The organism is Paenibacillus pabuli NBRC 13638 (genome assembly GCF_001514495.1).
Lineage (GTDB): Bacteria > Bacillota > Bacilli > Paenibacillales > Paenibacillaceae > Paenibacillus > Paenibacillus pabuli.
On the sequence record NZ_BCNM01000007.1, the window covers coordinates 57,672 to 115,342 of the forward strand.

The window sequence follows — 57,671 nt, forward strand, 5'->3', positions numbered from 1 at the left end:
CGCCATATCAGTACACCTCCTGCACGATGGACACAAAGCGTTCTGCAATTGCCCGATGCTCATTGAAGCCCGTCAGCTGATTGAATACTTCCTCCAGTGAGCCTTCCATGGATTGCTGTTGGAGCTGCTTGAACGTACCATCCGCCATCACGCGTCCTTCGGCAATCAGGACGATACGGCTGCTGATCTTCTCCACCACATCCATGATGTGTGACGAATAGAATATCGTTGTGCCTTTGGCTGACAACTGTGTCAAAATCTCCTTGACCACCATGACACTGTTGGCATCCAGTCCGCTGAGCGGTTCATCCAGGAACAACAGGTCCGGGTCATGCAGCAGCGCCGAGATCAGCAGCACTTTCTGACGCATGCCTTTGGAGAAGGAGGCAATGCGGGAATGATAGGATTTTTCCAGTCCAAAACAGTCCATTAGCAATTTCGCCTTATAATCGGCATCTTCATAGGACAACCCGTACAATTCTCCTGTAAACGTCAAATATTCTGCCGGGGTTAATTGTTCGTATAGCTCCGCAACTTCCGGTACATAACCGATTCTGCGTTTATATTCCACGTCACCGTCCGCGATATCCTTGCCAAAGATGCGAACCGTACCCACATATCCCTCCACCAGTCCGAGCAAAATCTTGACCGTTGTGCTTTTGCCCGCACCATTCGGACCGATATATCCGATCATCTCGCCACGATTCACTTCCAGATCAATACCATTGAGCACATATCGCCCGTTATACTGCATACGCAAGCCTTCAATTGACAGTACTTGTTTTTCACTCACTTCGTTATCCAGCCCCTGTCTCTACGATTTCTATAATTCTACTAGTTTACCACAGATTAGGATGGTAATGATCAGAAATGCATCGCAACACGAGAAATCCTCTGAACATCATCTCAGGACGAGTATTCACGTAACAATCGTTAAAACATCACAAAACCCTTGTCTCACCTATAGGTGCAGGACAAGGGTTTCACAAGATCATCTCGATGAATAATCTTTCACTTTAAAATAATTCTTTATTGAACCTTAACCATCTGGAATTGCTGATTCGTACCGCCATTATCTGTCCACTGGATGGCTGCTGCCCCGTCTGCCAGGGATTGTCCGGAAATATCAAGCACCTTGCCTGTGCTGCGGTTTTTCAATTTGTAATAACCACCACCGACACGAACCAACTGCCATTGCTGACTGGCCCAGCCGCCATCGTTCCACTGTTCAATAACCGCTCCATCTGCTGTAGAGCCATTCTCTACACCGATCAGCTTGCCGCTGGATCGGTTGATGATTTTGACATACCCGCCACCCGCATCCGTGATCTGCCACTGCTGACTGGCCCAGCCGCCATCTGCCCGCTGCTCCAGATCGGCACCGTTATCCGCAGAACCCCCGATGACATTAAGCAATTTATTGCTTTTGCGACTAATGAATTGATACGAATCATTCGTGTCCCATACATCAGGCGTATCCACCCCGGTTACGGAACCCGTGGCTGCATCAATGGTAATACTGCTTGCCCAGTTCATCGCCAGACTGGTTGCACTTGGGAAAGACAACGGCAGCCACACATACTTGGAGTCCTGCACCGGCCCGCTCCAGGCGCCAGCCCAGCGATCACCCATATAGAGATAGGAGGTTGTCTGTGAGCCTTCCACCGGAAGCACGTAGGTTGATTGAGAACCATAGGTTGTATTGTCTCCAAAGTTGCTCAAGCCGCTCCACGTGCCAGTTATGCTGGAGGCAGTCGCATATTTGGCCTGATTCGGATTCCACCCCGTAGCCCCGGATGTGATCAGGAAGTAGACGCCACCCTTTTTGAACATGGCAGGCGCCTCACGATATTGACCCGGCCACAGCGTCTTTACGAGCGATTCCACACCAAGAAAATCTGGAGTCAGCTTGTAGATATTCAGGTCGGCATTCACTTTGGTCGCTGAGATGAGGTAAGCCGTGCCGTTGTCGTTGTATACCGTCATGTCTCTCGAATCATAGCCAAGCGGCCGATAGCTGCCCACATACGTATAATTGCCATCCACTGTACTTGAGGTCGCTACAGCCACTCTGGCTTCACCATAGTCGACTCCGTTTTCCTTATGCATCCAAAGAACATACTTGCCTGTTGCACTGTTATAGATGACTTTCGGGCGTTCGATGTTGGAAATGTTCAGCTCGGCAGCCGAGCTGCTGGTGAGCACATCATTGCGATACTCCCAGTTTTTCAGATCTGCAGAACGATATACGGAAACCGCCTTGAACGTTCCATTGGGGTTGCGGTTCTCTCCAAACCAGTAATAGTACCCGTTAGCCTTAATCATCCCGCCCCCATGGGCATGGATCACATTACCGTCCGTATCCTTGAACTGTACCCCGTTGGTCACACTGAGTGGAGCAGCGGAAGCCTGTTGTCCTGGAGCGATCAGCATGCCTAGCGATTGTAGCGCCAGGATTAGAGCAAGCAGATAACATAGACGACGAGCGAAACGATGTGAATTTGTTTTCTTTTTCAACCAACCCTCATTCATAGAACATTGCACCTCCACGATTTATTAATAAAGCGCTTACAATAAAATCGATACGTCTCTTCTTCCTCCGATCGATGATGCATTTCATAGATTACTTGTTTCTCAGACTGGCTTGGCACTCACCTCCTGATTACGATTGTATCCGCCATCCCCCTGCTCGAATAGTGAACAATACGGCGGAACATGTACGAATACACACTGAACTTATGGAGCGAACAGCAAAAAGACGCTTCATCCGAAGCGTCCCCTGTTATACACAATTCAAATCCCTATAATATACGTTATCTCTAGCTGCTCTTAGGGTAGCTGCAACTACATGTTGTTCACATTCATTAGCTTGTGTGCTAACGTTATTTCTTAATCTTCGTCGTCAAAATCCTGATCAAACGACAGCACTTTACCCGTGTTCGCATCGACGTCTACATCGGCTTCACCGTTGGCTATTCTCAGTTCCACTTCATAAACATAACGGCCGTTATCATGATCCAGTTCGATTTCGGTTACTTTTCCGCCTGTCACCTGTTTCAGGGCAATGTTCGAAGCTTGTGCCTCTGTCAGTTTAACCTGTTTTGAAGCAGCTTGATTGGAAGACGTACCTGCCACAGTGCCATTATAATCATCGTCGTCATCGTAATCTTCATCATCGACTACAGCAAGGATTTTACCTGTGTAGGCATCCAAACGAACGACAACGTCGTTGCTTCCTTTTTTGTCGATTTCAACTTCATAGAACGTTTGTCCGTTTCTGCGCTCCAGATCCACATCATCCACTTTGCCATCAGTTGCTTTCAAGGCTGCTTCTTTTGCCTGTGCGACCGTCAGCAACTTACCTGTGTTGTTCTGGGTCTGTGTTACTGACTGTGTAGTAGATGTTTGCGTAGGCTGTACCGATTGTCCGTTTACACTCCCACTAGCCGCAACGGCTGATCCTCCGAGCAGCACCGCTGCCGACAAGCTGCCAATCCATAGTTTATGTTTGTTCATCATCATCGTTCATCTCCTCGTTGTTGTTCTCGTTCTCGTCTACAGTTATAGATTAACCTGTACGAATGAGAGTTCAGCGAGAGTCAGATTAGAATTTGATGAGAACATGAGTGAGAACCTCACAGAATGGCTTCTATACCTATACCTTTAATCCTCGTCATCATCCCAAGTGACCGAACGAATCGCACCTGAAATGGCATTCACCTGCACAATGGCCTCACGACCGTCATCCAGGTCAATTTCAACCAGATAATACGGATTGCCACTGTTTGTTCCACGGAGTTCGATATCATCCACTTCACCTGGAACCTTAGCCAGTGCCTTCTGCTTTGCTTCTTTTTCGCTCAGAAATGAAGTCTTGGTGCCTTCCCCTGTCGTCGGGTCGGGTGAAGATGCTTCCAGTGTCTTTGAAGACTGTTTCTCTCCGTTATACGGATCAATGGTCCATTGCTCACGACCATTGTCCTTCATCTTGAATACCGCCAGATACACCGGGCTTCCCTGCTGCTCGACCAGTTCAAGTGATACCAGCTCGGCATTCGTTTGTTTCAGCAATTCCGTCTTGATCTGTTCCCGGCTCCATAACGTTTTCTCCTCGGCTTGAGGGTTGGACTCCAGCCGTTTAATGGAATTCACGGTCGCCGTAACCGCATCCACTTGTACGTCATACAGTCCGGTTTCCGAGCGGAGCTGCATGATATAGGCCCCGTCCTTTAACGTGGAATTCACGATTTCTCCCGGATATTGATCCAAGACCGATTGGGCCGCTGCATCTGCTGTTAACGACACGCGTTCAGATTGCCAGGGCTTCCACCACATGATCGCTACAACCACAAGGAGAGCCAGGAGCCCCGAACTCCACCAAAATGAACTTCTTGGCTTCGCCCATCCTTTGCGTCGTTGTTCTTCCCGTTTCATTTCCGGACGCCCCTCATGCTCTTCCATTTTGTTCCCCCCTTACTCACTCTCTTATAATCCGAAATCGTACTGTGTTTACCAGTATATAAGAGAAGAATGAGAATTTCATGAGAGCGGCCCGTTCTGTAGGGATGTCGGCAAAATAATGGAAGCCTCGGTTCCTCTGCCCTCGGTACTGTTCAGTTCAATACGTGCGCCCACGGCCTCGGCAATATCTTTGGCAAGGGACAGTCCCAAGCCCGAACCGCTTGTTCCGCCGCTGCGTGTTCTGGCCTGATCAACGCGATAGAATCGGTCAAACACTTTGGACAATTCCTCTTCCCGCATGCCGATTCCCGTATCCACAATACGTATTCGACATTCCTGCCCCTTTGTCTCCAGCCTGACTTCAATGGCATCCTCACTATACTTACGGGCATTGTCCAGCAAAATAAATAGCAGCTGCTTCAGCTTGCTCCCATCGCTAATCGCCCATATTCTGCCCGGATCGTCGCAGTGCACTTCCCGATGGTAGGCTTCGTGAAATGCACGTGTGGTATCCAGCGCAAGCCGGGTGATATCCACCCGCTCCAGCTGCACATTCCACTGCTCTGGCTGCTTCGCCAGCAATAGCAGCTGTTCGGTCATCTCCCGCATGCGCACGGATTCGGACAGAATGGCTTCCACCGCCTCGTCGAATACTTCGGGTCGATCCTTACCCCTTCGTTGCAGCAGACTGGCATAACTTTCAATGATGGTGAGTGGTGTTTTCAGTTCATGAGAAGCATCAGAAACAAAGCGCTCCTGCCGCTCGAAGTTGGATTCAAGCAGATCCATCATACGGTTGAACGTCTGCCCCATCGTTTTCAGCTCATCCTTCGATTTTTCGTCGAGCGGAAGCCGCTTGAACTGGCCGCTTGACTGAATATCACTCATCGTGCGTGTCATCTGCTGGATCGGCCGTGTCATCCGGTTCGCCAAAATACGACTGGAGATGATGGCTGGAATCAGCGCGATGATGGTTACAGCAACCAGAACTGTACGAAGCACAGACAGGCGATTCTCGGTATCTTCAATGCTCTCGGTGACTTGTAGATTCACCACTTCCCCGTCCGGCCAGATCACTGGAACAGAGACCCAGACATAACCGATTTGCTCAACTTGGGTATACTCGGATTTCTTTTCACTTTCGTATTTGTAGGATAGCTTGCTCAGCTGCTCCTCTGCCGAGGTCGTCACCGGCGGGGAGCTGGTGCCGTCTTCATTGACGATTCGGAGCATGCCATCCAGCGGCGCGTAGGCCCGGAGCAAGTCGTCCGGCGGAATGGAGCCGGCAGACTGGCGCACTCCTTTTACAATAGACTCGGCCTCAGCTTCAACCCGCTTGATCTCGTTATCGATCGACATCCGTTCAAACACGATATACACCGACAGGTTGACGGCAATCAGCAGCACGGCGAACAATACGGACGAGTATCCGTAAATTTTGCTGCGCAGACTCATACTTGCTCCTTCAGGACGTAACCCACACCTCGAACCGTATGTATTAAGGGTGGTGTGAATCCGTTATCGACTTTTTTGCGCACATAACGGATATACACATCCACCACATTGGTATCTCCATAATAATCGTATCCCCAGACAGCCTGAACAATCTGGTCCCGGCTGAGCACCTGGCGCTGGTTTTGCAGCAAATATACCAACAGATCGAACTCACGCGGGGTAAGCTCAATTGGTTTACCATCCCGGGATACCTCGCGGGTTCCTTCATTTAGTTTTAAATTGCCTGCGGTGAGCCAGCCTGTCTTGTGTTCCGCCGTATGCTCCGACGACTCTGCCGTAACCCGTGTGACCGAAGAGGAGGATCGGGCAGCAGCCGATGCAGCACTCAGTCGCAGTGCCGCGCGCACTCTCGCGAGCAGTTCTTCAATGCGGAATGGCTTCGTGATGTAGTCGTTAGCACCGAGATCGAGTCCGGATACTTTGTCTTCCACAGAATCTTTGGCTGTAAGCATCAGAATGGGCACCATCGCATCTTTGGCTCGAATCCGCCGCAACACCTCAATCCCACTCAGACCCGGCAGCATAACATCCAGCAAGATCAGATCCCATTGTCCATCCACATACCTCTCCAGCCCTTCCGTTCCGCTGCCAGCCTTGCCTACCTGATATCCCTCGTACTGTAATTCCAGTTCAAGCAAACGTGCAATTTTGGGCTCATCCTCAATCACCAGCACGGCTTCGTTCATGCAGAGCTTCCCCCTCTTTCCGTCATTTCATTCTCTCGTTATCATACAATACGACTTACAAATTACCCAAGGCATCCTCTACCGTATCATCCCCGGCGATCAGATCAAAGGCCATCCGGTATGTCTTCTCTTCCTGAAGGGAAGCAGCGATGACACGAGCTACGTCCTCACGCGGGATATTTCCCGGTTCCAGGTCTGTTCCTACAGAAATTTTCCCGGTGCCCGGTTCATTTTTCAAACCGCCAGGACGGATAATGGTGTAATTCAGATCACTTGCAAACAACGCCCGATCGGCATAATGCTTCGCCACATAATAAGGCTTAATGGCATCTGACCATTTCTCCCGTTGATCTGCCCCAAACGCACTGACCAAAATGTACCTGGTAATTCCCTGCTGCTGTGCCGCCTCCATTGTTTTCACTGCACCATCCAGATCAATGAGCAATGTTTGATCTGCGCCCGTAGATCCACCGGAACCCGCTGTAAATACAATCGCATTGTGATCCTTCATTGCCTCGGCCAGATCATCCACGCTGCCTTCCAAATCACCAATTACGACATCGGCACCGATCTGTTTCAGTGCATCTGTCTGCTCCGGTTTGCGAATCATCGCGGTGACCTGATGTTTCCCTTCCTGCGCCAGCTGCTGGACCAGCAATTTGCCGATTTGCCCGTTCGCTCCAATAACCAATACGTTCATATGTCATTCTCCTCTCGGTTTTCCCTTTTATAAACTAGACTTGTCTTTAATATAAACGAAAGCCGACGCTTCTAAGCGTCGGCTGCTATGAAGGACTACCATTCACGCATCTACTGTGCTGCGGATAAAAAAAGGCACCCCGGGAGGGGCGCCTTTATGCTGCATGGTGTACAAGTATTAGTAAGCCAGTGCAAACAAACCGTGAATATGAGCAAGGTAACGGATGTTACTTGCTTCTTTCATCATGGTTGCTGGCAGACCTTTCAGACGAGTCTGGTTGCCACCGATCATGCCGACAGCATCCTTGCGACCCAGACTTCCCAGTGTACCGGAGAATACTGGTGTGAAAGATTCCATTGCGCCACCTTTGAACATTACGCCCAGGTTGTGACCAATGGTTTCACCCATTTGCCAAGCCAGTTGTGCTGTTGGAGGGTATGGACGAGCACCTTCGCTAGGGAAGACCACTGCGCTGTCACCAGCAACAAACACGTCTTTATGGGATGTGGATTGCAGTACTTCCGTAACTTTTGCACGGCCACGATCCACTTCAATTCCGCTATTGGCAACAACTGCGTTACCTTGAACGCCGCCTGTCCATACGAGTGTGTTCGTAGGGATCGAGCTTCCGTCTTTCAGCAGAACTTCATTTTCTTTCATTTCGGTAATCGCTACGCCAACGATGAAGTTAACGCCACGTTTTTCCAGACTCGATTTTGCACGCTCAACCAGTTCTGGCGGGAATCCTGCCAGGATGGAAGGACCTGCTTCAACCGTGTACAGGGAAACTTCTTTGAAGTCGATCCCTTTTTCTTGGCATACAGCCGGAAGAAGGTCAGCGAATTCACCAACAAGCTCGATACCTGTCAAACCACCGCCACCGATAACAAACGTAGCGTCTGCTTTGTTGCCGGATTGTTTGTAAGCATCCAAACGAGCTTCCACGTGTGCACGAATGCGGTTAGCATCGCTAACGGATTTCAGCGTGAAGCTGTACTCCTGCAATCCCGGAATTCCGAAGAATGCCGTTTCACTGCCCAAGGCAACAACGAGTGCATCGTAAGAGTAAGTAGAACCGCTGGTCATGAGAACTTTTTTCTCGTCCGGCTTGATTGTATCCACCGTATCGATTTTCAGGTTCACATTTTTGCCACGCAGCAATTTTTCGAGTGGAAGAGCAACTGCTTTTTCAGCAATGCTTCCCGCTGCAAGACGGTGCAGTTCCGTAATAATTTGGTGCGTAGGGTAACGGTTCACGACTGTAATAGTCGCTTCCTCTGGTGTCAGGTATTGACGCGCAGTCAGCGCAGTCAACAGACCACCGTAACCTCCGCCCAAGATCAAGATTTGCTTCGACATATCCATCCTCCGTTCTTCTAATCTTAACGTTGCTGTTGTTGACGCTCGTTCAGGATGCTCAGGAATGATTGAGCAAAACGCAGCGTTTGTTGTACGTTTGGATCTTTAAGCATTTTGAGCATAGCGAACAAACCAACCGAAGTTTGCTCGGCTTGCGCACGATCACTCGCTTCGATGGCAGCAGAAGCTACCCCTTTAGCTTTGTCTACAACAGGCTTAGCAAACTCACCCATTGCGCTCATTGTGTCGCTGATCAGAACTTTGTCTGTAGCTACGCTTTGTGCAAAGTCATAAGCTTTGGTCATTGCAGTGACCATTTCAGCCAGTTTAGGCAGGTTCTCCACCAGAACGGTCAGAGACTCCTGTACCTCAGGCTTCATCAGTTGATCCAGTACGTCCAAGGACTGGCGTTGGGAAACGTCGGCACCTTCTGTAACCGGCACCTCTTGTTGAGTAGGCGATTGTGACATAAGAGAAAGTCCTCCTTTACTTTGGGATAGAAGTCCGCGACTTTCATGATGCCTGTCAAGCAGAGCCGAACCACAAATACAACCAATACAACTAAATGTACCAAATTTCACACAATAGAATAAGCATAGCCCAAAGGCCGCTTCCACATCGTGCATTGTATCTTGGGTCTATTGCGGACAACAGGTGTTGACGCAAAACGACAAGCAGGCCGAAACCGAACTCTATACCCCTATATTACACCTCTTACACATGAACATGAAAAAGAAATTTTTTACACTTGTGAAGATATTGTGAACATTGTAACAAAATCGATTTTTTTGTCAAGCATTGAGCCCAGGGTTAAACCACATATCCTCCTGCACAGGATCTGAACTTCTACCACATGTGGTATGAAGACAAGATCACATAGGGCCATATATGCGATATGTACACAAGGGAGGATTTTTTAAACCAAATGCTCAGGAATTCTTTTCCAAAACCATGAATTTCATGCAACGATTTTGGTCACTGTCGTTATTATGCAGCTAGGGGTGCAGGCTTATTCCTGAATGACATCATTTCTTGTCCAAGTATGAACCTCTCCTGGCTTGAATGCAAAAAAAACAGAAAGAAGGCCAGACCGATCGTCCTGCCTCCTTGATATGTGTTTCACTGTTCGCCCGATCTGATCGTAACATTTAGGTCACACCATAACTATTTCTGGAGAATGCTGAGACATTCCTTCAAGCAGCGATTCTATCGCAACGACCGCTGCTCGCTCCAATTCCTCCACCTCCAGAAGTATCGAGATAGCCTGCTTTCCCTGAAGCTTCTCGTTTGGCTTTCCTCCTTCGGGAAAAGGAAAACACTGCTTGAGCATGTTTAACCTTTGGGACATGATTCGATATAACTCTTCTGCCTCGCGACAGTATGGAATCAAGCTGGTGTAACGTGGATTCGAAGCCCACTTTAGAGAAAGCTCTTTGAAAAACTCGCCGGCGTATCGTCTTGCATCCCACAACACGGCAATGTTATAGGCATGACCATTCGGTTCTACCCGTCCATGTTCTAAGGCTTCTCTCCAAACCGCATAGGCAGCCAAACCACTGACTGTGTTCGGCAAGGTATACGGGTCCTTCCCACCATAATGAGCCAAAACAGCTGTCAGTGCCGCACGCAAGTCCATTTCTCGTGTCATGCCATCTGATTCTGCTGCCAGCACAAATACTTCCTGATTCACTCCTCGGCCTACATGATCATAGGGAAATGCTCCTGATTTAATGAAATCAGCACCGTATAGGGTCCGAACTGCATCATCATAGCCATAAACTAAACCGAATTCGGGAATATTCAGGTCCCACACCACTGCCGGTATTCCCCGATGAATGGAGTAACGAATCAGGGAGAGGGCCCGAACCAGCCTTGAATTCAGTAATCTTTTCCCCTTCGCTTTCTCCTCCAGCATCAAAGGATCGACCAGATTCGCATTGAGCCCCGCTTCGCTCGCCAAAGCCTCAACCGCATGGAAATGATAACCCATATACTGCAGCCCTCTGGTAAGCACCTCTTTGAAGTTATAAGCGGTGGGGCCAGCGATATGTATGTCCTGAGGTAGGATGGTCAAGCGAAAAGAAAGTCCGCTCATCCCCATAACCATGGGGAGAGACGGAGATGGACCGATATAACCTAACATCTCGTGAATGGATGCTGCTGCCGAGTTCCAGGTTTGGGGGTCCCGAAAAGAAAGGGGTTCCTCCAGAATCACTCGATCTTGCCCGATTGAATTCCACTCTGCCAGCATTTCTTCTACAGATAAATGAATATGAAGCTGCGACACTTTTTTACGTGAACGGGATAGAATTTGATACACATTGGCACTTGTCAGATTGAATCTGCAAGCCATTTCTTGCGGTGACAGCTGCTCCATCCAATACGAGGTGAAGACCTGCTGCTCTCTCTTATTCAGACAACCCAGCAGCTTATGGAGATTATTTCTCATTTCCTGCTGAGCAACAGCTTGATACGGATCATAGTCTGCTTCCTGCGATCTCCGATCGGGGTCGTTCAGAAGATGATTCAGCGTCATGTCGAGCGAGTCTTGATCGCTCCATGAGGCATCATCGGCTCCAAATGCAAAGAACGAAGAAAAGTGTTGTTCCAGCTGCTGTTCTCGGCGTTGCATATGTGAGTACGCCTGATTACGCACAATGCGCTGCATCCAGGCCATAAAACGCTCGGCATTCTGAAGCTGTCCCACATGAATGAACGCGCGAATAAGCCCATCCTGTAAGATGTCTTCTGCGAGATAAGAATCATGTGTAAGTGCTCGCACATAACGGAACAACTGCCCCCGGTAACGGTGAATCAACTCACCAAAGGCCTCTGTATCCCCAGTTTGGGCTCGTCGGACAAGCGCAATGTCCGACTCCTTTTGGCGATTTCCGAATGTCTCATCTTCCACTGGCCTGATATGGTGATTGTCAGCTAGTTCATCCATGTGTATCTCCCTTTCTCATAGCCTTGCTTCACGTACATTACTCCATCTTCAAAATAGCAGCTTGGATCAGGGCTTCCGTCTCCGCGAGTGCCATCATGATAGTCGCAGCAGCCCCCCAGTTCCGGGAGACAAGACGGGATTGGCATTCCCCGAATTGACGGGATTGTGCGTACTTCAAAGCAGAAAGATCGGAATCAATGCTTTTAAAATACAAACCATAATCATGGGCACGACGAGCGCCTACTGGCAGAGCAAAATACACATAATGAGCCCACTCATTACCATCGATTGCTCCAGCACGAACCTGTTCAGCCTTATGCACAATTGCTGAAGCTCCGGTTCGCCCCTCATGTGACGCAGTATCATGAAGTTGTTCTGTAACCGTTGATTTAAACCAGGCACACGCCCGACGATCGATCTCTTTAAGATCAGGCTGTTCAATGCGTTCTGGATTCCACCATCGTCGATACACACCGCTGCTCCACGGGAATTCAGACTTCCAAGCGTCCTCAAGTTTATCCAGTGTCAGGAAGACATTCGGGAATCCAGCCGGGTCATGCAGGCATATTTCATCGCCCTCCATGCTCAACGCCACTACATAATGATCGCAACCACCCAGGTTGGGAGAGTTGGGATTGTAGACGAGTTTGCCCATATCCAGCGGACCCATCATCACAGGACCCTGCTTCAAAGCCTCTCTTAGCTCATCTACAGGCATCTCTGTACCCCGTGATTGCACACTTTCGCGCACATTAAATCCCAGAATGCTCATCGCCTTGCTGATGGCCAGATCAGGACTAGAGGTACAGTTATCGAAGAAAAGAATATTTTCCTGCGTTCGAAAGGCCCCTAGTGAAAAGCCACCGATGGTTTCAAGCAGACCAGGGTCTACCTTCTCTCCAATGGAAGACAGCAGCATGGCTGCTGAATTGGCGTAGCAATACGCACCATTTCCAACATAATTACTCATATCATAACATCCTCTCATTCCCTTAATGAAGCACGCTGTGGTGCAGTGCCTATACCTATACTGACTCTCCGCACAGATCATTTCTGACACAATATCCAAAAGACATTTTCAGCCCGCATGAAATAGCGAACGTTTAGAATACAGGCATCCCGGTTAATAAGGACTACACCAGAAACGAAGGAGATGTTCGATATGAGTAATTCAACTAGCGATAAAATCAAAGCAGGCGTAAACAAGGCCAAAGGCGAAGTGAAGGATCAGATCGGTAATGCAACTAACAACAGATCCCTTCAGGCTGAGGGTAAAAAAGACAAGGCCAAAGGTGCTGTGCAGGACAAAATTGCTGATGTCAAAGATCGTCACTAGTTTCATCCATTTAGCGTAAACCGCACGACAATTCGTGCAGCAAATATAGGTGAAATGCCTGCCCGTTCATGAGGGAATGAAGTCCAACATGTACGGGGGCGCAAAAAAGCCAAGGAAGGTGTTATTCAATACACCCTTCCCTGGCTTTTTTTGTCCTGATCTATACGGTTGAAACGGCATACCTGGCCATATCGATAATAAAACCACGTGTTTCTCTTGTCGTATGATATTCACGGCTGAATTGTCTTACCCAATCCGGATGCTCCTGATACCAACGAAAGGTTCGCTCCAGTCCCTGTTCCAACGTGGTTTGCGGGAACCAGCCTAACTCTGCCCTTAACTTACCGGAGTGAACCACCAGGCTTGATCCTCTGGACTGAGTGGGTTCCTGCTCCCGAATCTCCGCTGTTCCAGTCGTACTGTTCAGGGGTTGCAATAGCTCTCCAATCTCTTGCATGGTCGTTCCCTGGCCTGTCGAAATGTTATAGATCTGCTGATCTTGTCCATTCAGCATAATCAGCTCAATCGCACGCAGCGCGTCGTCCACATACAGGAAGTCACGTACAGCTGACCCCTGAATATCGAGCGGCAGGCCGTCCATCATTCGGCCAAAGTTGCGTGGAATAATCCGATCTGGCAACTGCCAAGGGCCATAAAGATTGGTCAGTCGAAATATTTTGACTGGAAGCTGATAACATTTCGCGTAGGATAGCGCTAGCGTCTCACAAGCTACTTTGGATGCCGAATAAGGGGATACTGGAGCATATTCATCTGATTCGTGATACACTCTGCCCATCGCTCCTCCATACACCTCTACGGATGAGGCCAGCACCACGGGGATATGATGATCCGAAGCATATTGCAAAATGGCCTGTGTACTTAGGGTGTTGTTGCGAAACACTTCTCCGGGGTGATGATACGAGTAGTCTACATGCGGCATCGCTGCCAGGTGAATAATATAATCCGTTTCGATTGGCAGGTGGAACCTGTCCTCGGCAAGGTCACAGCAGATAAAGGACATCTCATGAAGCGGGGACCTGTGAATAAGTCTCTGACAATAATCATCCTGATCCACCAGGATGATCCGATGTCCTTTTTGCGCCAAATACTGAGAAAGGTTAAATCCTACAAATCCAGAAGCCCCGGTAATGACAATATTCAAGCACATTCCCCCTTGTGGTTTATACAACAAGTTCACTAAAGAGAGTCTATGTTCTGAGTATAACCTTAAGTTGATACAATTTGTATCATTTTACAACTGTTTTTTGTTCTTCTCCAGAATTAACGGGTAATGCCATAGGGAGGTGATATTTACGATGAAAGATGAAATGAACAATGTACAGACGATGTTATTTCAGGACGATGGAGTGATCCCCAATCATCCGAGTCTGCCCGTACTTCTGTATAAGGGGATTTGGGCTAATGATTCCACTCGTGCGGAGACGTTGCTGAACCAAAACGGATGGGGAAACAGCTGGATTAACGGAGTGTTTGATTATCATCATTATCACAGCAACGCTCATGAAGTACTAGCAGTGGTAAGCGGCTGGGTTGAGCTCATCCTTGGTGGGGAACATGGAAAGATTGTTCACCTTCAGGCAGGCGATGTCGTCGTACTACCTGCGGGAACCGGACATAAGCGACTAAGTGCGAGCCTTGATTTCCGCATAGCTGGCGCCTATCCGGGTGGCATGAGTTACAATACCCGAACTGGTGAACCGGGAGAACGCCCCAAAGTTCTGCGTGAGATTCAGGAGGTGCCCATCCCGGATTCAGATCCGGTCCATGGACAAGAGGGGCCACTATTGGAGTTATGGAATCAAAAACCTGCCGCACCCTAAACTGGGAGCGAATAGCGTTTACTAGGTTCATTAGAACAAAATGTGACTAACAAGAGGCTCCCCATCATGCCCATGAATTATGGGAAAGCCCCATTTCGGTTATTGCGGGAGCCTCACACTGTAGAATCGCATGGCATGTGGCTTCCCTTCCATCTCAAGCCGTCCTTGTATGATCAACTGTCGAATACGATATTCAATGAATGCGTCTCCGACAGCTTGTTCAAGATGACCCAGCACCTCACCTACGATTCTGGCTGCTTTTATAAATTCACCAGGCTGTCTGATCAATGTAATCTCCCTGACCTTTTGCATAATAAACTCGTCAATTCCGTCTTCCGGCACGCTCTGAATCTCGCCATCCTTCATTAACCGCAGAAGCCCGGGCTGTACAGCCAAATCCACCCACTCTTGCTCCATCTGTTTACGTTTCTCTAAAGACAACGGTTCAGCATTCACACAGTGCTGCCACATCGCTAACAACTTCCCGGAAATAATCTCTCCTGTTCTAAGAACATCATGCTGAACTTCAGAAGATTTGAATAATTCCTCATATAATGCACTTGTCTCGATCAAATAGATCGGGCTCAGCCTGTTACGCAGCAAATGCATGGCATATAGAAGTCCCGTTTTCTCATGAGCATTATTCGCATACCAGATCGTTATTTGTGTATCTTCATCAATCGAACTCACCACGCTGTTTAAACGAATCAGTTCATTCATGCCTTGGACGGCATAACTTCCATGTTCACTCAAATAGAGTTTGTCGAGTAACCAGAGGTGCCTGCGGTGTAAGTCCGCCTTATTCGTCAAATCGCCCAATGGACCGATGGCATAATAGTCATTCATTGAAAAAAAACGCCGATCTGATCGACCGGGAACCTTGCCCATCGCAACCTTAATGCTGCCTAGTGGCGATTCACCAATCGCTATATGAATTTCACGTGGTTTCTGTGCCTCCAATGCCTGTTGCTCCGCTTTCTTCCGATTCCGATCCTCGTCCAATGTCTTAAATATCGACTGTACTGTCGACGCAAAATGAACAGAATGTTGTTCCGCTGACTGAATACTGACTTCCCTTTCTGCGCTGAGATAAAGCAAACGCAATAACGAACGCAGCTCATCCTCATTCATAAGGTGCAGCTCCTTATCAAAATCAAAGACATTTTCAATCATGCTGATCCCCCTCTAAACAGATGGTCATCTCCGACTAAACCATTCGAGCCGAGCGTGCGTGTTCGTACCTTTTAAGGTTAAGAAGAAACAGACTCGCCAGAGGAATGACTCCGATCATTCATTTCCTCACGATCTGATGACGAACGGGTGAAGTGACGTTCCAGCTTCCGACTTGCCCACAGGGATACCGCGATAAACAACAACACGCCGCCCCACCGTACCGGATGTTCCATAAACTGAGCTACATTGGAACCGATATACGTCACACAGAAGATCATAATGGCTTTGCCAAAACTCACAGCAAGCAGGAAGGACAGCAATCTCATTCGTGCAATACCTGCCGCTACATTGATAATAACGAACGGGCCTACCGGGAAAATACTTAGCAAGAATACATAACTGAATGCATTCCGCCGAATCCATACCATGCTGCGCTGTACACGGGGTTTGCTGGCCCAACGTTCCACAAAAGCCGATTTGCCAATCTCCCGTACAATCAGGAATGTAACGGTACAGCCCAGTACCATCCCGATCCAGGAATATAAAAACCCTGCCCATAGCCCGTACACTGCTCCGTTAACGCCAACAATGAGCAGCGTAGGCAGCGGGGGCACGAACGATTTCATAAAGGTAAGCAAAATTCCCGGTAAAGGGCCCAGGGAGCGAAACTTCTCCAGCCATAAACGAATATTCTCTTCCGTAATATAGGACATGATGTCCAAAGATGCCGGGGTCATCTGCTTCCCTCCAATCTATACATTCCAATTCCCAATGTATGTTGTATAAGTATAACAACCATCTTGAGACCAAAAGGAACTTAAAGTACCTCTCTTCACTTCTCCCCAGTATAACGTACATCCGACCTCTGTACCGTTGTCAATTTGAAGAAATATTCAACCGTGGAATGAACAGACAAAAAGCACACCCGGACTTGTTGAGTCCAGATGTGCTTTATATATTAGATGCCCCGTACAGAACGGATTATGAGCAAACTAGGGCAGTTTTTAAGGTTATCGCTTATCTTTTATTCCAACTGTGCTTCCTGTATGGCGAGTTCATTCAGTTCTTCCTGATGCGCAGCATTCCACTCGGGAATACCGGAACGCATGAACTCTTCGGCATCCATTGCTGCTTTGGACTGATTGCACAGATTGCACGCACAGACACAGTTTAGCGGGGTGGTATGTCCACCTTTGGCTCTCGGCAGAAGATGGTCAATCGTGTCTCCATACGATCCACAGAAGTAACAGGTATAGTCATCACGGGTCAAAATATACCGCTTAAAGTCCTTGTTGCTGAACAATCGGCGGATCGTGTACCGATTAACCACAACAGCGGCTTTTTCCTTGACCAAGGTGACTGCCAGCTCCATATCCACTTCCTGATGCCAGCGCCGCCCTTTGTCGGTCTTGCCACGCATGCGCACCATACCCTGCCGATTCGTCCGAAGCGATGCCGGATCTTCCGGGTCAATCGCTACAGGCACCGCCGGAGTATGACGGCGGGGACGACTTTCCATTCCAGCCCCGTGACTACGGCTGGAATGTGCAGGTGCCCGCTGCCCGGATGATCCGGCACGGGCTATGTCTTCGCCGCCTGCCTTGGGCGCACGCTCCTTGCGCGCCAGGCGCGGCTTCGACCCGGGCGAGCCTGGCTGGCGCCCGGGTGCCAGAGGCGCAGCCTCCATGGCAGCACCCGTTGCTTCGCCGGGTGCGGGCTTTGCAGCGGCAGGCTGTGCAGCCGCTGCGTTCCCGGCGACCGCATTGGCATCGCCACGGTCGCTCAGGCTCGGCGCACTGGCCTCAGCGATGCTGCGGGCCTGGCCTGCGCCGGATGGCAGCGCGGCGGCACGTTTGCGGCGCCGCTTGCGTTTGCGCTTGGCTGCGGTCGGCTTACCCGCAGCCGCTGATTCAGCTGCCGGGCCTTGCGGCTTGACCGGCAGCACCGCTTGAGCCGCCGCCGTTTCCTGCTCGGCGGCCTGATCTGCACCAGCAGCAGCGATCCGCGCCGCGCTGGTACGCTTCGCAGATGGATCAGCAATCGCTGTATGCACCTGCGGTGACCTCTCCTGCTGCGGAACAGAACTCGTCTGCAGCTGATCTATATTCACGTTCTCCGCATCCGTTCGCGAGGTTGGCTCCATACCCTGCTGCAGCTCTGGCCGTTTCGCCTTTCTCTTTCTTCTCCGCTTCTTTCGGTTTCCCGAAGGCGAAGAAGAAGCCGCTGGAGGAGCAACCAAGTCAGCCGTTTCACCTTCTATCGAAGAAGATAAACCTATAGATGGCTGTGACTCCATACGTCTTACAGACGAGGTGATTGGCGCCCCATTCCCTTCATCGGTGAGCCGGGCCGCGGTTTGGTTGGCAGAAGCTGAAGCCTTCGCCATATTATGCCGAGCTGCTGTGGTCCCTGCTGCATTTTTTAACGCCTTATCTGTCTGCGGGATGGATTGGTTATTATTATCCGCTTGTCCACCGAGCTGACGACAGTGGCGGCAGGCTCCACGTCTGGCTCCGGGACCAGCCCGTTTGCCGGTTCTACGTCGAAATTCAGACAAAGGTCGCTTTTGCCCGCAATACATACATGTCTTGGTCAGTTGTGCTTCATGTTCCGTCATTTCCTGCCGGAAAGGGGCCGGGCCCGTCTCCATGTAGTCACCTCGGTTCCGTATGAATCCGGTTTCTTTCTATTGTATCACATCTGCTCGCGAACACACTCATAGCCAGATGCCTCATAGTCTGTAGCCTTGTATTCCTGAGCCCCTCCACATTCGTGAAGAATGTGCTCCACGTATTCCAATATATCTTGCATCGGTCTCCCGCATTGTTCACATGTTGTCATTTATCTCACCTGATCCTGTTCTTAGTAGTCATTGACGTATAAGATCATTTAGTATCGTTCCGATTTCTCATTACCCTTCGATTAGGATAAAGAAACACTCGTTCGCTATAGAGCGACTTGCTATTGAAATCCAAAAACCGCTTCCCGCTCAACCCTAAGGTCGACCAAGAAACGGTTTATTATTCCTGTATTGGCATATCCATTTAACGTACGTCGAGTTGTCCCGAGTTTTGTTGTGGCACCAGACGAGGTTTTGGCTTCGGCAGATTGCCGAAGATCACCCAGGCCAATGGGACAAATCGGGCCGTGAGTCCAACCACGAGCCAAGAAGCCAGCAGAGCCACTCCGAATCCTCCGGCATACCAGAGATGAATCAGCCAGGAAACTCCGGTTTGTGGCGGGAAGTTCCGATAAACCAGCAGGAAGAACGGATGAATCAGATAAATACCGAAGGACAGTGCACCCAGCCGATTAAGCGGCTTAACGATTAGCGATGGTCCTTTGCGATATAGCCAATATGCCATTTGAATCAATACGAGCGCACAGGCGAACGTATGCAGATTCCAGAAAAACTCGTACCATAGCGTGTTATACGTGGCAATTTTCATCCGTAACAAATAATAAATATATACATGACCGAGTCCTGCAAAAATCCATACCGCCCACAGCAAAATCCATGAAATTACACGGGCCTTGGTTGCATTTTCCCGGCTAATAACAAACCACTGCTTAATTTTCGGAAAATATACCCCGATAAAAGCACCCAGCATAAAGTAGGAGAAGTACGAAAATGCCCAGCTTCCTTTATTCGGCACCTGAAATCCATATTTATTACTGACAATAAAGGCCCACTGAATGAGTAACCCAATCGGAACAGACCATTTGACCACCGATGGATACTTTTTGAGCAGCCATAACACCAATGGGAATAACAAATAGAATTGCATATTGATAAATACAAAATACAGATGTGTATATGCCTTACCCGTGAACAGTTTCGTTATGAAACTTACTGTGGATTCCCCAAACGGGCGTCCCTGATAATGCGTAAAGTGCAGCAATACAAAGTACATCAATGAAAATATGAAATACGGCAGTAAAATATAAACGAATCTTTTTTTGTAGAAATTACTTACCAGCTTTTTGTCCAGCGGGCGAGAATAATAGTTATAGAACAGCACAAAACTGCTCATGAAAATAAATGTCGGGGTACCATATTTCATAAAGATATTAATAAAGTTGTAAAGCCAATAATACCCCGAACCCGTCATGTCCACCGTTGCATACGAAGTGGAGTGCACACATAGCACGCCGATGATGGCCATGGCACGTACCAGATTCAGCTCTGGAATTCGCTCTCTTTTGATGGTTTCACTCATGTTCTACGCTTCTCCTTCATGTATTCGTCAATATGTCAGATATGACTTAGTACGATAAGCTCTCTATCTATTAAAAGGCATAATGCTTAAGATGGGTAGTCCAATTTCTTAAAAGATTCTAAATTTCCAACAAGTTTCATCGCATTTTCATGTCTATATATGTAAAAAAGACCGCTTTGGCGCGGTCTAAGGGTACATTTTTCAACTTTATAACATTTTTGTAATTTTTGCTGGTTCAAAGGGATGAAAATGGAAAATCTCGACCTTTGGGTCCCATTCCCGATATGTGACCCATAATTTCTAAGCTCTAATGGACTCCTAACGACCCTTCTGACGGCTCGCCAGAATTTGTTTATAGACCTCAATAGCTGCCTGTCTGGATGCTTTCAGATCCACAATGGCATTTTTGCGGGGCTGATGAATATCCTTGCTGTGCAAATCCTTTAGATCCGGCAGCCATTTACGGATATAATCTCCTTGCGGATCATACTTCTCTGACTGTGTTACCGGATTGTTCACCCGGAAATACGGAGCTGCATTCTCACCCAGGGAAGCACACCATAACCAGTTTCCACGGTTCTGAATGTTGTCGTAATCCCGCAGCTTGCGCCTGAAATACGCTTCACCCCGCGTGAATGGGCATTGCAGATTTTTGGTAAGGAACATGGCAGTCAGAATACGGAGCCGATTCGGCATATGTCCGGTCTCGTTCAGTTCCGTCATCGCTGCGTCAATGATGGGAATGCCCGTTTCGGCTTTGCACCACCGTTCGAAATGAACCTCGCTCAGCTTGGACAGATCGTATACTTTCTCATATGTAAAATAGTGACTCTCATACACCGCACGATACAGATAGAAGTCGCGGAAGCACAGCTGTCTGATCCATTCTCCCGCTTGCTCCTTGCGAATCGCTTCATCGTACAGCTTGCGGATAGATACAGCCCCTACTGCGAGATACGAACTGAGGTGACTTGGTTCATAAGCTTCATATTCATCCCGATGGTCACCGTAATCAGCAATCCTGTCGGACAGGAAGCCCTCCAATAACCGATGGGGATCATTCGAGTCCAATCCATTGAACGTCAGTAATTCTTCAGGTACACGAAAGGACTCCGGCCAATCGATCGGCTGCTTGCTGACCTTCACATCGGCAACCGTTGTTGCCGAAGGGGGATTGGGATGCTCATTCATGAATTCTACCCACCGTCGGTGAAAGGCAGCAAATACTTTGTATGGCTCGACCTTCTCCGTAAAATCAGCAAATCCCGCCAGATCCATCAGCAGATGATCCGTCAGCTGCGTAAATTCCACGCCTCGCTCCTCCGTCACCTTCCGTATCCCGCGATCGCGCTCGAAAGCATACGGGGTCATGTCCTGATGTACAACAACCTCGTCTACCCGCCCTTGCAGCTGATTGAGGATTTCATCAACCACTTCGGCTGGTTTGCCATAGGCCACATGCAGCTTGCATCCCGCCTCCCGATACTGCTCATCAAGCTTCGCTGCATGCTGGAGAAAGTTGACACCACTGTGTTCCTTCGCTCGCCCCTGCCGCAATAGAAACGGATCATAGATGAGTAGATGCAGACTTTCCGCTTCCTGGTTCCGCAAATAATCCAATGCAACCAGATCATCCGTACGCAAATCTTTGCGATGTATGAATAACTTCATGCCTTATCCTCCTGCCGAACTTCCGTTTACCGTGCCATCAGATTCTCATAAAGTCTGCTTGTTTCTGGCTCCGGTTGATGTCCCAGATCCTCAAGCAGAGTCTGTGTAAAAGAATCGTACAATTGGAGTATGGCTTGCTGATCCTCCAGGGATGCATACACATTCATCATTAATCGGCAGATATCTTCGGCATAAGGCTCACGTTCCAATAGTTCACTCAATTGTTCAATCGCTTCCTTGCCCCGACCGTGATTCATATTCCATTCCGCGAGGTCCATGACCAGCCTTATATATTTCCGTCTCAGTTCTCTGGCTTTGGCTTGAGCCCAGCGATAATCATGTTCTTCCAAATAGTCACCGCGGTAGAGTGCAGCGATGTCTTTCAGTTGATCCACATGATCTGTCGTAATGGCAGCATACGAAGTCCCTTGTTCAAATTGCTCCACATCACTCACCAGATTACCCGGTAACAGACGATAGCGATTCATATTGTATTCCAGTTTACCTGTCATGTCCCATTCCCTCAGCAACTTGCGAATCTGATAAACAGACGTATGCAGATGGGTTAACCCTTTCTCCTGGGAGACGTCTGCCCATAACTGATCAAGCAGAATCTCTTTGCTTACCCATTCCCCTCTGTGATGAAACAAGAATGCAAACAGCTCCTGTGATTTGGTTGTGCGCCACTTGTGCTTCTGGGCTTCCTCATTCAGACTTCTATAGATATCCAGATGTTTAAACGTAAGCAATCCGGGAACATGGATATCCACCCCCGCGCCCCCTGATTGTGAAACTTGCACCTCGGTCGTTGCTGCAACCGGTGAAGACACGGGGATCGTAACGGCAGCAATTCGATCAATTGTTTTGGCAAGTCTCGCGGAACTCACAGGCTTTAATACATAATCCAACGCATGCAGTTCAAAGGCTTCAACCGCATGATCGGCATAAGCCGTTACAAATATAATACGAATACTGTTGTCCAATTGCTGTATATATTCAGCCGCTTCCAGTCCATTCATTTCCGGCATGCCAATGTCCAGAAAAACAACGTCCACACGCTCTGTTGCCAGAAAATCCAAACCCTCACGAGCTGTTGAAAAACAATGCACGGGTGTAATCCGTCCGTCCGACCGTAACAGCCGCTCCAGATGGAGCTGCGCCGGTTTCTCGTCATCGATTACTATGGCTCTCACCGTTCTTCCAGCCTCCTGCCATGAAAATATTCATAAAAATGATCGATTTTATCGGTATACGCTTATTAGACTGTTAACCAATCACACCTACATCGGCAACATGATTTGGTGATTTATCTCTTTTGTACAGGTATGCGAAACCGGATCTGTGTCCCTTTGCCCGAATGACTCTGAATCTCCAACCCTTGACCGTACAAGGACACCAGACGTCGATTTATATTCTGTAACCCTACACCCCCGGGGCCATCTGTACGTCCGTTCTTCACCTGAGCCAAACGTGCAGGCGGTATGCCCACGCCGTCATCCTGCACCTGAACAACGATATGCTCACCTTCCCTGGAAATACGGAGGTTAACCTTGCCGCCTGCGGCCCGCTCCATCACACCATGACGAATGGCATTCTCTACAAGCGGCTGGATACTGAGCGGCGGCAAGTAGAGATGCACATCAGGGTCTACCTCATAATCGACCACCAGACGCTCCTCAAAACGGGCCTGTTCCAGACGTACATAAGACTCCACCAATTCCAGTTCCTTAGCCAGTGGAACCAGCTGGTCCCTGTTCTGAAAATCGAAACTCCCCCTCAAGTATTGACTCAGCTCAATAAGCAGATCTGTCGCCTTGTCCGGGTTCACCGCACACGTCGCAATAATGACATTAAGTGCGTTATATAGAAAGTGAGGCTTGATCTGGGCTTGCAAAAAGGCCATTTCTGTACGAACGACCTCCTGCACCGAAGTTCTCATCTCGATTAACGTCCGTACCCGGGCACGCAATTCCCCTGCATCGACGGGTTTGCTCAGAAAGTCATTGGCACCTGCCTGAAAGCCCAACTTGATATCCTCAGGCATCCCGCGAGCGGTCAGCATCAGAATGGGCAGCTCAGACAGGGAGCTGTGCTCACGCAGTTTGCGGCACAGCTCCAGCCCGGACATCTGCGGCATCATCCAGTCTGTAATGACGAGATCAATGGACGGGTGTTCTTCACGCAGCTTCAATGCTGCGGTCCCGCTATTCGCTGCAATGACACGATAACGTTCCGTCGATAACAGATTGAACAGCACCTGTCGATTCACAGGGTCATCATCCACGATCAGAATCGTATGCTCTGCCTCCCTATTGTCCGTCTCATCTGATTCGACTGTAACGGTATCCAGCACCCTTTTTTCTTGAGCAGGTACATAACGGGCCGCGACAGGCTTCGAACTCGTTTGCAGCAGAGCCGTCTTCACAATAGGCAGCGTAAAATGAAAGGTTGAGCCTTGCCCTGGCTCCGATTCTACCCATATGGTCCCTCCCCCAAGCTCTACAAGCTTGCGTGTGATACTCAGTCCAAGACCCGTTCCCCCGCTTGCCCGCTCACTTGTTCCATTCCCCTGTTCATATGCCTGAAATATGTCCTCCTGCTTCTCCCGGGCGATCCCGACCCCCGTATCCGCGACAGATACCGTCACCAGGTCTCCATCCACACGGGCATACAGGCGAATCTCTCCTTGTTGGGTGTACTTATACGCATTACCCAGCAGGTTATACAGAACCTGCCTTAATCGATCCTCATCCGCTTCCACCAGCGGCAACGCTGGAGGCCACTGCTGAATCAGCACAATAGGCTTGTCCTCGAAGGTGAAACCGGAGACTTCAACTACCGTTCGGGCCACCGATTCCAAATCAACGGCTACCCGTTTTAATTCAATTTCACTATTTTTGAGCTTGGCAAAATCCAGAATATCGTTTACCAGCAGCGAAAGCCGCTTTCCGGTTGACGTAATCATGGACAGATTTTTGGCCTGCTTGGGCGTGACCGCTCCAGCCGCCCCTTCCAGCATCGACTGAGCAATATTGATAATCCCATGTAAGGGAGTTCTCAGTTCATGAGATGTATTCGCCATGAATTCATCCTTGAGCATGTCGATAGCAACCAGGCGTTCCGATAATGCTTCAACTTCACGGAAGGATTGTGCAAATCGGATCGCCGTAACGATCATCTGGGCAAAAACGAATAACAGAAGCTCGTACAGCGCGAGAAATGTCGTATCCATGGGGGTAAACGCACCCACGGTATGCAGCATAACGACCATACATATGCTCATCATGCTAATGAGAACGAAGTGGCTGTCATTGGGCCGTTTTTTCAACCAATGGAGCATGGCCCGCAGCGTGTAACCGATCACCACAAGTGAAATGAGCAGCATGGCCGGCTCCAGCCTCGAGAACAAAACAGGAGGCATAATCAGACCAACAGCGCACTGTGTAATGACCAGAATCACACCAAGACGGACAAACCATGGATGGACCGCTCCAGGTACAAGAGCGTCCATATAACGAAGCAGGTAATAATAAGCGAGAGCCGCGCTGATGAATTGAAGCCGCAGAATTTCATTGCTCGTTAGGAATGGCAGCAGCGTTCCCAGCAGCTTCTCTCCATGCGTCAGTGCGTACAACGCACCCGAAAGACTGAATAACCCCAGATAACGAAGTTCTTTCTCACTGCGTCGCAGCCTGAAAAGAAGCAGGAAGAAGGCCGCCGGGAGAATAAATCCAAATAACGTCATCAGATCCTTAAGCCAGTCCTGCTGTTGGCTTTTGAGAATGCTGTGCTCGTCCCCGAACAGAATGGATGCAACAATGCCGCCAGACGAGTAGCTGTAATTGGATACTTGAATGATCACATCTGCAACGTCGCCGTCTATGGATGTGAATCCCGTAAAAGGCAGATTGAGCTGAATGTCCGTATCTTGTGTGGGACCAGGCAGCCCTTTGCCGCCAATCTCTTTGCCATCGATGAATAAACGATGGGCCATGCGAATATTTCGAGTACGTATTCCGTAATCGTTCTTCTCTGTTCTCGGGGTTATTCTGACACGCAAATGATAGGTTCCGTAGCCATGGGCTTCTCCAAGTGTCTTGTTCCATTGGGACGGGACATGAATGCTTACAGGTGGAGAAAGCGGCTTACGCCCCGATACATCCACCTCAAAATCGACAGGCGTCAGCATCTGACCCGGATAGAAATCCCACGTTCCATTCAGAGCGGCAGCCCCCTGCCTGTCAAAAGTCCATGAAGTCAGATCTATGACTCCGTCCCTTGCTTGAGGATTGCCTCGTTCGGAAAATAAAGTCTGCATAATCGACCCCAGCGGAAAGACCACAATACAAATAAAGCTAATGGTGAGTATAATCCAGTGTTTTTTCATCTATGTATCCTTCCGCCTCCATGGCGAGAGACGTCTAATTTTGTCGTTTTGCACCTATAATCCCATGTTACACGTTTCTGTTGCTGACGGAAATAGTTGGCTTGTGATATTTTCAAACCAAAAAAGCCGCAGGCTCAGCTGCCGGAATGCACATCCGACAAAGAACCCGCGACTTCGTTTATTGGTCACCATCGTTCAATGGTTATTTAATAAAGATCTGTCAACTTGCCTCTTGTTCTACGCTTGTCCAACGATCTGAGCCAGCTTCTGCACAATCCCTGTCCAGCCCTGTTCCATCCGTTCGCGGACCATGGCATGAGCCTGTCCAAATTCAGTCAATTTGTCCGCATCCCAACCACTGTGAATCAAGGTGAAATCTGTACCCTGCGCCTGCTCCACCAGTTCGAAGCTCAGTGTCCAATCCTTGCCCCACCGAAATGACAGCTTATGCAGAGGCTGTACTTCCGTCACTTTACATGGTGAATTACCGAAAGGTCCAGCTTCCAGTATAAATTCATGTCCTTCCACTGGCTCCAGATTGCTCGGCATAAACCAGGATGCCATGCCTTTTGCCGTGGATACGATCTCCCACACTTTCTCCACAGGAGCGTGAAGCAATAATTGCTGCCGGATATCTGGCAGTGCACTTGATGATTCCACTACGAATCGCCTCCTATATATTAGCATTTTGCCTTACTCCTTTTGTCGCTCATGGATTCATACAAAATGCCCTTTTAACTTATTGTTCGAAATAAAGTGGTGAGTGTCAAATATATTCGGCTAACAACAGATATTCTGTTGACTGCCTTTGAAGCCAAACTTATAATTGGAACATATTACATAAAAGGTGCGTGATTCCTATGTTAGTCTGCTCCGAAAAATCCAATTTCAACCGTTGCCGGAGGGGATAACATCTCGCCGTCATTCCCTTCCACATTCTCATTTTAAATTAGGTTGTGGAGGAACGTACATGTCTTTTAGTTATTATGGTCCATTATGTACCGAGGTTTACAATGCTACCAAGCCCGTTGGACACTCCCTTGGAGGCGATATTGAATTTTATCGTGATGTTCTGATGAACTGCAATGGACGCATCCTTGAAGCGATGTCCGGTTCGGGTAGAGTGCTAATCCCATTACTTGAAGCCGGTTTGAAAGTAGACGGTCTTGATTATTCAACGGATATGCTTGATTCTTGCCGCGTTCTTTGCACCCAGCGGGGATTGTCCATGCCTGAATTGTTCGCTGCTGATCTGGAGACACTTGATCTTCCCTATCGCTACGAAGTCATAATTATTCCCGGAGGCTCCTTGTTGCTTATTCAAGACAGACAGGCCTCTATTAAGGCACTGCGCAATCTGTATCAACATTTGGAACCAGGCGGCCGACTTGTGCTGGACCTCTTTCTGCCGGATGTGACAACTACCACTTCACACTACTCAGGCACCTCGACTGTTCAATTACCGGATGGTGACACGATTACAATGGAGAGCAAAGACATCGAATTCAATATGCTTCAGCAATACAAAGTAAGTCTGATTCGCTATGAAAAGTGGCACCATGGCACCCTCATAGCCACAGAACTGCAACAGCTTGCATTACGTTGGTACGGTGTAGAAGAGTTCCGCATGATCCTGGAGCAGATTGGTTTCTCCGACATTGTCGTATACGCCGATTTTGATCCCCACCAGGCACCCTCGCGTTCTGATCAGAAATATGTGTTTGAAGCGACACGAGGGATATCCTCGAAAGTGATTTCGCTTTCCGGTCAAAGCGCTAACGAATCGACCACACCATAATAAGGGGAAATGGTGTGGAATACAAAGGGTAACGAACTTCAGTCACGTTATTGCGCCACAAAAATTTGGGGCAGTACCATGAAAGGTCCAAGATCGAGGATGTAACATGCCTACGATTCGTTAAACCGCAAACCTGTGGAAATTGCAGCTAATAACAAACGCTCGATTCGTTAGATCGTAATCACGCTAAAAGGGATGTCCCCGTCATGTTCATGACTTATGGGGCATCCCTTTTCCACCTTTTTAATTGCTTTATATAAATGTTCTAAATAGAGTCAGTATCCGCGGGAATATTGCTCCGCAATAGCAGCCTTATCCTTGCTGACACCCAACTCCAGAGCTGCATGGGTCGCCCAGTACGGATCACGCAGCATACCTCTGCCAACCGCGACCAGATCTGCATCACCGTTGCCGATAACCGCTTGAGCCAGAGCTGAGTCCTCCAGCATGCCTACCGCAATCACAGGAACGTTCAATTCTTCGCGGAAACGACGGGCGAATGGCACCTGGTAACCAGGGTAGTTACCCGGTTTACGTTGTCCTGAAGGTCCTTCACCACCGGAACTGATGTGGAACATATCCACACCTGCTGCCTGATAGGCACGAGACATTTCGATGGTATGATCTATGTCATACCCGCCATCGGCGTATTCTATGGCCGAAATCCGCATAATCAGCGGCATGTCTTCCGGCATTTCTTTTTTCACTGCACGAATGATTTCGACGCCAAAACGCGACAGATCCTGTCCATACTCATCCTCGCGATGATTCATTAGCGGAGAGTGGAACTGGTGGATGAGATAACCATGAGCTCCGTGCAATTCTATAGCATCAACCCCGGCAGCTACTGCACGGCGTACACCGTCCGCAAACTTCTGAACCATAGCTTGCGTTTCTTCCGTAGTTAACGCGTGTGGCGTATTGTAGCTCTCTCCAGGGAAAGTAACCACTGATGGTGCTACGGGCTGAGCCGCATCCTCCGCTTTACGTCCTGCATGTGCAATCTGAATTGCCACTTTGGAGCCATAAGCGTGAATGCCATCCACCAGCTTGGCAAAGGCAGGGATGTGTTCATCCGACCAGATGCCCAGGTCATTGTCAGTGATGCGTCCATCGGGATCCACATCCGTCATCTCAATGACGATCAACCCCGTACCCCCAACTGCACGGCTTACATAGTGAACCTGATGCCAATCGTTTGGAATACCGTCTTTGGCAGTCACAGAATATTGGCACATCGGTGCCATGACGACACGGTTATTTAATTGAAGCCCCTTGAATTGATACGGGGAAAATAATTTCTCTGTCATATCACTTGCATCTCCTATTCAATATAATGATATATGTCGAGGCAATTACATGTTTCCCAACTTGGAAAACCGCTGCCCATTCTTGACGTTCACAAGCGACTTGAGTCATGCTCAATCATGATGAACCCAATCTTTCACCACTCATTATTATGAACCAGACTACTCATATTGCAAGTACGTACATTTTTGTTACATAGTACCCTTTTTTATACCTAGTCTGTTCCAACCACCGATTGATCATTACTCGAAACCGTCCCAAATCATGATATGATAGCCATACAGACACATAGGAAATAATATACCCAGATAAAATAAACCAAAGCCAAAGGAGCGATTACTGGTGAAAGATATTTTAATCCAACGACTGATTACCTATGCTCAAATGGATACACAATCTGATGAAAATAGTGAGACATGCCCTTCCACTCCCGGCCAGCTGGTTTTGGGAAAACATTTGGTTGAAGAATGCAAATCGATTGGTTTGCAGGATGTGACCATGGATGATAATGGCTACGTGATGGCGACATTGCCATCCAATACGGACAAGGACATTCCGGTGATTGGTTTCCTGGCCCATTTGGATACAGCTACTGATTTTACAGGCAAAGATGTCAAACCACAGGTCATCGACAACTATGATGGACAGGATATTGTACTGAATCAGGAACTGGATGTGGTGTTATCCACCACCGATTTCCCGGAACTGCGTGAATATAAAGGCCACACTTTGATCACAACAGACGGCACAACACTGCTTGGTGCGGACAATAAAGCGGGCATTACCGAAATCATGACGGCAATGGCTTATCTGATTGAACACCCGGAATTGAAACACGGAAAGATCCGCGTTGCGTTTACCCCGGATGAAGAAATTGGCCGCGGGCCGCATAAGTTCGATGTGCCTGCTTTTGGAGCCAAATATGCTTACACGGTGGACGGCGGTCCACTCGGCGAGCTGGAGTACGAAAGCTTCAATGCTGCAGCTGCCAAAATTACGGTTCGAGGTACCAACGTGCACCCAGGCACAGCCAAGAATAAGATGGTGAATTCGGCCAAAATCGCGATGGAACTGAATCGCCGGCTACCTGCAGAAGAAGCTCCCGAGTTCACGGACGGTTATGAAGGGTTCTATCACTTGTTATCCATTGAGGGAGATGTCGAGCTGACCCAGATGAGCTACATCATCCGCGACTTCGACCGGGAGAAGTTCGAGCAACGCAAGACAACCTTATTGAATGTCGTTAGCGAGCTGCAAACCAAATATGGCAAGAAAAGCATCTCCATCGAATTAAATGATCAGTACTATAACATGCGGGAAAAAATTGAACCTGTGCGCCAGATCGTCGATATTGCACATGAAGCCATGACTCGTCTGGATATTGAGCCGATCATTCGCCCGATTCGCGGAGGTACGGACGGTTCCCAGCTCTCTTACATGGGCATGCCTACACCCAATATCTTCACTGGTGGAGAGAACTATCACGGCAAGTTCGAATATGTATCCGTCGATAATATGGTGAAGGCGACGCAGGTCATCGTAGAGATTGCCCAATTATTTGAACAGCGTGGAGACGTTTAATCTGCAATCGATTTCTGTAACAGCATTGGAAAAGAAAACCTTTCACCTAGCAGGTGGACGCCAAAAAGACGCCCTCTGACATGCAGAGGGTGTCTTTACATCTATGCAACGGGGCTTGAAGCCCTGCCATCTTTCCTATTTATTCGTACATATTGCCTCCCGCAATTTCACGCAGCTGCTCCAGATTGTTGATCACGATCTTACGCTGCTCTTTGCGAATGATTTCACGGTCACAGAGGGCATGGACAACCCGGTTCAAGTGCCTGTAGCTTGTGCCCAGCATGTCTGCCAATTCTGTCAGTTTGGAGGTCTGGATTTCTTCCGTGACCTGCTCCCCTTGTTCCATCGTGGATAACAAATAGCTCGCAAAACGGCTTTCGACCGGGTACAGCAGATTGAGACTCGACAGATTGGAGAAGGTATACAACTTGTGGGTCACATGACTGAGCATAAAATGGAGAAATTTCGCGTTTTCTGCATATGTATTCTGGAGATAGCGATAGCTTACGCCAAGCAGAAGGCTCTTGTTGACGGATTCCACCGTATTATTGGCTTCCTTGCCATGGATCAGCTCCAGATCACCGACCAGCGCAGGCGGTGTACTGAAACGAAGCAGCAGAGATTTGCCATTCGACAGCGTTGTATAAATCTTGAGCTTGCCCTGAACTAGAAAATATAATCGTTCGGGACGTTCCCCTTTGGCACATATCATTTCGCCCTTGGAGGCTTCAAGCAGCCTTAATTCGGCAAGTACAGACTCGTCCAGCACCTGATCCAGGCCATGCTCTCGAGCAAGGTGGCGCAGCAATCCAAAATCCATGATTTCTCTCATCCCGGGTACACTCCTAATGTGTGATTCTATATATCCTACTGGACACATGTCCCATAAATCATATAGAGCCGTGCAGATATCTTGATATAAAAATAGTTACAACTAGAACTTATATCCAGTAAATCCGTTTAAATAGGAATTATTTTAAGATTCCGACTTAGAAAAGACAATATTTTAATGAAAAAGGAGTACATGATAGCGCACTCTTACCCGATGAAAGATAAGTATGATATCGTTTCTAATTCAACTTAATTTTAGATATTGAAAGGATGGTTCGACTTACCATGAACGTTGTAGATGCTCTTCTGAAAGTTATGCCCTATATCAGTCTGATTCTTAGAGAACCAGCGAGTCTGACGGTGTATGATCATGAGAAGGTGTTGTATTCTGTCTCCACCGACAAATTCAATCTCGGATTCAACGAAGGTGATCCGCTTTTGGACGGGTATAAGAACTTCACCGCACTTACGAACGGAAACGAAGCCTCTTTGACCCACCTCCCGGCAGAATACTACGGTATCGAGCTGGATGTCCTTAATATACCGATCTTGGACGACAACCATCAGGTTGTCGCCATCTTCTGCGTGTCTTACGACCAATCGAATCAAAATCAGCTTGAAGCTATTATACAAGAGAACCGAACGATTAATGGAACTCTGGTCGAAATGGTCCAGCACGTCGCTGCTCATGCCGAGGAATTGCAGGCCACCAGCGAACAAATTCTGGAGAACACACGTCTAGCGGTACAGAACTCTTCCCAGATTAACAAAGTGGCTGGATTCATTCGTGAAATTTCTGAACAAACCAATCTCCTTGGACTGAATGCCGCCATTGAAGCTGCTCGTGTAGGTGAAGCCGGTGCAGGTTTTGGTGTTGTAGCAACAGAAGTACGCAAGCTTTCGGTCGATGCCAAACAGGCTACCAGTGATATTGATATTAGCTTGAGAGATGTACAAGAAGTTATTAAACAGATGGAAGTTGAAGTCTCCCAGATCGCAGCCTCTTCACAGGAGCAAGCTACCCTCGTATCATCCTTCACGGATGTGATTGAGAAGCTGAATGCAACGGGCGAACGCATGAAAGCTCTGTCCGAGCAACTCATTAGTTACTCTGTGAACCATTAGGAGAGGTATCTCTCAGGGAATGGAACTCGTTCGGGCAGATCATACTTCATCTTATTTCCTCATATGTAACAAACAGGACTCTGGAACTTCCGTTAAGGAATTTCAGAGTCCTGTTTTAGTTTTCCTTTATCGTGGTGTATTTCACGAATTCATTCTACTTTGTCCCTGTAACCTCAGCCTCGGATTCCCAACACTCCACTTCACCCGGAATGTGAATACGATCCCGCGTAAAGATCGGGTCTCTTCCCTCGGCCTTTTGTTTCTTATAGTCCTTAAGTGCTTCGAACGTCACCTTGGACAACATCAGGATGGCAATCAGGTTCACCACTACCATCAATCCCATAAATAGATCAGCCAGATCCCATACCAACTGTACCTTGGCAATAGCACCGAACAGCACCATCGCGATGACACAGATACGGTATACCCACAGCCAAATCTTATTGGACTTGATAAACTCAATATTGGTCTCTCCATAATAATAATTCCCGATGAGTGTGCTAAAGGCAAACAGGAATACCATGACTGCCAAAAACCCGGATGCCCATGATCCGATATGCACACTCAATGCCGCTTGGGTCAATTCAATCCCGCCCAGATCCGAACCTTTGTACACGCCTGACAACAAAATGATCATGGCTGTGCTTGTACAAATGACCAACGTATCCGTCAATACACCAAACGCTTGAATAAGCCCTTGTTTGACCGGATGCGTTGTATCCGCCGTTGCCGCAGCATTCGGCGCACTACCCATACCCGCCTCATTGGAGAATAAACCACGTTTGACACCATTCATCAGTGCAGCTCCCAGTGTACCACCTGCAACCTGTTCAATACCAAAGGCATTTTTCACAATTAATGCAATCATGGCAGGGACCTGAGTGATGTTGGCCAACACAACAAATGCAGCAACACCGATGTATAACACGGCAAGAACGACAACAATGTATTCGGATGCTTTGGCGATCCGTTTAACACCGCCCATAATAATTCCCGCAAATACAACGGCCATAATAATGCCTACCGTCAATCGATCCACACCGAAAGAATTTTTGAAAGCGACAGTGATCGTATTGGACTGCACCGCATTAAAGACCAAACCGAACGATAATGTAATGAGAATTGCGAACAAGATCCCCATCCAGCGTTTTCCCAATCCACGCTCCATATAATATGCCGGACCCCCGCGGAATCCACCATTGTCCTTAACCTTATAAATTTGGGCAAGCGTGCTCTCCACAAAACTGGAGGCCGAACCAATAATCGCAATGATCCACATCCAGAACACAGCTCCTGGTCCGCCCAGTGCGATTGCCAGCGCTATACCGGTAATATTTCCGGTACCTACACGGGCTGCCATACTGATACAGAATGCCTGAAACGGTGAAATTTTGCCCGGCTCCTTGCTTTTCGGCTCCGCGAGCACTTTGACCATATCTCCAATCATGCGGAATTGCATGAATCGAGTTTTGGTCGTAAAGTATATCCCGCATACGACCAACAAAATAATTAATAGCTTGGACCACAGAAAATCGTTGAAAACGATGACAATATCTTGTATTGTTTGCTCCATCAGCAATGCCCCTTTTCGTTGGTGTATCGTTAAAAAGTGTCCCAGCCGCATGACTGAGCGAAAAAAACCCATACTAATTGCAAAATGCATGCAGTTCTATCACACAGAGACGGACTGCTTTACGGCTAAAATACGATGGATTAGTGGATAGTTTGTACCATTTCACATAAATCTGAATCCACACGTTTGGATGTTACTTATACTACAGGGACATCTACGAAAATCGACAAATACCTACATCGAATGGTTTAATTTTTTTATAAATTAGCAACCTTTATCCATTCACTGTCACTTTATCTGACATAATATTCAACTTCTATTGGGCAATATCTAAAGTTGAAACGGGGCTTCACACCAGGATACGCAACCAAGTATGATAAGAATGTACATGTAGAGAGGCAAGCTTAGACAATCACACCCATTGATTCTGAGGCGGTATAGACCGTTCACCATACATTGATTCATCGCATCATTTGCGGAGGAAGGAGTTACGACATGCGTTATTTTATCGTGGATGATGATCCAGGAGTTCGTTCCATGTTGATGGATATGATAGAGGATGAAGGGCTGGGAGACATTGCCGGGGAGGCCGAGGACGGAGCACATATCCACGCCGAGCTGCTGGAGCTGCACAAGGTGGATGTTCTGCTGATTGATCTGCTCATGCCACAGCGGGACGGTATTGAAACGGTACGGGCGCTTGAGGGAAGGTTCGAAGGCAAGATCGTAATGATTTCCCAAATTGAGTCAAAAAATATGATTGGCGAAGCCTATTCGCTAGGCATCGAATATTACATTACGAAGCCGATTAATCGGCTGGAGATCCTGTCTGTTCTGCGTTTGGTGGAAGAACGCCTGCGCATGCAGCAATCCATTGCAGATATTCAGCGGACGCTGCAAGGGTTGGCCAGACTGCAATCTCCCGAACGTGCTGCGGCACAAGCTCCAGACAAGACGATTACCACAGCAGGGCATTTCCTGCTGTCCGAGATGGGCATGATCGGAGAAGCAGGCAGCAGGGATCTGCTGGACATGCTGGAATATCTGGAGCAGGTCGAGACGGAGGACCATAAGCTGTCTCCGTACATGTTCCCTTCACTGAAGGACATTTTCCAAAATGTTGCGTTACGCAAACTGGGCAGAGATGCTTCCCCGGCAGAAGTGACCAAGGAGATTAAGGCATCGGAACAGCGTGTCCGAAGAGCCATTTTCCAGACTCTAAGCCATGTTGTGTCTCTTGGACTGACGGATTATACACATCCGAAGTTCGAAAATTATGCGTCTAAGTTCTTTGATTTTACCGAGATTCGTAAAAAGATGCTGGAATTGCAAAACAATGTGGAACCTTCCCTGTCCCAGACACGCATTAACACAAAAAAATTCGTTCAGGTCTTATATCTGGAGGCCAAACGGTTGCTGCATTAGTGGAATGTTTCGATGTTCCCCATTGAATGTGGCAATATGCATGTACGATAGAACAAGCGGGCATGATTCAACTGGAATGACACAGCACACAGTATTCACACCTACTGTGTCTGTTCCAGCTATTTTCATGCCCGCTTGTTTGTCATGCTCATCTATATTGTCCAAAGTAAAGTTGATATTCAAATTGTCGGCTTGCTTCGGTTCATTCGATTGTACTCGTTGATCAGTTCATCCAGTGCCATGGACTGTTTTAGCACATCGGGATGTCCAAAACCACCCTCGTTATGCTCTACCAACATATGAAGGTTATGTCTAGCATTTTCGATTTGACTTTTCAATTCCATACTCATAACCATCGCCCTTAATACCTCCTTATTTCTGTGTTACATTTTAGGTTTTCCTGTCAATCTATAGTTGGATTAACATTTGGCATAGTTGGCATGGATTTTATGGTTTCTTCTCCATAAGTTGAAAATCGTTCTGTTTTTTTAATATCAGACATTCCGAAAACGGCTTGAAATCGCCTTATTTAGGGTTCAAATGTGATTTTATAGCAGGAATTTCAGTGACGGGCTTCATCATCAAATGATTGTGACATTATTGTGTATGTTGAAAAAACAAAAAGACACCCCTCTATCTACAGGAGCATCCCAAGAGGGCATCCTATATTCAATAGAGAGGTGCTGAGGGTTAGATTAACTTTTTTAACGGGTGACCTTCACCTTAATCACATCACTAGTAACCGATCCACTTGCGTTAATCCATTCCACATGGTACTCATACTCTCCCGGTACTCGGTCTGTAATCACCGCCGTTGCCGTCTGTGCATTCGGGGATGCAGCCGTCAGCGGCTGGCTGTCGATTTCTTGACCGTTCTCATACAGACGATAGGAGGTGGCATTCGTGCCCCACCACATATTCATCGTAATCGTGTAGTTTCCATCCCCATCCCAGTTGTCATGAGAGAGCACCGGCTTCGCTGGTGCAGCATCACGAACGGTTACGGTATGCGGAGCGCATTCGCTCGTTCCCTTTGAATTGATCAGTTTACACGTATACACATACGTGCCATCCGCCCGTCCCGAAATATCCGTGGATGCCTTTTGGGCAGAAGGAGTAGAAGCTGCAAGTTGCTGTGTATCAATCAGTTCACCGTTCTCATACAATTGATACTGTGTACCGTTATTCCCCCACCACATATTCATCGTGATCGTGTATGTTCCATCCGCCAAACCATCGCCATGCTGGTTATCGTCAGACAAGGCAGGTATACCTGGTGCACCTGCGGCTTGGTCTCCAGCAATGACTGTCACTTCTACGGAAAGCTCGGTGATGAGTCCCGCACCATTCACCGCCCGGGCTGTAAAGGTGTGTTTGCCGACCAATCCTGTCAGAGTAATTTCATCACTCTGTTCTACGGCCTCCCCATCCCAAGTCAATTCCAGAAGAGTGATTCCGGACTCCGGATCTTCTGCTTTCACGTTGACTTTGAATGTATCCTCTTCACTCATCTGTTCCGCAGGCATGCCGGTGATGACCGGAGGTGTTGTATCCTCTATTTCTTGCGGAGCACCTACATAACGAATATTCGGTGCCACTGGCTGCTCCATGCCCGCTCCCAGATGGAAGCCGGTATGTGGCGGCTGGTTATAGGCTACATTTTGCCAAGCTACCCCAAGGCGGTAAACCGGATCATGCATCAACGTGCGAATACGCGCATCTGTCTCATCTGTCGTCATATAAATGCGTAATTCCGAGCTGTCCTGGCTGCGCCACATCACTTCTTCGCGCCAGTCGCCAAACAGATCGGCCTGCAAGCTCGGGTTCGCTTTGGTGCCATTGTTCGAAGCCGCGCCTGTTGCTGTCAGCAGATTAACCGTCGTTTGGTTCTGGGCATCCCATTTGTCGACACGAATGCCGTCCAGCAGTTCACGTAGCAGGTCTCCGTCCCACCAGATGCCGAAGTTGGTAGAAGACGGAATCTTCGTCGTGATAAGGTCCCCCTGAGCACTATAGAGCCCAGTGATCGGAATGTGCTGTTCATTCGTAATTGTAGCTGCCCATACTTCCGCCCCCGGATAATTCGGATCAATATCCGCAGCCATGCCGCGTCCGGTGTCCATTCCTGTGTAAACACCCCAGAGAATATCGCCTGTAGCTGCATCACGCATTTCCATACCATACTGCGAATCTTTGTGTTCGTGGACGTCGAACACTTCCAGCCCCGGACGAGTCGGGTCCAGATCACTCAAATGCATGGCATCACCATGCCCGAGTTTTGTATTGTAGAGCGGTTTGCCATCATCATCAACAGCCATTGCGCCAAATGTAATCTCATCCTTGCCATCGCCATCCACATCTGCAACCGAGAGATTGTGGTTTCCTTGGCCTGCATACTCACCGTAGCCTTCGTCGTTAGAGTCGAAACGCCATACTTTGCTCAGCTTGCCATCACGGAAATTGTAGGAAGCCAGCACAGTACGTGTATAATATCCACGGCTGAACATCGCACTTGGATGTTCACCGTCCAGGTACGCCACCGCTGCCAAAAAACGATCCACCCGATTTCCATAGCCATCGCCCCACGAAGCCACATCTCCTCGCGGCGGATCATATTCCACCGTATCCAGGGCAGCCCCGGTTTCCCCATCGAACACGGTCAGAAATTCATCTCCAAGCAGAACGTAACCCGAACTGTTCCGGTGATCTGCATTGGCGTCACCAATGACTTCCCCTTGTCCATCGACAGTACCATCTGCGGTACGCATCATCAGTTCCGCTCTGCCATCTCCATCGAAGTCATAGACCAAGAATGGAGAGTAGTGCGCACCCGCACGAATATTTGGTCCCATATTGATGCGCCATAATCTTGTTCCATCCAGTTTATAGGCATCCATATAGACAATACCGGTATATCCAGACTGGGAATTATCCTTGCCGTTGTTTGGCGACCACATCAGAATAATCTCGTATTCACCATCCCCATCGACATCGCCCACGCTGGCATCACCCGCATAATACGAATACGGCTGTCCGTCTTTCGTATAAGCATCGGCAGGCTTTTGCAGAGGTACAGACAGATACTGCTCCTGCCAAACGCCAAATTCCTTCGTTGCCGCTTTTTCAATGCCGTTTTCTACCATCATGACACGATATTTGGACCCATCGGTGCCTTCGGCATCCGTAAAGTTGGTGCTCCCCGTTATCGGCTCAGCGTTAAGCTTCACACCATCCCGATACAGATTAAAAGCAATCGTCTCGGCATCCAGGCCCAGCATGCGCCAGCCGATATAGTTGCCGTTTTCTGTTTGTACAGCGACCGGAGCACGGTCCAGATACTCCATTTCACGATTCAGCGTCGTTGCTACAGGTGTTTCGAGTACAGCCGATAGTTCGGATACCCCACCCGCATTCACAGACGCCACTTTATAGAAATAAGGAATGGTGCTGAGAATGGTGGAGTCTGTATATGCCGTCTCCTTGGTGCGAGCGAGTAGATCATACGGTCCATCCTGCTTCACAGCACGATAGATTTGATAGGCGCGTGCTCCTGCTGATTCCGTCCAACTGAAAGAGACGTCATGTTTGTTGATGCTCAGTAACGACAGACCTGAAGGAACCTCTGCCTTCTCAACAGATGAATCAATCGTCGATACAGGTAATGCATTGGATGCTACCGATTCCGTACCTGTACGATCTGCAGCTGTTACCGTATATACATAATTCATGCCCAGGTCGACCTTGTTATCGGTATAGGTTGTTGTATCGGCGGTTCCCAGCAGCTCGGCCTTGGCCGCTCCAGTTGACTGACGGTATACCTTATACTGCACATCATCCGCGATAGCATCCCATGACAATGCAGCGGTGATCGGATCACTCTCCAGATCCAGGCCATCCAGTTTCAGATTGGAAGGGGCCACCAATACAGGCGTAATCTCAAGTCCGTTGAGATGCGCTGTAGCCCCACTGAAGACCAGATTCATCTGCCCATCCTGAACGGTAATCTGGTTGATCACTTTCTCTGCAATATTCTGGGCACCGGAAGATACGGTTCCATAATCTTTGCCTTCGATGTTGATGTTGGTTTTTGCTGATCCAATCCAGTCCCCAGTGTACGTCTTGACCGAATAGGTACCATTCGGCAGATCCACTTTGAATTCATATGAGCCGTTAAAATAGATCACAAAGTCACGACGCAGGTTATCCGTCGCACTGCCACGATCCCGATCAGCCATATTGGCGGAAGACGTTAATCCATAACCGCGTTCAGGCGTATACAGCGTATTCCGATTGACTTCCGTATACCCTTCGGCAACCGGGGAGCCTACCGGGCCAAAGTCATATCGATACGTTGCGGATTTGGTGGTGAAGTTGACTTCATCCGATGGTTCGGATTCGCCGCGGCCATTCACAGCGGTTACCCGAACGGTGTACGACTTACCTTCAACCAAACCGCTTAGCGTTAAAGTAGGTATGGTTGCCGTTCCTGCCAGCTTGTAGGCAGTTTCCGGCTCTGTTGAAAGCTTACGATATACTTTGTAGATGTCTGCGGTGTCATCCGCCGTCCATTTCAATACCGCTCCGGCGTTGCTAATGCTGCCCGCCTTCAATCCAGCAGGTTTGGCTGGCACTTCAGCCGGCACTTCAGCATCCTGAACCGCTTCCGATAATGGCAGATCCAGTTCACGAACCGCACCTGCAACCAGACGGGCAATCTGAATGGCTCCATATTCCTGGAAGTGGGTATTATCTGTTGCCCCGTTCGGGAATGCCTGATAGATACCTGGTGATACATGGAGGAAGACAGACAAGGTCGCTTCCGGTCCAATGGAATCATAGTACGCAATGCTGAGTGCGCTCAGATCGATCAACTTCACATTGTTCTCCGAAGCAACTTCCTTCATCGCCTGCACATATTCAGGGAAGGACACATTGAACTTGCCTGTGTCTGCATTAAAATCCCTGCGACCCATTGGGGTGACCAGAATTGGCGTAGCTCCCCGCTGTTCTACTCCGTCTATGTAGGTTTTCAGATAGTTTTTGTAATCGGCAGGTGAAGCATAGCGGTCTGGAACACTGATTGTTGCATCATTATGTCCGAACTGCACGAACAGATAATCTCCCGGACGAATGAGGCGGAGAATCTCATCCAATCGGCCTTCGAATATAAAGGATTTGGAGCTTCGTCCACCAATGGAATGGTTCTTAATCTCCACGGCATCACTGAAAAAGGACGGGAACATTTGCCCCCAACCCGCTTGGGGCTCCCAATATGGATTATATGTTTGCATCGTGGAGTCACCCGCAAGGTACACGGCAGGTTTATTACCAGCTTCGCGTTCCTGCTGTTGGGTGATCACGAGGGCATTGATATTAGCGGCCGCTCCAGAGAATTCAAAGTTCATCTGCCCATCCACCAGAGCGATATCGAAACTCATCTCCAGATATTCACCCGCTGCCTTGGGGTTCAGCTGAACCTTGTTCATGCTCTCCACCTTGATCGCAATATCGGTGCTGCCTGCACTGTCGCCAGCGACCAGAGAGACGGTGTAATCACCGTTGGGCAGGTCTACCTTAAATCCGCCCCCTTCGGCAATTTTGACAAAATCCGATTTCACCGGATCACTTGTACCCCGATCCTGAACCATTACCTTGGATACATCGGTGAAGCCATACCCCTGTTCCACCGAATAGGCAGACGTCGCGTCCACACCTGTGTATCCATTCGCAACAGCTCCTGAACCAAAGTCGAATTTGGAAGTGCCTCCACCCGCTGCTTCATCAGCCGATACGGCTGCACTTGCTGTTGGTGTGCCAAACATTGTCCCCCAACCCAGACTGGAAATCGTAAATACCCATAGGAGCAAAACCAAGCCAACCTGCCGCGACTTCGCGATCATGAACACCCATCCTTTCATTTCCTCATCATGAAATGATTAAAGCCAGAACGATGGTACAACCCATAAGTAAGCGCTTGCATTTTGTTGTTTGATAAAAGAACTACTTTTGGATTAACTGATCACCTCTTTAATTTTAATTTCCAAATTCTTTAATGCTTCACATCAGTAAACTTTGAGACAAAGGTTTTCATTTCCCCTCGATACTATCCCTTCTTCCAGGGAATGAACATGTAAATTTCCGTCTTTTTCCACCAAAAAACCGATTTCTTCATTTATGATCTCTAACACAAGCCTCACAAGGGGTCCGCTAAGGCTCCAAAAGGTAATAAAATCCCTTTTCATACGAGGGTCATTCAGGTACAATAGGGCGATGTGTGTGTCCGGACCAGGCGGATACGAATTACGAAGTATAGAGGACGGTTCAGTTCTATCGGATCATCCTGATTTGATTATTTGGAGGCTCATCAACACCATGCAAACCGATTCACAGACTAAAGTCAAAATCATAAACGCCGATCCCAGCGCGATGGGATTATTTGGGTTGGCCATCGTCACTCTGGTCGCTTCCTCCCAAAAGCTTGGCATTACAGACGGCCTCAGCTACGCTATTCCTTGGGCCATTTTCCTCGGCGCCTTTGCCCAGCTGTTCGCTTGCATTCAGGATTCCAAACGCAACAATACCTTTGGTACAACTGCCTTCGGCGCATACGCATTCTTCTGGTTCGCGATGGGTGCCAACTGGCTGATCAAAATGGGCGTGTTTGGTTCTACTTTGGCAGAACAGGCCGATGGCAAGCAGCTCGGATTTGCTTTTGCCGGATACCTTGTGTTCACCCTGTTCATGACGCTGGGTGCCGTGGAAGCCAACAAAGTATTGCTCATCATATTTATTCTCATCGACTTCCTGTTCCTTGGTCTGACCTTTGACGCTTTCGGCGTAGCTCCTCATATCTTCCATACCATTGCAGCGTATGCTGAAATGGGAATTGGAATCGTGTCCTTATACGGCACAGGTGCTTCCGTTCTGAATGCTCATTTCGGCTACACGTTCTTGCCCATCGGCAAACCGTCCGGCATTTTCAGACCCAAGGCTTAATATACAGCATCAAACCGCCCGCGCGCCGGTCCGCGCCAGGCGGTTTTTTTGAATTATGCCTTCAATTGAATATCCATTTGACGGACACCTATACTAGAACTAACATATAGAGACGATGGACCCGGCGAACTTGCAGAGTGCATGAGCCATACTGTCAGGAGGAAAAAGTGGATGAGAGAGATACCTAAACCTACAGAGCTTGACCAAGTAGAGAAAAAATACATGCGTGAGACACGTTGTTTCAAGACAGCAAGAGTGTTCCCCACCGACGTCAACAATCATAACACGTTGTTTGGCGGAAAACTTATGTCCTACATCGATGACATCGCCTCCATTACAGCATCCAAGTTATGCAGGGTAAATACCGTCACGGCTTCAACCGATTCAGTCGATTTCCTGTATCCGATTAACCCGACGGATTCCGTGACGTTGGAATCCTTTGCTTCCTGGACGGGACGAAGTTCGATGGAGATTTTTGTGAAAGTGATCCGTGAGGATCTGAAGACCGGGGAAAAGAAGATTGCGGCAACCGCATTCCTCACCTTTGTCGCCTTGGACGAAAACAACCGCAAACTAATCGTCCCCCGCATCATTCCGGAGACGGAAGAAGAGAAGAAATTATACGAGACCGCTCCAGCCCGGGCGGCCATGCGGAAACAACGGCGGGAAGAAAGTAAAAAATTTGCCGACTTCCTTACCGTCACCTACCCTTGGGAATAAGAGAAACTCCTGCAGCTTCACAAGTCCAAGGGTCATTCAACATGCTTATCTGGACGATGCCGGAAACGTGGATACCGCCCTGCTATCCGGCAGTTCGCCGCCCATGGCGACACACCACTGTTGATAGATGCGATAGGCAGCGCCACTCTCCAGCAAACCCTGGCATGTGTAGATCCCCTCTTCTATGGAGTTGACACGCCCCGTCGCATACAGACGGAACCCGCCGTTCAACAGAACCTGGTTCACAAAGGCGATATGCCCATTCCCGCTCAACACGGCTTCACCTACTTCAAGCTGTTTGGCTGCCGTCCACACCAGCTCCGGCGCAGGAATATCCAGGTCATAGGCGGCCGGGTCTACCAATTCAAGCTTCATCTCGCCCTGTTCCACGGCATAGACTCGGGTTGGCCGATCAATATAGAGGTCTTCCGAACCCTCCATCCCCTGTACAACATAAGCACGACGATATTGGAAACGGGTGAGCAGCTTGGAAATCCGATCCAGAAACGTATTATGAAATACACCAAAAACCAAATATGGCGAATGGTTAAAATTAATCAGTTTCTCCGCTGTATTCAGAACTGTACGAAATCCAAGCTCTTCCCGCAAAGGTCGAAGCTTCCGGAGAGGAGCACACCAATCCTCGGATGAAACATACATCACTCCAGTACGCAGACCAGCACTTCTGGCATCTTCACGGTCCATCTCCCAAGTATTGATCCCTGCTTTTCTTAACAACACTGATAGCGTTACTCCCCACTTCGGTGGCAGAGGTTCACTTCCATGCAATGTCACTGGAAGGCCGGCAGCGGCGAGCATAAATGCTGTCGGAAATGTGGCCATAAAGGACTTGGTTCGTCCATCATACGGGCCAGCGCAATCCAGTCCGTCCGAAAATATGGACAAACGCTCCGCATGGTTCTGGCAAGCATGAACAAACGCTTCAAGTTCTTCGACATTTTCCATTTTCATTCGCTCAGCCATAAGAAAGGCAGCCGTCTGGGCAGGCGATACCTCCTGTCTGAGAATTTTCTCCGCTACAGCCAGTGCCTCCGCATAGCTCAAATCACGCGAACCCCGTTTCCCCCGCCCGACTTCCCTGAGTATCTCGGACATATCCATAAAAAGCCCTCCTTCCCATTAAGACTGGAGCAGTTGATGCGCCTTCACTATGGCTGTTGCCACATCCACCATCCGTTTACGTTCATCCATTGCTTTCTTGCGCAGCAAGTCATAGGCTTCCGATTCGGAAATTTGCTTCAGATCACACAAAATTGCTTTGGCCATGTCAATCCATTTCCGGTCCTCCAGCCTGGATTGCAGCTGCTTGCGCTCCTGCTCCCACTGCTTGCGTTCCATATAACGCCTGGCTGCAAAATGAAGGGTCCAGTGAATCTCTGGTCCGTTCATGGAGGGCGTGAGTATCCCGTCAAAGGATGTCTCGACCTCGCAGGACTCTGCCGAAGAAGAGGCTGTATCCGGAGCGCACCACCAGAGCAGCGGCGTGTCCGACTTCCCCTTTCCCAGACATTGCACCCAGTATTCCATGTCTGCCAGAGACAGATGAAGAATGGATGCGTCAGCTCCGCCAGCCAACTTCAGCGCCTCCGTCTCACTGTCTGTCACCCGGACTTGATACCCATTCGCCCCCAGTAGCTTCTCCGGCGTCAGAGGGATTGCATCAATCGGGGCAGATAGTGTTGGCTGAACACGGATGACCAATAAAGATCGCATGATGGATCAATCCCTCCCTGTTACATTTGGCATACTCAGATAAAAGGGGAGCATCGTATGTTCTTCGCCCCTCACACATGTCACATTACCTTACAATATGAGCAAAACTGTATTTAATGACTTCCATTGCCGAAGTAAATCAAGGTCGTTCGATCATCTTGCCGATAAACCCATGTAAACATAATTAACTTTAAATTTCAAATACTTTTTTATGTTAACTATATTGACATGATGAGAAGGATCTTTTATAGTTAGGCCATAACAACTCCATATTTGAATCATTCTCAGCTACAACGGCGTAGCTGATTGAAACGGCAATGAAGCCTGTTTTGCAATCTCGGAGCAAGGGATGCGTATGTAAATGCGCAGTCCTCCGAGGCATAACAGGCTTTTTCTATTTTAGAGCAATGTTGTAGGCAATTCGCAGAATGGAATCAAGGGGGCTAATCACAATGAGTACAACGAAAAAACTGGTGCTGGTCGGCAATGGTATGGCAGGTATTCGTACAATTGAACATATTCTAAAACTTGCTCCGCATGCTTATGAAATTACGGTTTTCGGTGCTGAGCCGCACCCCAACTACAATCGCATCATGCTCTCCTCTGTACTGGCAGGTGGCACGAGCATTGAAGATATCGTAATCAACGAATGGAGCTGGTATGAAGATAACGGCATTCGGGTATACCCAGGCGATCCTGTCATTAGGATCAATGCCGAGCGCAAGGAAGTGGTCTCCCAGGCAGGTGTCCGTGCGTCTTATGATGAGCTGATTCTGGCAACAGGATCACAGGCATTCATTCTGCCTTTACCTGGAGCAGACAAGGAAGGTGTCATTGGTTTCCGTGATATCAAAGACTGTGAGACGATGATGGCTGCCTCGCAAAAGTATCGCAAAGCTGCAGTTATTGGAGGTGGCCTGCTTGGACTGGAAGCTGCACGCGGCTTGCTCAATCTGGGCATGGACGTTACGGTCATCCACATTAACGGACATCTGATGGACCGGAATCTGGATTTGCCAGCTGGTCTGATGCTCCAGCGGGAGCTTGAGGCACAGGGGATGAAGTTCCTTTTGAACAAACATACCGAAGAAATCACAGGCAAACATCGTGTTAAAGCCATTCGTTTCACCGACCAAACGGTGCTTGAAGCCGATCTCGTCGTCATGGCCGTCGGAATAAGGCCGCAGGTTGAACTGGCCCGTCAGGCCGGATTGAACGTGAGCCGGGGTGTCATCGTTGATGATTATATGAATACAAGTATTCCAGGCATCTCGGCAGTCGGTGAATGTGCAGAGCACCGCGGCATTGCGTATGGATTGGTGGCCCCATTGTATGAACAGGGGATGGTCCTGGCCAAACGTCTGGCGGGTGCAGCGACTGAAGGATATGAAGGGTCAGTGACTTCGACCAAGCTGAAGGTTTCCGGTGTGGATGTATTCTCTGCAGGACAATTCAAGGATGCGGCAGATACCCGCAGTATTCGTATACAGGATGATGTGGATGGAGTCTATAAAAAGATGGTCATGAAAGACGGTCAGCTGATTGGAGCTGTACTATTCGGGGATACAACAGATGGCGCCTCCCTCTTCTCTCTCATTAAAAGTGGTGAGAACATTAGTGGACGCGAAAAAGAAATATTGCTCGGGGTATCGGCCGGAGGTTCAGGATCTGGTCCATCGGTAGCTGAGCGCATGGCAGCTATGCCAGATGATGAAATTGTCTGCGGTTGTAATGGTGTCACAAAATCTGCCATCGGTGATGCAGTACTGAACAAGGGATGCAACACGCTGGGTGCCATTAAGTCTTGTACCAAAGCTTCTGCGTCCTGTGGAGGATGTAAACCGATTGTGGAATCCCTGCTCGTCCATTATGCAGGTGATGCTGTGGGTGAACAGGTGAAGGAAGGCATCTGTGGTTGTACCTCCTATGACCGTGACGAGATTGTTGCCCAGATCAAGGAGATGGGACTGAAAACCGTGAAGGAAGTTATGAATGTACTCGGTTGGAATGAGCCTGAAGGCTGCTCCAAATGCCGTCCATCCCTCAACTATTATCTCGGCATGATCTGGCCGACCGAATATGAGGATGAACGAGTATCCAAATTCACGAATGAGAGGTATCACGCCAACATTCAGAAAGACGGCACCTATTCTGTTATTCCACGGATCTATGGCGGTGTCACTTCCCCGGCAGAGTTAATGAAGATTGCCGCAGTTGCAGAGAAATACGATGTACCCATGGTGAAATTCACGGGTGGGCAAAGGCTCGATCTGCTCGGTGTACAGAAGGAAAATCTGCCGAAGATTTGGGAAGAGCTTGATATGCCTTCCGGCTTCGGTTATGGCAAGGCACTGCGAACCGTCAAGACTTGTGTCGGCAACACCTTCTGCCGATTCGGAACACAGGATTCCATTGAGATGGGCATTCGTCTGGAGAAAAAACTCGACAAGATGGTCGCTCCTGCCAAAGTGAAACTCGCTGTCTCAGGTTGTCCACGGAACTGTGCGGAGGCAACGATTAAGGATCTCGGTGTTGTTGCCATTGACGGAGCATGGGAACTGCATGTCGGTGGCAACGGTGGCGTTAAGGTCCGTGCAGCCGAGCTGTTATGTACGGTGAAGACGGACGCTGAAGTGGAAGAGTGGACGTACGCCTACCTCCAATATTATAGAGAGAACGCACGATGGAATGAGAGAACAGCGGCTTGGATTGAACGGGTCGGTCTGGATCATGTAAAAAAAGCACTGGAAGACCGAGACGTACGTCTCGCACTGGTAGAAAGACTTGAACTTACCCTGGGTCGCACCGTCGATCCGTGGAAAGAGATCATTGAAGACGAGAAACTGCGTAAAAACTTCACCCCACTCGCTGGCACACAGCCGGCAGCCCACTAGAAGAGGAGGATCAGCGATGAACCGATTGCGAATTGGACACCTTGCGGATATTGATGAAAAGGGCTCACGAACATTTAAGGTACAGGATACCGAAATTGCCGTCTTCAAACTGAGTGACGGAAGTCTGCGCGCTGTAGAGAATCGCTGCCCCCACAAAGGCGGCAGACTGTCCGAAGGCATGGTATGCGGGACGGCAGTCCACTGCCCCCTTCATGACTGGAAGATTGATCTTCGCAGCGGCAAGGTACACGAACCGGATGAAGGTTGCCTGAACACGTACCCGACAGAAGTGGACGGAAACAGCGGAGAAATCTACATTACCATTGCAGGCTAAATGATAAGGTTACCCTGACATCAAGGAGGAGTACGCTATGGATTTTGTTAAACCGGCAGAAGTGCTGCAATCGATGGTCGAAGCAGGAGAAAGCAAAGCCCGAATGAACCGGGTACAGATGCTGATCCGAGGTTTTTTGGCGGGAGCCATCCTTGCCTTTGCAACGACCTTGGCGTATACCGCTGTATCTCAAACTTCCGTTGGTTTGGCAGGTGCATTGATTTTCCCGGCAGGGTTCGTTATTATCATTCTGCTGGGGCTTGAACTCGTAACCGGCAGCTTTGCCCTAATCCCGCTCGCGGTGATGAAGCGCAAAGTCAGTGTGACGGATATGCTGAGCAATTACTTCTGGGTCATTGCAGGCCATGTGATCGGATGTTTATTCTATGCTCTATTATATGGGCTGACTCTCACCAAAATGGGGACGGATATGAGCAATCCGCTCATCCAAACGCTAATCCAGACCAGTGAAGCCAAAACACTCGGGTATCAACACCTGGGCGGAGCAGGTATTGCTCTTGTAATTATCAAAGCCATTCTATGTAACTGGATGGTTACTCTCGGTGCAGTCATGGCGATGACCTCCACTTCTACCCTCGGCAAAATTGCGGCGATGTGGCTGCCCATTACTATATTTTTCGCACAAGGTTTCGAACACGCTGTAGTGAACATGTTTGTCATTCCGGCAGGCATGATGCTGGGTGCTGATGTCAGTATTGGAGACTGGTGGCTGTGGAATCAGATTCCCGTGCTGGCGGGCAATTTCATTGGCGGAGCCATATTTACAGGCTTTGGCCTTTATGCAGCTCATCGATGGGGAAGTCCTGCCAAGCTTTCATCCACACTGGCAACCATTCCAGGCGGCCGTTCGAGACTGACCAGCCCTGATACTGCATCCAAGCTGGGGACACGATCATGAGCCAGGGTCTGGTAAGTATCGTTGGTGCAGGTCCTGGAGATCCGGAGCTGATTACGGTAAAAGCTCTGAAACGTATCCAGTCCGCAGATGTCATCCTGTATGATCGACTTGTTAGTGATCAGTTGCTCGCAGAGGCCCGTGAAGGAACGCTCCGCATTTACTGCGGCAAAGCTCCGGGTCTGCATGCAATGACTCAGGAAATGATCGGACGCATACTGGCTGCGCATGCCGCTGAAGGTAAACAGGTGGTTCGACTCAAGGGCGGCGATCCATTCATCTTTGGGCGTGGAGGTGAGGAAGCTATTGTCCTTGCACAAGCCGGGATTCCATTCGAGGTCATTCCGGGCATCACTTCAGCTGTGGGTACATCCGCTTCATCTTTTATTCCGTTAACCCATCGCGGAGTGGCTTCCTCCTTCGCATGTGTAACCGGAACCGGCAGCGACGGAAACGTATCCTCTGTCCGTTGGGACCTGCTCGCCCATAGTGTAGACACTCTGGTGATCTACATGGGCATCAGTCAACTGCCCCAGATCCAGCACGAATTGCTTCACCATGGCAAAAGCGGCTGCACACCAGCAGCGCTGATTGAACGAGGCACCACCTCGCAGGAGCGAATTATTACAGGTACACTTGCCGAGCTTCATTCACTCGCCCTGTCGCAGAACGTGAGTAATCCGGCGTTAATCATGATTGGAGAGGCTGTTCGTGTACGTGAACAGGTCCTTCAACTACAGCTGGCGGCCAACACCTCCCTGACAGGGTAACTGAAATCTACCTTATCTAATCCAACATCATACGTTCATGAATCGTCCGACCCTTCTGCCCTGGTTCAATCAGCAGACGGGTCGGTTTGATGTTAATTAATGCTGTCAGCTGCTCTCCCATGTAATGTGCCGAATATTTGAATCCGATCTCGGCCCAGTGCATAATGACACCAACCGTTGCAGAAACAAGATAACTCAGCATGATGTCATAATTAATGGTGTACTCACTGTCTTCAGTTACGAGAATGAAGTCTTCCGTTAGATAGGTGCGGAACATGTTACTTAACCGGGAAGCCATATCACTGTGCATCATCATTAAGGCCCGAAAAATATCCTGATGAGCTTCGATATATTCAAACACCGGCATCGTGGATGGCAGCAATGCCGTCATATCCACTTCCTTCAACTTCGCGTAAGGCTCTGCATAAGCTTGTCCCACACCCTGCATGAAATCATCCAAAATAAATTGCAGCAGCTCCGGTTTGCCAGGAAAATGCAAATAAAAAGTTCCCCTGTTATAGTCCGCCCGCTCCGTAATATCCCGGATGGTGACGGCGTCAGCTCCCTTTTCCAATATCAATGTAACCGCTGCCGCAATGATGGCATCCTGCGTTCTTCGTGCTCTCCGATCCTGAGGATGTTCGATAATCAACATTTCCACCTCCTTTGTCCATTATTGTAACCTAATTGAACACCGCTTACATCTCTGTCCGATAGCAGACATATGCGCTGTCAATGATGATTGTCACATTCCTATGTATATCTTAACATTAAGACAGGAACGATAGACGACAGGTTGAATGTTTTCTCTTCATTAACCTGATCCCCATTCATAAGGAGCGAATAAATCATGAGTACAGCATATACCCAAACAGCCGTCATTACTGGAGCAGCCGGAGGCATTGGTAAAGAACTGGCACGTCGTCTCGCTGAACGCAAAATTAATCTGGTGCTGGTCGATCTGAACGAAGAAGCCATTCAGCAAACGATCACAGATCTGGGTCTCGACAAAGAACACGTCATTGCGGTAAAAGCGAACGTGTCTCAGGAAGCAGACGTAAAAAACTATGTTCAGCAAGCGCTTGATACATTTGGCAGAATCGATTATTTCGCCAACAATGCCGGGATTGAAGGTCCGACGGGGCTAATCGAAGACCTGAGCGTTGAAGCACTCGACCTTGTATATAACGTCAACGTGCGCGGCGTATTCCTTGGCTTGCAGAATGTGATCCCGGTCATGAAAAAACAAAAATCCGGTGCAATTCTGAATACGTCTTCCCTCGCAGGTCTAATGGGCGCTCCTGCCGTATCTCCTTATATCATGTCCAAACATGCCGTTGTTGGTCTTACCCGTACAGCAGCCAATGAACTTGCGCCTTACGGTATCCGGGTTAACGCCGTATTGCCAGGAACGATCAACACACGCATGATGCGTCAAATCGAAGCAAACTCCGGTAATGTGGAAGATTATCAATCCGCTACCGTAGCGAGCATTCCGATGGGCCGGTACGGTGAGCCGGAAGAAGTCGCAGCGATCATGAACTTCCTGTTGTCCGAAGAGGCTTCGTATGTGACAGCTTCGCTCTACACTGTAGATGGCGGTATGATGGGTCAATAAAAAGCGGCACCGTTGGGCGATCCGAAAGGACGTGCGCGAAGCCGGTCAGTACAATCTAGAAAAGACCTCAACACCACTATAACGTGGAGGTTGAGGTCTTTTTACTAACTGGTTCTAAAGAATCCAGGAAGTCTGAATAGCACCGAAAACCCACCTGAATAGCCTCAATCAGGTTCGTTAGATGTTTGCCTTCTTAATCCACGTATCCTGCATGGCCTTTTTCCATCAAGTAGTCCATCTCGGCATCCAGAATGCCTTCAACGGTCAATTCATCCAGCTTCACGTCTTTGCGGCTTAGAATATAGTCGGCCAGATCATCACCGTCGATATCCACGTCACCTTTGGCATTTTCATGCGCCTTGTTAATGTACGCTTGCTCATGCTTCAAAACAAGGGCGATATTCGCTTGGCTCGCCTTGGTCTTCTTCGCAATATACTCCATCATTTCCTGTTCGTTAATCGCATTTGTTTCAGTCACGTTCTCTGTCAGCTCCTTGATTCATACATACTGTTGCCATTGTAGCATAGGTTAACCCATTACAGGCAGAACTTATGCCTGACGAGCGTTAACTCTTTTTCCAGTCCCGTATTCCGCAATTGTAATCAACTATATCTTCAGCTTTAGGACAAGCGGACGTAGAATGTCGCACCTTCACCTACAACACTGCGAGCATAAATCTCGCCTTTGTGCTGATCCACAATCGAACGCGCAATCGCCAAACCAAGTCCGTGTCCCCCATGTTTGCGTGCTCTGGAGGCATCGGTACGATAAAATCGGTCAAAAATCCGGTCCAGATGTTCCGGCGCGATGCCGTCCCCTGTATTGGAAACTGCCAGCACGACCTCATGGTTCTGTTTCTTCAGCGATACGTTGACCGATCCTTTGGGTCTGGAGTATTTCACGGCGTTATCCAGCAGGATCAAAATGACCTGTTTAATCTGTTCGCTGTTCCCATGAACCATGAGCTGTGGTTCAATGCTGTAATCCAGTGATATATTTTTCTCAAAAATGACCGCTTCCATTGTCAGAATAATCGTTTCAACTGCATCACTCATATTAAATCGGGAGTGAATCATCGAGGCACGCGAATCGTCAATTTGAGTCAGATACAACAGATCATTCGTCAGTCCAGACATGCGTTCCGTCTCTGACTTGATGTAATGCAGCCATTTGGCCTGATTCTCAATCGTATCCTCCCGGTTCGCGAGCAGGACATCTGTATTGGTGTTAATAATTGCAAGCGGCGTTTTCAGTTCATGCGAGGCATCGGCAATAAACTGCTTCTGCTTCTCGAACGCTTCCTTCACCGGGGCGATGGAACGATTGGCAAAATAGCGGCTTAGAAAGTAGATGACGATAACCATAACCAATCCGACAACTGCAAACGTATAGATCAGGTTTGTGAGAATACCCTGTTGAGCCGTCACATCAATGAAAACAATCATGTGCCCATTGCTACTTGGGTCAATCACATAAGCCCAAGCTGTCCCATCCAGTGAAAATTGGCCAGTCTTTCGATCCCCGTCGTTAACTTTATCAACCTTTTGCAGTGCCTCGGTATAGAACGTCTCCTCCATATCAAACCTGGAGTTCGTATCCGTGATCTTCCATGCACTGTCCGTCTTGATCATAAACGATATGGAGCGCCCGGGCGGTGAGTTCGGAGCTCCTCCCGGCGCCCCATTTCCAACAGAATCGGATGGTGGTGATCCTGCTCCAGCATTCCCTTGATCCCCGCGCGGTACCTTGTTGGAACCGTAAGGATTATGATAGAAATCCGATACTTTGAATAGCTCCATGTTGGTTTCCCGCTGTACATTCTGGTACGTAATGATATAGATTGTTGCAAAAGCAACCAGCATCATAATTGAAATGGATACCAGGTTCACAATCAGAAATCGATTTCTGAGTTTCTTGAACATCAGGACGTCACCTCAAGTACATACCCCACCCCACGAATCGTATTAATGCGAACTGTGGAGTTCAAGAAGGTCAACTTTTTACGCAAAAACGAGATGTACACCTCCACGTTGTTATATTCCACTTCCGAATCGAATCCCCACAGCTTCTCGATAATCTGCTCTTTGGAAGTAATGGCCTGTTTGCGCGTGATTAGCAGTTCCAGCAGTTCATTTTCCTTCAGATTCAGCTTAATCTCCTTGCCTTGAACACTCAGCTTCAGCTGCGTCGTGTTCAGTTCGATATCTCCAAACTTCAGTGCATCTTCCGGTACAACCTCTCCCTTTCTTCTCAGGGCTGCCCGAATCCGGGCGAGCAATTCCTCCGTGGCAAAGGGCTTTGCTATATAATCATCGGCTCCATAATCCAGCCCGGTAACCTTGTCCGACAACTCACCTTTGGCCGTCAGAAGAATAACCGGCGTATGGTTGCCTTCACTGCGCAGTTTTCTCAATACCGTAATCCCGTCCATTTCCGGCATCATGATGTCAAGCAGCAGCAGATCATAAATGCCGCTCAGCGCATAGTCCAGTCCCTTACTTCCGTCATGGACCATGTCAACGGAGTAATTGTTTTTCTTCAATATTTGTGACACGGCTTCCGCCAAGTGAACCTCATCTTCCGCAATAAGTATTCTCATCGGTTCTTCATTCCCTCTGCATGAATTGGTTTCGTTATATGTCGATCTATTATACCAACGATTGTAGCAACCGAACCTTGAATCAATCTTAATTCATTATTTTCGGAGAACTATTAAAGGAAGGTAAAAAAAGATTAACGGAATGTAAAATCATTTAAGGTTCATTCAAGGTTGGCGCTCTAAGATACAGACATGGAAGCAATACACGATGAGACAAAACATACAAAACATGACGAAAGGACTGACCCCAATGGCCATTGAAGTATTCAACCGATATGAGAGCAAGTATCTCCTGACGGACATGCAGTACGAGAACTTTTACGCTGAGCTGCTGAAGTATATGGAGCTGGATGCCTATAACAAGAAACATGAGTTTTACTCCATCAGCAACCTGTACTTCGATACGCCCCAGGATTCCCTGATCCGCGCCAGTCTCTCCAAGCCCAAATATAAGGAAAAGCTGCGATTGCGGGCTTACGGAGTACCTGAAGAGAATGCGAAGGTATATCTGGAGATCAAAAAGAAAGTATTCGGCCTGGTGAACAAACGCAGAACAGCGCTGAAGCTGGAGGAAGCCTACGAATTCGTTCGTACCGGACAGGCACCGGAGCTGGCGGATTATATGAACAAACAGGTTGTTGAAGAGATTAAATACTTCCTCCGACTATACGATTTGGAACCCAAAGTGTACTTGGCCTATGAACGCAAAGCGCTGTTTGACAAAAACAGCCGCGACCTGCGCATCACCTTTGACACCAACATCCGGAGCCGCAGAACCGATCTGAAGCTGGAGCAGGGAGATTACGGTGAACCGCTGGTGAAAGACGGACGTTGGCTGATGGAAGTCAAAGCCGAGAAAACCGTTCCGATGTGGCTTTCCCAACTCCTGTCCGAACATGGCCTATATCGCACCGGATTTTCGAAATACGGCAATGAGTATAGGCATCTGGCCCGAACAACGAACCTGAATTACCAAACGGAACGTATACTCGTGCCAGGTACAGACTTCAATCCATCCATAGAACAGGAAAAAACAATCACAGAAAGAGAGCGTGCAGTATATGCTTGATTCCATTTTTAGCTCAGCCCTAACTGACACCACTTTAACTTTTACGAATGCGATTCTAACGATCGGTCTTGCCATCATCATGGGGGTCATCATCAGCCTGACGTACATGAAGACCAATCAGACCACCTATTCACAAAGCTTCACATTAACCATGGTTGTACTTCCGGTCATTGTCGCCATTATCATTCTTCTGATCGGCAGCAACATTGCTCGCGCATTCAGCTTGGCCGGTGCCTTCTCCATCATTCGATTCAGAAGTGCGCCTGGTGACCCGAAGGATATTGCTTACGTCCTGTTCACCATGGCTTCCGGTCTGGCCTGCGGTGTAGGTGCTTTCGGATATGCGGTACTGTTTACCATCATCCTGTGTGTATTGATGTTTGTCCTGAGCCGATTCAACTTCGGAGGGAAGAAAGCCCAGCAAAAAACGCTGAAAGTAACCATTCCGGAAAACTTGAGCTATGAAGAAGCACTGAACGAGGTGTTCCATACATTCAACGTACCTTTTGATCTCAAAAAAATCAGAACAACCGAACTCGGCAGTCTGTACGAGCTAGTCTACAGTGTTACCATTCACGAAAGTGTAAGCCAAAAGGAATTCCTGGATGCGATCCGTACACGAAACGGAAATCTGGATATCTCGTTAACCATGAGTCCAACACCAGAATACTAATTTGAATTCGAAGGGAACGATATAATATGAAAAAGAAAATCATAACTGGCAGTAAATTGTGGTCCATAGCGATGATTACGGCAATGGTTACAGCTTGCAGCGGTCCGGCTGCAACCAGCAGCACTGCAAACGCCGCAGTGTCAACGACAGGAACAACCAAAACAGTAACCGTCAGCGAACAAACCTCAGTCAGATTCGCCGATCTGGTCTCTATGGATGCCGATGATACCAATGTAAGCTGGAGTGCAACAGATTCCACAACGATCAAGCTGAACGGGACGACCGCCTCTATCACAGGTTCGGGTGCAAAAGCAGCCAATGGATCGGTAACGATCTCTGCAGCGGGTACCTATGTTCTTAGTGGCAAGCTTACCGATGGACAGATTGTAGTTAATGTCGCAGATAAGGGCACCGTACATCTCGTATTAAACGGGGCAACGATTCATGATAACGACAGTGCAGCCATTGATATCCAGAAAGCGGGAAAAGCCGTAATTACATTGGAAAAAGGAACAGAAAACGCAGTTTCGGATGGCAAAACTTATGTATATGCCGATGAGACAACAGATGAACCGGATGCAGCTATCTTCAGCAAAGCCAACCTGACGTTCAATGGTTCAGGCAAACTGACAGTAACAGGTAACTACAATGAAGGGATTACGAGCAAAGATGATCTGAAAATCATTAGTGGCACGATTAACGTTAAGTCCGCAGATGACGGCATCAAAGGCAAAGATATGGTCGCGATCCAAGCCGGTACGATTACTGTTGATTCAGAAGGCGATGGCATCAAGTCGACAAACGATACCGACACCGCCAAAGGCTTCGTTGCCATTGCTGGTGGTACGTTTAACATCCAGAGCGGCAGCGACGGTATTCAAGCCGAAACCGCATTGGTGGCAGATGGCGGCACTTATAACATCGTAACCGCAGGGGGTAGCGCCAATGCGCCAGCCAAAGTAGAAGAAGGGCCATTTGGTGGCGGTGGATGGGGTGGCGGTACACCTCCAACCGATATGGGTACACCACCGGATGGAGAACCACCTGCCGATATGCCGGGCAATAACGGAACGAATGCAACTGGTGGAGCACCAACCAGCTCCGCGAATGCAACAGAACCTGCTAATTCCAATGGTTCAGCAACGCCGGATTCTAATTCGGATGCTGATACAGCTACCACGACAACGGAAGAAGAGTCCACAAGTGCCAAAGCACTTAAAGCGGGGAAAGACCTTACCGTCAATGGTGGTACGTATACGATCGATTCCATGGATGATTCCCTGCACAGCAACAACAATGTGATTATCAATGACGGCAAGTTCAGCATTGAATCGGGTGATGACGGCATTCATGCCGATCAGGCGCTTACCATTAACGGCGGAACCATCACGATTGCCAAAAGTTATGAAG

General features: G+C 48.6%; 47 protein-coding genes and 1 pseudogene (2 of these 48 cut by a window edge). 16 read left to right on the plus strand and 32 right to left on the minus strand.

The annotated features are described in order from the left end of the window. From PPA03S_RS11415 to PPA03S_RS11470, 12 genes are all read right to left on the minus strand, one after another. Positions 1-6 carry the 5' end (the start) of a hypothetical protein gene (locus tag PPA03S_RS11415; protein ID WP_062322879.1) on the minus strand. It extends 1,656 nt beyond the left edge of the window, so only the first 6 of its 1,662 coding nucleotides appear in the window; the start codon lies at positions 4-6; its stop codon lies off the left edge, out of view. A 1-nt stretch (position 7) separates the two neighbouring features. Next, positions 8-793, minus strand: a complete 786-nt coding sequence (locus tag PPA03S_RS11420) for an ABC transporter ATP-binding protein (protein ID WP_062322881.1) — start codon at positions 791-793, stop codon at positions 8-10. Between the two features lie 236 nt (positions 794-1,029). Next, positions 1,030-2,532 carry an RICIN domain-containing protein gene (locus tag PPA03S_RS11425; RefSeq protein WP_157284099.1) on the minus strand — a complete coding sequence of 501 codons (1,503 nt, stop codon included), beginning with the start codon at positions 2,530-2,532 and terminating at the stop codon, positions 1,030-1,032. 357 nt (positions 2,533-2,889) lie between these two features. Continuing rightward, a complete protein-coding gene (locus PPA03S_RS11430) occupies positions 2,890-3,522 on the minus strand; it encodes a PepSY domain-containing protein (RefSeq protein WP_062322883.1) in 633 nt (210 codons plus the stop codon). Positions 3,523-3,663: 141 nt separating this feature from the next. Further along, positions 3,664-4,461: a PepSY domain-containing protein gene (locus PPA03S_RS32805; protein WP_062322885.1), complete on the minus strand. Its 798-nt coding sequence runs from the start codon at positions 4,459-4,461 to the stop codon at positions 3,664-3,666. A 78-nt stretch (positions 4,462-4,539) separates the two neighbouring features. Next, positions 4,540-5,916 carry a sensor histidine kinase gene (locus tag PPA03S_RS11440; RefSeq protein ID WP_062322886.1) on the minus strand — a complete coding sequence of 459 codons (1,377 nt, stop codon included), beginning with the start codon at positions 5,914-5,916 and terminating at the stop codon, positions 4,540-4,542. After that, positions 5,913-6,662 carry a response regulator transcription factor gene (locus PPA03S_RS11445; RefSeq protein WP_062322888.1) on the minus strand — a complete coding sequence of 250 codons (750 nt, stop codon included), beginning with the start codon at positions 6,660-6,662 and terminating at the stop codon, positions 5,913-5,915. The genes PPA03S_RS11440 and PPA03S_RS11445 overlap by 4 nt, the downstream gene beginning before the upstream one ends. A 55-nt stretch (positions 6,663-6,717) precedes the next feature. Beyond that, positions 6,718-7,362 carry an SDR family oxidoreductase gene (locus PPA03S_RS11450; RefSeq protein ID WP_062322890.1) on the minus strand — a complete coding sequence of 215 codons (645 nt, stop codon included), beginning with the start codon at positions 7,360-7,362 and terminating at the stop codon, positions 6,718-6,720. A gap of 177 nt (positions 7,363-7,539) precedes the next feature. Further along, on the minus strand, positions 7,540-8,721 hold the full coding sequence (locus tag PPA03S_RS11455) for an NAD(P)/FAD-dependent oxidoreductase (RefSeq protein WP_062322892.1): 1,182 nt from the start codon (positions 8,719-8,721) through the stop codon (positions 7,540-7,542). Positions 8,722-8,744: 23 nt separating this feature from the next. Beyond that, a complete protein-coding gene (locus PPA03S_RS11460) occupies positions 8,745-9,191 on the minus strand; it encodes a DUF1641 domain-containing protein (RefSeq protein WP_024629786.1) in 447 nt (148 codons plus the stop codon). A gap of 683 nt (positions 9,192-9,874) precedes the next feature. Further along, positions 9,875-11,668, minus strand: coding sequence for an RNA polymerase sigma factor (locus PPA03S_RS11465; protein ID WP_062322894.1), 1,794 nt, complete (start codon positions 11,666-11,668; stop codon positions 9,875-9,877). A 37-nt stretch (positions 11,669-11,705) separates the two neighbouring features. Next, positions 11,706-12,638 (minus strand): YobF C-terminal domain-containing protein, encoded by a 933-nt coding sequence (locus tag PPA03S_RS11470; protein ID WP_062322896.1) that lies wholly within the window; start codon positions 12,636-12,638, stop codon positions 11,706-11,708. A 192-nt stretch (positions 12,639-12,830) separates the two neighbouring features. Between PPA03S_RS11470 and PPA03S_RS32265 the strand changes: the two genes are divergently transcribed. Further along, complete coding sequence (locus tag PPA03S_RS32265; protein WP_082704104.1) at positions 12,831-13,004, plus strand: CsbD family protein; 174 nt, start codon at positions 12,831-12,833, stop codon at positions 13,002-13,004. A gap of 160 nt (positions 13,005-13,164) precedes the next feature. Here PPA03S_RS32265 and PPA03S_RS11475 read toward each other — a convergent pair whose 3' ends face one another. After that, positions 13,165-14,172 carry an NAD-dependent epimerase/dehydratase family protein gene (locus tag PPA03S_RS11475; RefSeq protein WP_082704105.1) on the minus strand — a complete coding sequence of 336 codons (1,008 nt, stop codon included), beginning with the start codon at positions 14,170-14,172 and terminating at the stop codon, positions 13,165-13,167. Between the two features lie 148 nt (positions 14,173-14,320). Here PPA03S_RS11475 and PPA03S_RS11480 point away from each other — a divergent pair, with 148 nt between their 5' ends. Continuing rightward, positions 14,321-14,845 carry a cupin domain-containing protein gene (locus PPA03S_RS11480; RefSeq protein ID WP_062322898.1) on the plus strand — a complete coding sequence of 175 codons (525 nt, stop codon included), beginning with the start codon at positions 14,321-14,323 and terminating at the stop codon, positions 14,843-14,845. A gap of 99 nt (positions 14,846-14,944) precedes the next feature. On the opposite strand, the gene PPA03S_RS11485 is transcribed toward PPA03S_RS11480, so the two are convergent. From PPA03S_RS11485 to PPA03S_RS11520, 8 genes and pseudogenes are all read right to left on the minus strand, one after another. Further along, on the minus strand, positions 14,945-16,018 hold the full coding sequence (locus tag PPA03S_RS11485) for a DUF1835 domain-containing protein (protein WP_062322901.1): 1,074 nt from the start codon (positions 16,016-16,018) through the stop codon (positions 14,945-14,947). 77 nt (positions 16,019-16,095) lie between these two features. Then, positions 16,096-16,755 (minus strand): TVP38/TMEM64 family protein, encoded by a 660-nt coding sequence (locus PPA03S_RS11490; protein WP_062322903.1) that lies wholly within the window; start codon positions 16,753-16,755, stop codon positions 16,096-16,098. Between the two features lie 287 nt (positions 16,756-17,042). Beyond that, positions 17,043-17,480 (minus strand): annotated as a pseudogene (locus PPA03S_RS33865) (HNH endonuclease); the annotation flags it as partial. A 1,582-nt stretch (positions 17,481-19,062) separates the two neighbouring features. After that, complete coding sequence (locus tag PPA03S_RS11500) at positions 19,063-20,238, minus strand: acyltransferase (RefSeq protein ID WP_062322905.1); 1,176 nt, start codon at positions 20,236-20,238, stop codon at positions 19,063-19,065. Positions 20,239-20,556: 318 nt separating this feature from the next. Then, positions 20,557-21,909 (minus strand): cryptochrome/photolyase family protein, encoded by a 1,353-nt coding sequence (locus PPA03S_RS11505; protein ID WP_062322907.1) that lies wholly within the window; start codon positions 21,907-21,909, stop codon positions 20,557-20,559. A 26-nt stretch (positions 21,910-21,935) separates the two neighbouring features. Further along, on the minus strand, positions 21,936-23,102 hold the full coding sequence (locus PPA03S_RS11510) for a response regulator (RefSeq protein ID WP_062322909.1): 1,167 nt from the start codon (positions 23,100-23,102) through the stop codon (positions 21,936-21,938). Positions 23,103-23,215: 113 nt separating this feature from the next. Continuing rightward, on the minus strand, positions 23,216-26,296 hold the full coding sequence (locus tag PPA03S_RS11515; RefSeq protein ID WP_062322911.1) for an ATP-binding protein: 3,081 nt from the start codon (positions 26,294-26,296) through the stop codon (positions 23,216-23,218). Positions 26,297-26,533: 237 nt separating this feature from the next. Further along, complete coding sequence (locus PPA03S_RS11520) at positions 26,534-26,956, minus strand: SRPBCC family protein (RefSeq protein WP_411835212.1); 423 nt, start codon at positions 26,954-26,956, stop codon at positions 26,534-26,536. 310 nt (positions 26,957-27,266) lie between these two features. On the opposite strand from PPA03S_RS11520, the gene PPA03S_RS11525 reads away from it, so the two are divergent. Then, positions 27,267-28,094 (plus strand): class I SAM-dependent methyltransferase, encoded by an 828-nt coding sequence (locus PPA03S_RS11525; protein ID WP_062322915.1) that lies wholly within the window; start codon positions 27,267-27,269, stop codon positions 28,092-28,094. Positions 28,095-28,369: 275 nt separating this feature from the next. Here the strand turns inward: PPA03S_RS11525 and PPA03S_RS11530 are convergent, their stop codons facing one another. Next, positions 28,370-29,404 carry an NADH:flavin oxidoreductase/NADH oxidase gene (locus tag PPA03S_RS11530; RefSeq protein ID WP_062322917.1) on the minus strand — a complete coding sequence of 345 codons (1,035 nt, stop codon included), beginning with the start codon at positions 29,402-29,404 and terminating at the stop codon, positions 28,370-28,372. Positions 29,405-29,744: 340 nt separating this feature from the next. On the opposite strand from PPA03S_RS11530, the gene pepT reads away from it, so the two are divergent. Continuing rightward, entirely contained in the window at positions 29,745-30,983 is a 1,239-nt protein-coding gene (gene pepT, locus PPA03S_RS11535) for a peptidase T (protein WP_062322919.1), read from the plus strand. Between the two features lie 139 nt (positions 30,984-31,122). Here pepT and PPA03S_RS11540 read toward each other — a convergent pair whose 3' ends face one another. Continuing rightward, positions 31,123-31,815, minus strand: coding sequence for a Crp/Fnr family transcriptional regulator (locus PPA03S_RS11540; RefSeq protein ID WP_062322921.1), 693 nt, complete (start codon positions 31,813-31,815; stop codon positions 31,123-31,125). Positions 31,816-32,480: 665 nt separating this feature from the next. On the opposite strand from PPA03S_RS11540, the gene PPA03S_RS34500 reads away from it, so the two are divergent. Then, the gene (locus PPA03S_RS34500) at positions 32,481-32,939 is read left to right on the plus strand and encodes a methyl-accepting chemotaxis protein (RefSeq protein WP_245683582.1); all 459 of its coding nucleotides are present in this window, start codon (positions 32,481-32,483) and stop codon (positions 32,937-32,939) included. Between the two features lie 154 nt (positions 32,940-33,093). Here the strand turns inward: PPA03S_RS34500 and PPA03S_RS11550 are convergent, their stop codons facing one another. Continuing rightward, complete coding sequence (locus tag PPA03S_RS11550) at positions 33,094-34,512, minus strand: alanine/glycine:cation symporter family protein (RefSeq protein WP_062322926.1); 1,419 nt, start codon at positions 34,510-34,512, stop codon at positions 33,094-33,096. A 495-nt stretch (positions 34,513-35,007) separates the two neighbouring features. Here PPA03S_RS11550 and PPA03S_RS11555 point away from each other — a divergent pair, with 495 nt between their 5' ends. Continuing rightward, positions 35,008-35,937, plus strand: coding sequence for a response regulator (locus PPA03S_RS11555; RefSeq protein ID WP_062322927.1), 930 nt, complete (start codon positions 35,008-35,010; stop codon positions 35,935-35,937). 179 nt (positions 35,938-36,116) lie between these two features. Here the strand turns inward: PPA03S_RS11555 and PPA03S_RS11560 are convergent, their stop codons facing one another. After that, positions 36,117-36,293: an aspartyl-phosphate phosphatase Spo0E family protein gene (locus PPA03S_RS11560; protein ID WP_062322929.1), complete on the minus strand. Its 177-nt coding sequence runs from the start codon at positions 36,291-36,293 to the stop codon at positions 36,117-36,119. A gap of 348 nt (positions 36,294-36,641) precedes the next feature. After that, complete coding sequence (locus PPA03S_RS34220; RefSeq protein WP_062322931.1) at positions 36,642-41,837, minus strand: rhamnogalacturonan lyase family protein; 5,196 nt, start codon at positions 41,835-41,837, stop codon at positions 36,642-36,644. Between the two features lie 472 nt (positions 41,838-42,309). Here PPA03S_RS34220 and PPA03S_RS11570 point away from each other — a divergent pair, with 472 nt between their 5' ends. Both PPA03S_RS11570 and PPA03S_RS11575 read left to right on the plus strand, forming a co-directional pair. Next, the gene (locus PPA03S_RS11570; RefSeq protein WP_062322933.1) at positions 42,310-42,933 is read left to right on the plus strand and encodes an acetate uptake transporter; all 624 of its coding nucleotides are present in this window, start codon (positions 42,310-42,312) and stop codon (positions 42,931-42,933) included. A 171-nt stretch (positions 42,934-43,104) separates the two neighbouring features. Further along, entirely contained in the window at positions 43,105-43,653 is a 549-nt protein-coding gene (locus PPA03S_RS11575; protein ID WP_062322935.1) for an acyl-CoA thioesterase, read from the plus strand. A gap of 45 nt (positions 43,654-43,698) precedes the next feature. Here PPA03S_RS11575 and PPA03S_RS11580 read toward each other — a convergent pair whose 3' ends face one another. Together PPA03S_RS11580 and PPA03S_RS11585 are read right to left on the minus strand one after the other, a co-directional pair. After that, positions 43,699-44,775 (minus strand): anthranilate phosphoribosyltransferase, encoded by a 1,077-nt coding sequence (locus PPA03S_RS11580; RefSeq protein WP_062322937.1) that lies wholly within the window; start codon positions 44,773-44,775, stop codon positions 43,699-43,701. A gap of 18 nt (positions 44,776-44,793) precedes the next feature. Continuing rightward, positions 44,794-45,387, minus strand: coding sequence for an ANTAR domain-containing response regulator (locus PPA03S_RS11585; protein WP_062322939.1), 594 nt, complete (start codon positions 45,385-45,387; stop codon positions 44,794-44,796). Positions 45,388-45,839: 452 nt separating this feature from the next. Between PPA03S_RS11585 and nirB the strand changes: the two genes are divergently transcribed. The 4 genes from nirB to cobA are packed head-to-tail and all read left to right on the plus strand — an operon-like array spanning position 45,840 to position 50,301. Beyond that, a complete protein-coding gene (gene nirB, locus PPA03S_RS11590) occupies positions 45,840-48,281 on the plus strand; it encodes a nitrite reductase large subunit NirB (RefSeq protein ID WP_062322941.1) in 2,442 nt (813 codons plus the stop codon). A gap of 16 nt (positions 48,282-48,297) precedes the next feature. After that, entirely contained in the window at positions 48,298-48,615 is a 318-nt protein-coding gene (gene nirD / locus PPA03S_RS11595; RefSeq protein WP_062322943.1) for a nitrite reductase small subunit NirD, read from the plus strand. Positions 48,616-48,652: 37 nt separating this feature from the next. After that, positions 48,653-49,534, plus strand: coding sequence for a formate/nitrite transporter family protein (locus PPA03S_RS11600; protein WP_062322945.1), 882 nt, complete (start codon positions 48,653-48,655; stop codon positions 49,532-49,534). Beyond that, on the plus strand, positions 49,531-50,301 hold the full coding sequence (gene cobA, locus PPA03S_RS11605) for a uroporphyrinogen-III C-methyltransferase (RefSeq protein ID WP_062322947.1): 771 nt from the start codon (positions 49,531-49,533) through the stop codon (positions 50,299-50,301). Before PPA03S_RS11600 ends, cobA begins: the two co-directional genes overlap by 4 nt. A gap of 16 nt (positions 50,302-50,317) precedes the next feature. On the opposite strand, the gene PPA03S_RS11610 is transcribed toward cobA, so the two are convergent. Further along, entirely contained in the window at positions 50,318-50,956 is a 639-nt protein-coding gene (locus PPA03S_RS11610) for a TetR/AcrR family transcriptional regulator (RefSeq protein WP_062322950.1), read from the minus strand. Between the two features lie 195 nt (positions 50,957-51,151). On the opposite strand from PPA03S_RS11610, the gene PPA03S_RS11615 reads away from it, so the two are divergent. Continuing rightward, entirely contained in the window at positions 51,152-51,919 is a 768-nt protein-coding gene (locus PPA03S_RS11615; protein WP_062322952.1) for an SDR family NAD(P)-dependent oxidoreductase, read from the plus strand. Positions 51,920-52,112: 193 nt separating this feature from the next. Here PPA03S_RS11615 and PPA03S_RS11620 read toward each other — a convergent pair whose 3' ends face one another. The 3 genes from PPA03S_RS11620 to PPA03S_RS11630 all read right to left on the minus strand — a co-directional run bounded on the left by PPA03S_RS11620 (position 52,113) and on the right by PPA03S_RS11630 (position 54,519). Continuing rightward, positions 52,113-52,364, minus strand: coding sequence for a hypothetical protein (locus tag PPA03S_RS11620; protein ID WP_062323202.1), 252 nt, complete (start codon positions 52,362-52,364; stop codon positions 52,113-52,115). Positions 52,365-52,540: 176 nt separating this feature from the next. Further along, positions 52,541-53,842, minus strand: coding sequence for a sensor histidine kinase (locus tag PPA03S_RS11625; protein WP_062322954.1), 1,302 nt, complete (start codon positions 53,840-53,842; stop codon positions 52,541-52,543). After that, on the minus strand, positions 53,842-54,519 hold the full coding sequence (locus PPA03S_RS11630) for a response regulator transcription factor (RefSeq protein ID WP_062322956.1): 678 nt from the start codon (positions 54,517-54,519) through the stop codon (positions 53,842-53,844). Before PPA03S_RS11630 ends, PPA03S_RS11625 begins: the two co-directional genes overlap by 1 nt. Positions 54,520-54,769: 250 nt before the next feature. On the opposite strand from PPA03S_RS11630, the gene PPA03S_RS11635 reads away from it, so the two are divergent. The 3 genes in view from PPA03S_RS11635 to PPA03S_RS11645 are tightly spaced (at most 26 nt apart) and all read left to right on the plus strand, a layout consistent with a single transcriptional unit that may run on beyond the window. Beyond that, positions 54,770-55,588, plus strand: coding sequence for a polyphosphate polymerase domain-containing protein (locus PPA03S_RS11635; protein WP_062323204.1), 819 nt, complete (start codon positions 54,770-54,772; stop codon positions 55,586-55,588). Beyond that, complete coding sequence (locus PPA03S_RS11640) at positions 55,581-56,261, plus strand: DUF4956 domain-containing protein (RefSeq protein WP_062322957.1); 681 nt, start codon at positions 55,581-55,583, stop codon at positions 56,259-56,261. The genes PPA03S_RS11635 and PPA03S_RS11640 overlap by 8 nt, the downstream gene beginning before the upstream one ends. A 26-nt stretch (positions 56,262-56,287) precedes the next feature. Further along, positions 56,288-57,671, plus strand: partial view of a carbohydrate-binding domain-containing protein gene (locus PPA03S_RS11645; protein ID WP_062322959.1) — the 5' portion only. The gene runs 956 nt beyond the window's last position; only the first 1,384 of its 2,340 coding nucleotides appear in the window; it begins with the start codon at positions 56,288-56,290; the stop codon falls past the right edge of the window.

Bases quoted from the DNA above. Each gene is read 5' to 3' on its own strand.
- PPA03S_RS11425 (WP_157284099.1), bottom strand. From the start codon at position 2,532: ATGAATGAGGGTTGGTTGAAAAAGAAAACAAATTCACATCGTTTCGCT.
- PPA03S_RS11430 (WP_062322883.1), bottom strand. From the start codon at position 3,522: ATGATGATGAACAAACATAAACTATGGATTGGCAGCTTGTCGGCAGCG.
- PPA03S_RS32805 (WP_062322885.1), bottom strand. From the start codon at position 4,461: ATGGAAGAGCATGAGGGGCGTCCGGAAATGAAACGGGAAGAACAACGA.
- PPA03S_RS11440 (WP_062322886.1), bottom strand. From the start codon at position 5,916: ATGAGTCTGCGCAGCAAAATTTACGGATACTCGTCCGTATTGTTCGCC.
- PPA03S_RS11445 (WP_062322888.1), bottom strand. From the start codon at position 6,662: ATGAACGAAGCCGTGCTGGTGATTGAGGATGAGCCCAAAATTGCACGT.
- PPA03S_RS11450 (WP_062322890.1), bottom strand. From the start codon at position 7,362: ATGAACGTATTGGTTATTGGAGCGAACGGGCAAATCGGCAAATTGCTG.
- PPA03S_RS11455 (WP_062322892.1), bottom strand. From the start codon at position 8,721: ATGTCGAAGCAAATCTTGATCTTGGGCGGAGGTTACGGTGGTCTGTTG.
- PPA03S_RS11460 (WP_024629786.1), bottom strand. From the start codon at position 9,191: ATGTCACAATCGCCTACTCAACAAGAGGTGCCGGTTACAGAAGGTGCC.
- PPA03S_RS11465 (WP_062322894.1), bottom strand. From the start codon at position 11,668: ATGGATGAACTAGCTGACAATCACCATATCAGGCCAGTGGAAGATGAG.
- PPA03S_RS11470 (WP_062322896.1), bottom strand. From the start codon at position 12,638: ATGAGTAATTATGTTGGAAATGGTGCGTATTGCTACGCCAATTCAGCA.
- PPA03S_RS32265 (WP_082704104.1), top strand. From the start codon at position 12,831: ATGAGTAATTCAACTAGCGATAAAATCAAAGCAGGCGTAAACAAGGCC.
- PPA03S_RS11475 (WP_082704105.1), bottom strand. From the start codon at position 14,172: ATGTGCTTGAATATTGTCATTACCGGGGCTTCTGGATTTGTAGGATTT.
- PPA03S_RS11480 (WP_062322898.1), top strand. From the start codon at position 14,321: ATGAAAGATGAAATGAACAATGTACAGACGATGTTATTTCAGGACGAT.
- PPA03S_RS11485 (WP_062322901.1), bottom strand. From the start codon at position 16,018: ATGATTGAAAATGTCTTTGATTTTGATAAGGAGCTGCACCTTATGAAT.
- PPA03S_RS11490 (WP_062322903.1), bottom strand. From the start codon at position 16,755: ATGACCCCGGCATCTTTGGACATCATGTCCTATATTACGGAAGAGAAT.
- PPA03S_RS11500 (WP_062322905.1), bottom strand. From the start codon at position 20,238: ATGAGTGAAACCATCAAAAGAGAGCGAATTCCAGAGCTGAATCTGGTA.
- PPA03S_RS11505 (WP_062322907.1), bottom strand. From the start codon at position 21,909: ATGAAGTTATTCATACATCGCAAAGATTTGCGTACGGATGATCTGGTT.
- PPA03S_RS11515 (WP_062322911.1), bottom strand. From the start codon at position 26,296: ATGAAAAAACACTGGATTATACTCACCATTAGCTTTATTTGTATTGTG.
- PPA03S_RS11525 (WP_062322915.1), top strand. From the start codon at position 27,267: ATGTCTTTTAGTTATTATGGTCCATTATGTACCGAGGTTTACAATGCT.
- PPA03S_RS11530 (WP_062322917.1), bottom strand. From the start codon at position 29,404: ATGACAGAGAAATTATTTTCCCCGTATCAATTCAAGGGGCTTCAATTA.
- PPA03S_RS11540 (WP_062322921.1), bottom strand. From the start codon at position 31,815: ATGAGAGAAATCATGGATTTTGGATTGCTGCGCCACCTTGCTCGAGAG.
- PPA03S_RS34500 (WP_245683582.1), top strand. From the start codon at position 32,481: ATGGTCCAGCACGTCGCTGCTCATGCCGAGGAATTGCAGGCCACCAGC.
- PPA03S_RS11550 (WP_062322926.1), bottom strand. From the start codon at position 34,512: ATGGAGCAAACAATACAAGATATTGTCATCGTTTTCAACGATTTTCTG.
- PPA03S_RS11555 (WP_062322927.1), top strand. From the start codon at position 35,008: ATGCGTTATTTTATCGTGGATGATGATCCAGGAGTTCGTTCCATGTTG.
- PPA03S_RS11560 (WP_062322929.1), bottom strand. From the start codon at position 36,293: ATGGTTATGAGTATGGAATTGAAAAGTCAAATCGAAAATGCTAGACAT.
- PPA03S_RS34220 (WP_062322931.1), bottom strand. From the start codon at position 41,837: ATGATCGCGAAGTCGCGGCAGGTTGGCTTGGTTTTGCTCCTATGGGTA.
- PPA03S_RS11570 (WP_062322933.1), top strand. From the start codon at position 42,310: ATGCAAACCGATTCACAGACTAAAGTCAAAATCATAAACGCCGATCCC.
- PPA03S_RS11575 (WP_062322935.1), top strand. From the start codon at position 43,105: ATGAGAGAGATACCTAAACCTACAGAGCTTGACCAAGTAGAGAAAAAA.
- PPA03S_RS11580 (WP_062322937.1), bottom strand. From the start codon at position 44,775: ATGGATATGTCCGAGATACTCAGGGAAGTCGGGCGGGGGAAACGGGGT.
- PPA03S_RS11585 (WP_062322939.1), bottom strand. From the start codon at position 45,387: ATGCGATCTTTATTGGTCATCCGTGTTCAGCCAACACTATCTGCCCCG.
- nirB (WP_062322941.1), top strand. From the start codon at position 45,840: ATGAGTACAACGAAAAAACTGGTGCTGGTCGGCAATGGTATGGCAGGT.
- nirD (WP_062322943.1), top strand. From the start codon at position 48,298: ATGAACCGATTGCGAATTGGACACCTTGCGGATATTGATGAAAAGGGC.
- PPA03S_RS11600 (WP_062322945.1), top strand. From the start codon at position 48,653: ATGGATTTTGTTAAACCGGCAGAAGTGCTGCAATCGATGGTCGAAGCA.
- cobA (WP_062322947.1), top strand. From the start codon at position 49,531: ATGAGCCAGGGTCTGGTAAGTATCGTTGGTGCAGGTCCTGGAGATCCG.
- PPA03S_RS11610 (WP_062322950.1), bottom strand. From the start codon at position 50,956: ATGTTGATTATCGAACATCCTCAGGATCGGAGAGCACGAAGAACGCAG.
- PPA03S_RS11615 (WP_062322952.1), top strand. From the start codon at position 51,152: ATGAGTACAGCATATACCCAAACAGCCGTCATTACTGGAGCAGCCGGA.
- PPA03S_RS11620 (WP_062323202.1), bottom strand. From the start codon at position 52,364: ATGATGGAGTATATTGCGAAGAAGACCAAGGCGAGCCAAGCGAATATC.
- PPA03S_RS11625 (WP_062322954.1), bottom strand. From the start codon at position 53,842: ATGTTCAAGAAACTCAGAAATCGATTTCTGATTGTGAACCTGGTATCC.
- PPA03S_RS11630 (WP_062322956.1), bottom strand. From the start codon at position 54,519: ATGAGAATACTTATTGCGGAAGATGAGGTTCACTTGGCGGAAGCCGTG.
- PPA03S_RS11635 (WP_062323204.1), top strand. From the start codon at position 54,770: ATGGCCATTGAAGTATTCAACCGATATGAGAGCAAGTATCTCCTGACG.
- PPA03S_RS11640 (WP_062322957.1), top strand. From the start codon at position 55,581: ATGCTTGATTCCATTTTTAGCTCAGCCCTAACTGACACCACTTTAACT.